Source organism: Pseudomonas sp. GW456-12-1-14-TSB6 (assembly GCF_059424205.1).
The window spans coordinates 1-56,475 of sequence record NZ_JBWKZE010000010.1 but is presented as its reverse complement, the minus strand read 5'-3'; the positions used below and the strand labels follow the sequence as shown (position 1 = coordinate 56,475).

At 61.7% G+C, this 56,475-nt stretch carries 54 protein-coding genes (1 of these 54 only partly in view); 33 read left to right on the top strand and 21 right to left on the bottom strand.

The features are described 5' to 3' along the window. Window positions 1-332: the beginning of a flagellar basal body P-ring formation chaperone FlgA gene (gene flgA, locus AC07Y2_RS11580; protein WP_064598681.1), read on the bottom strand. The gene continues 430 nt to the left of window position 1, outside the view; only the first 332 of its 762 coding nucleotides appear in the window; it begins with the start codon at window positions 330-332; the stop codon falls past the left edge of the window. Between the two features lie 82 nt (window positions 333-414). Here flgA and AC07Y2_RS11575 point away from each other — a divergent pair, with 82 nt between their 5' ends. From AC07Y2_RS11575 to flgE, 6 genes are all read left to right on the top strand, one after another. Then, window positions 415-1,347, top strand: a complete 933-nt coding sequence (locus tag AC07Y2_RS11575; protein ID WP_011335509.1) for a chemotaxis protein CheV — start codon at window positions 415-417, stop codon at window positions 1,345-1,347. Window positions 1,348-1,394: 47 nt separating this feature from the next. Next, window positions 1,395-2,222 (top strand): protein-glutamate O-methyltransferase CheR, encoded by an 828-nt coding sequence (cheR, locus tag AC07Y2_RS11570; RefSeq protein ID WP_007960327.1) that lies wholly within the window; start codon window positions 1,395-1,397, stop codon window positions 2,220-2,222. A 236-nt stretch (window positions 2,223-2,458) separates the two neighbouring features. Next, window positions 2,459-2,866 (top strand): flagellar basal body rod protein FlgB, encoded by a 408-nt coding sequence (gene flgB / locus AC07Y2_RS11565; protein WP_007960328.1) that lies wholly within the window; start codon window positions 2,459-2,461, stop codon window positions 2,864-2,866. Window positions 2,867-2,869: 3 nt separating this feature from the next. Beyond that, window positions 2,870-3,313, top strand: a complete 444-nt coding sequence (flgC, locus tag AC07Y2_RS11560; RefSeq protein ID WP_007960329.1) for a flagellar basal body rod protein FlgC — start codon at window positions 2,870-2,872, stop codon at window positions 3,311-3,313. Between the two features lie 15 nt (window positions 3,314-3,328). After that, on the top strand, window positions 3,329-4,057 hold the full coding sequence (gene flgD / locus AC07Y2_RS11555; protein WP_039772111.1) for a flagellar hook assembly protein FlgD: 729 nt from the start codon (window positions 3,329-3,331) through the stop codon (window positions 4,055-4,057). Window positions 4,058-4,087: 30 nt separating this feature from the next. Further along, window positions 4,088-5,401 carry a flagellar hook protein FlgE gene (gene flgE, locus AC07Y2_RS11550; RefSeq protein WP_039772113.1) on the top strand — a complete coding sequence of 438 codons (1,314 nt, stop codon included), beginning with the start codon at window positions 4,088-4,090 and terminating at the stop codon, window positions 5,399-5,401. Window positions 5,402-6,070: 669 nt separating this feature from the next. On the opposite strand, the gene AC07Y2_RS11545 is transcribed toward flgE, so the two are convergent. Next, window positions 6,071-8,965 (bottom strand): ribonucleoside-diphosphate reductase subunit alpha, encoded by a 2,895-nt coding sequence (locus AC07Y2_RS11545; RefSeq protein ID WP_011335505.1) that lies wholly within the window; start codon window positions 8,963-8,965, stop codon window positions 6,071-6,073. 736 nt (window positions 8,966-9,701) lie between these two features. Here AC07Y2_RS11545 and AC07Y2_RS11540 point away from each other — a divergent pair. Both AC07Y2_RS11540 and AC07Y2_RS11535 read left to right on the top strand, forming a co-directional pair. Beyond that, window positions 9,702-10,424: a response regulator gene (locus AC07Y2_RS11540; RefSeq protein ID WP_039772899.1), complete on the top strand. Its 723-nt coding sequence runs from the start codon at window positions 9,702-9,704 to the stop codon at window positions 10,422-10,424. Further along, a complete protein-coding gene (locus tag AC07Y2_RS11535) occupies window positions 10,421-12,031 on the top strand; it encodes an ATP-binding protein (RefSeq protein ID WP_039772898.1) in 1,611 nt (536 codons plus the stop codon). Before AC07Y2_RS11540 ends, AC07Y2_RS11535 begins: the two co-directional genes overlap by 4 nt. A gap of 6 nt (window positions 12,032-12,037) precedes the next feature. Here the strand turns inward: AC07Y2_RS11535 and AC07Y2_RS11530 are convergent, their stop codons facing one another. Both AC07Y2_RS11530 and AC07Y2_RS11525 read right to left on the bottom strand, forming a co-directional pair. After that, on the bottom strand, window positions 12,038-12,763 hold the full coding sequence (locus AC07Y2_RS11530) for a 4'-phosphopantetheinyl transferase family protein (RefSeq protein WP_103386072.1): 726 nt from the start codon (window positions 12,761-12,763) through the stop codon (window positions 12,038-12,040). 209 nt (window positions 12,764-12,972) lie between these two features. Further along, on the bottom strand, window positions 12,973-13,764 hold the full coding sequence (locus tag AC07Y2_RS11525) for a dienelactone hydrolase family protein (RefSeq protein WP_085668007.1): 792 nt from the start codon (window positions 13,762-13,764) through the stop codon (window positions 12,973-12,975). A 142-nt stretch (window positions 13,765-13,906) separates the two neighbouring features. Between AC07Y2_RS11525 and AC07Y2_RS11520 the strand changes: the two genes are divergently transcribed. The 3 genes from AC07Y2_RS11520 (at window position 13,907) to AC07Y2_RS11510 (ending at window position 16,637) form a co-directional block, all read left to right on the top strand. After that, a complete protein-coding gene (locus AC07Y2_RS11520) occupies window positions 13,907-14,512 on the top strand; it encodes a hypothetical protein (RefSeq protein WP_064598671.1) in 606 nt (201 codons plus the stop codon). A 104-nt stretch (window positions 14,513-14,616) separates the two neighbouring features. Next, entirely contained in the window at window positions 14,617-15,294 is a 678-nt protein-coding gene (locus tag AC07Y2_RS11515; protein WP_039772894.1) for a response regulator transcription factor, read from the top strand. Further along, complete coding sequence (locus tag AC07Y2_RS11510) at window positions 15,291-16,637, top strand: ATP-binding protein (RefSeq protein ID WP_039772893.1); 1,347 nt, start codon at window positions 15,291-15,293, stop codon at window positions 16,635-16,637. The genes AC07Y2_RS11515 and AC07Y2_RS11510 overlap by 4 nt, the downstream gene beginning before the upstream one ends. 4 nt (window positions 16,638-16,641) lie before the next feature. Here AC07Y2_RS11510 and AC07Y2_RS11505 read toward each other — a convergent pair whose 3' ends face one another. Further along, window positions 16,642-17,640: an AraC family transcriptional regulator gene (locus tag AC07Y2_RS11505; RefSeq protein ID WP_039772892.1), complete on the bottom strand. Its 999-nt coding sequence runs from the start codon at window positions 17,638-17,640 to the stop codon at window positions 16,642-16,644. 353 nt (window positions 17,641-17,993) lie between these two features. On the opposite strand from AC07Y2_RS11505, the gene AC07Y2_RS11500 reads away from it, so the two are divergent. Together AC07Y2_RS11500 and AC07Y2_RS11495 are read left to right on the top strand one after the other, a co-directional pair. Next, window positions 17,994-19,328 (top strand): dicarboxylate/amino acid:cation symporter, encoded by a 1,335-nt coding sequence (locus AC07Y2_RS11500; protein ID WP_039772890.1) that lies wholly within the window; start codon window positions 17,994-17,996, stop codon window positions 19,326-19,328. A gap of 145 nt (window positions 19,329-19,473) precedes the next feature. Continuing rightward, a complete protein-coding gene (locus tag AC07Y2_RS11495; protein ID WP_103386074.1) occupies window positions 19,474-20,655 on the top strand; it encodes a CaiB/BaiF CoA transferase family protein in 1,182 nt (393 codons plus the stop codon). Window positions 20,656-20,765: 110 nt separating this feature from the next. Here AC07Y2_RS11495 and AC07Y2_RS11490 read toward each other — a convergent pair whose 3' ends face one another. Together AC07Y2_RS11490 and AC07Y2_RS11485 are read right to left on the bottom strand one after the other, a co-directional pair. After that, on the bottom strand, window positions 20,766-21,260 hold the full coding sequence (locus AC07Y2_RS11490) for a SprT family zinc-dependent metalloprotease (protein ID WP_007957760.1): 495 nt from the start codon (window positions 21,258-21,260) through the stop codon (window positions 20,766-20,768). A 160-nt stretch (window positions 21,261-21,420) separates the two neighbouring features. Further along, complete coding sequence (locus tag AC07Y2_RS11485; RefSeq protein WP_007957761.1) at window positions 21,421-22,023, bottom strand: Yip1 family protein; 603 nt, start codon at window positions 22,021-22,023, stop codon at window positions 21,421-21,423. Window positions 22,024-22,312: 289 nt separating this feature from the next. Here AC07Y2_RS11485 and ttcA point away from each other — a divergent pair, with 289 nt between their 5' ends. Beyond that, window positions 22,313-23,137 carry a tRNA 2-thiocytidine(32) synthetase TtcA gene (gene ttcA, locus AC07Y2_RS11480; RefSeq protein WP_011335493.1) on the top strand — a complete coding sequence of 275 codons (825 nt, stop codon included), beginning with the start codon at window positions 22,313-22,315 and terminating at the stop codon, window positions 23,135-23,137. 68 nt (window positions 23,138-23,205) lie between these two features. Continuing rightward, window positions 23,206-23,880, top strand: a complete 675-nt coding sequence (locus tag AC07Y2_RS11475; RefSeq protein ID WP_039772888.1) for a DNA-3-methyladenine glycosylase I — start codon at window positions 23,206-23,208, stop codon at window positions 23,878-23,880. Window positions 23,881-24,009: 129 nt separating this feature from the next. Here AC07Y2_RS11475 and AC07Y2_RS11470 read toward each other — a convergent pair whose 3' ends face one another. From AC07Y2_RS11470 to arsC, 3 genes are read right to left on the bottom strand one after another with little or no spacing between them, the layout of a single operon-like run. After that, window positions 24,010-24,435, bottom strand: coding sequence for a DUF2069 domain-containing protein (locus AC07Y2_RS11470; RefSeq protein WP_074688166.1), 426 nt, complete (start codon window positions 24,433-24,435; stop codon window positions 24,010-24,012). Window position 24,436: 1 nt separating this feature from the next. Continuing rightward, window positions 24,437-25,033, bottom strand: a complete 597-nt coding sequence (wrbA, locus tag AC07Y2_RS11465) for an NAD(P)H:quinone oxidoreductase (RefSeq protein WP_007957765.1) — start codon at window positions 25,031-25,033, stop codon at window positions 24,437-24,439. Next, entirely contained in the window at window positions 25,030-25,383 is a 354-nt protein-coding gene (gene arsC, locus AC07Y2_RS11460; protein ID WP_011335489.1) for an arsenate reductase (glutaredoxin), read from the bottom strand. Before arsC ends, wrbA begins: the two co-directional genes overlap by 4 nt. Before the next feature lie 114 nt (window positions 25,384-25,497). Here arsC and AC07Y2_RS11455 point away from each other — a divergent pair, with 114 nt between their 5' ends. Continuing rightward, window positions 25,498-25,965, top strand: a complete 468-nt coding sequence (locus AC07Y2_RS11455) for a TlpA disulfide reductase family protein (RefSeq protein ID WP_039772883.1) — start codon at window positions 25,498-25,500, stop codon at window positions 25,963-25,965. A gap of 142 nt (window positions 25,966-26,107) precedes the next feature. Here AC07Y2_RS11455 and AC07Y2_RS11450 read toward each other — a convergent pair whose 3' ends face one another. Both AC07Y2_RS11450 and AC07Y2_RS11445 read right to left on the bottom strand, forming a co-directional pair. Then, window positions 26,108-26,512, bottom strand: a complete 405-nt coding sequence (locus AC07Y2_RS11450; protein ID WP_007957769.1) for an META domain-containing protein — start codon at window positions 26,510-26,512, stop codon at window positions 26,108-26,110. Further along, complete coding sequence (locus tag AC07Y2_RS11445) at window positions 26,512-26,946, bottom strand: hypothetical protein (protein WP_103386077.1); 435 nt, start codon at window positions 26,944-26,946, stop codon at window positions 26,512-26,514. Before AC07Y2_RS11445 ends, AC07Y2_RS11450 begins: the two co-directional genes overlap by 1 nt. Before the next feature lie 133 nt (window positions 26,947-27,079). Between AC07Y2_RS11445 and AC07Y2_RS11440 the strand changes: the two genes are divergently transcribed. Continuing rightward, a complete protein-coding gene (locus AC07Y2_RS11440; RefSeq protein WP_103386088.1) occupies window positions 27,080-27,520 on the top strand; it encodes a hypothetical protein in 441 nt (146 codons plus the stop codon). 10 nt (window positions 27,521-27,530) lie between these two features. Here the strand turns inward: AC07Y2_RS11440 and AC07Y2_RS11435 are convergent, their stop codons facing one another. Both AC07Y2_RS11435 and AC07Y2_RS11430 read right to left on the bottom strand, forming a co-directional pair. Continuing rightward, complete coding sequence (locus AC07Y2_RS11435) at window positions 27,531-28,520, bottom strand: 2-hydroxyacid dehydrogenase (protein ID WP_103386078.1); 990 nt, start codon at window positions 28,518-28,520, stop codon at window positions 27,531-27,533. Between the two features lie 83 nt (window positions 28,521-28,603). After that, a complete protein-coding gene (locus AC07Y2_RS11430; protein ID WP_074688520.1) occupies window positions 28,604-31,357 on the bottom strand; it encodes a response regulator in 2,754 nt (917 codons plus the stop codon). A 216-nt stretch (window positions 31,358-31,573) separates the two neighbouring features. Between AC07Y2_RS11430 and AC07Y2_RS11425 the strand changes: the two genes are divergently transcribed. The 7 genes from AC07Y2_RS11425 (at window position 31,574) to AC07Y2_RS11395 (ending at window position 39,875) form a co-directional block, all read left to right on the top strand. Beyond that, window positions 31,574-32,296, top strand: a complete 723-nt coding sequence (locus tag AC07Y2_RS11425; protein ID WP_074688162.1) for a response regulator transcription factor — start codon at window positions 31,574-31,576, stop codon at window positions 32,294-32,296. Beyond that, the gene (locus AC07Y2_RS11420) at window positions 32,283-33,707 is read left to right on the top strand and encodes a sensor histidine kinase (protein WP_103386079.1); all 1,425 of its coding nucleotides are present in this window, start codon (window positions 32,283-32,285) and stop codon (window positions 33,705-33,707) included. The genes AC07Y2_RS11425 and AC07Y2_RS11420 overlap by 14 nt, the downstream gene beginning before the upstream one ends. Window positions 33,708-33,847: 140 nt before the next feature. Then, window positions 33,848-34,750 carry a cysteine synthase CysM gene (gene cysM, locus AC07Y2_RS11415; protein WP_103386080.1) on the top strand — a complete coding sequence of 301 codons (903 nt, stop codon included), beginning with the start codon at window positions 33,848-33,850 and terminating at the stop codon, window positions 34,748-34,750. Next, complete coding sequence (gene rlmD / locus AC07Y2_RS11410) at window positions 34,750-36,135, top strand: 23S rRNA (uracil(1939)-C(5))-methyltransferase RlmD (protein ID WP_103386081.1); 1,386 nt, start codon at window positions 34,750-34,752, stop codon at window positions 36,133-36,135. The genes cysM and rlmD overlap by 1 nt, the downstream gene beginning before the upstream one ends. Before the next feature lie 88 nt (window positions 36,136-36,223). Continuing rightward, a complete protein-coding gene (relA, locus tag AC07Y2_RS11405) occupies window positions 36,224-38,467 on the top strand; it encodes a GTP diphosphokinase (RefSeq protein WP_007957789.1) in 2,244 nt (747 codons plus the stop codon). 5 nt (window positions 38,468-38,472) lie between these two features. Next, complete coding sequence (mazG, locus tag AC07Y2_RS11400) at window positions 38,473-39,306, top strand: nucleoside triphosphate pyrophosphohydrolase (RefSeq protein WP_103386089.1); 834 nt, start codon at window positions 38,473-38,475, stop codon at window positions 39,304-39,306. A 26-nt stretch (window positions 39,307-39,332) separates the two neighbouring features. Continuing rightward, window positions 39,333-39,875, top strand: coding sequence for a DUF2058 domain-containing protein (locus AC07Y2_RS11395; RefSeq protein WP_007957793.1), 543 nt, complete (start codon window positions 39,333-39,335; stop codon window positions 39,873-39,875). 96 nt (window positions 39,876-39,971) lie between these two features. Here AC07Y2_RS11395 and AC07Y2_RS11390 read toward each other — a convergent pair whose 3' ends face one another. From AC07Y2_RS11390 to AC07Y2_RS11365, 6 genes are all read right to left on the bottom strand, one after another. Then, window positions 39,972-40,160: a hypothetical protein gene (locus AC07Y2_RS11390; protein ID WP_039772867.1), complete on the bottom strand. Its 189-nt coding sequence runs from the start codon at window positions 40,158-40,160 to the stop codon at window positions 39,972-39,974. A gap of 277 nt (window positions 40,161-40,437) precedes the next feature. Then, window positions 40,438-41,658: a beta-ketoacyl-ACP synthase I gene (gene fabB / locus AC07Y2_RS11385; RefSeq protein ID WP_007957797.1), complete on the bottom strand. Its 1,221-nt coding sequence runs from the start codon at window positions 41,656-41,658 to the stop codon at window positions 40,438-40,440. A gap of 11 nt (window positions 41,659-41,669) precedes the next feature. Further along, entirely contained in the window at window positions 41,670-42,185 is a 516-nt protein-coding gene (gene fabA / locus AC07Y2_RS11380) for a 3-hydroxyacyl-[acyl-carrier-protein] dehydratase FabA (protein WP_003227150.1), read from the bottom strand. Window positions 42,186-42,432: 247 nt separating this feature from the next. Next, window positions 42,433-44,334, bottom strand: a complete 1,902-nt coding sequence (locus tag AC07Y2_RS11375) for an ATP-binding protein (protein ID WP_039772865.1) — start codon at window positions 44,332-44,334, stop codon at window positions 42,433-42,435. After that, window positions 44,331-45,263 (bottom strand): ABC transporter substrate-binding protein, encoded by a 933-nt coding sequence (locus tag AC07Y2_RS11370; RefSeq protein ID WP_039772863.1) that lies wholly within the window; start codon window positions 45,261-45,263, stop codon window positions 44,331-44,333. The genes AC07Y2_RS11375 and AC07Y2_RS11370 overlap by 4 nt, the downstream gene beginning before the upstream one ends. Beyond that, window positions 45,264-47,387: a TonB-dependent receptor plug domain-containing protein gene (locus AC07Y2_RS11365; RefSeq protein WP_103386082.1), complete on the bottom strand. Its 2,124-nt coding sequence runs from the start codon at window positions 47,385-47,387 to the stop codon at window positions 45,264-45,266. 196 nt (window positions 47,388-47,583) lie between these two features. On the opposite strand from AC07Y2_RS11365, the gene AC07Y2_RS11360 reads away from it, so the two are divergent. The 9 genes from AC07Y2_RS11360 to AC07Y2_RS11320 all read left to right on the top strand — a co-directional run bounded on the left by AC07Y2_RS11360 (window position 47,584) and on the right by AC07Y2_RS11320 (window position 55,457). Then, window positions 47,584-48,609 carry an NAD(P)H-dependent glycerol-3-phosphate dehydrogenase gene (locus AC07Y2_RS11360; RefSeq protein WP_103386083.1) on the top strand — a complete coding sequence of 342 codons (1,026 nt, stop codon included), beginning with the start codon at window positions 47,584-47,586 and terminating at the stop codon, window positions 48,607-48,609. Window positions 48,610-48,627: 18 nt separating this feature from the next. Continuing rightward, window positions 48,628-48,975: a DUF4389 domain-containing protein gene (locus AC07Y2_RS11355; protein WP_039772859.1), complete on the top strand. Its 348-nt coding sequence runs from the start codon at window positions 48,628-48,630 to the stop codon at window positions 48,973-48,975. Then, on the top strand, window positions 48,972-49,424 hold the full coding sequence (gene sixA, locus AC07Y2_RS11350) for a phosphohistidine phosphatase SixA (protein WP_007957806.1): 453 nt from the start codon (window positions 48,972-48,974) through the stop codon (window positions 49,422-49,424). The genes AC07Y2_RS11355 and sixA overlap by 4 nt, the downstream gene beginning before the upstream one ends. Before the next feature lie 81 nt (window positions 49,425-49,505). After that, window positions 49,506-51,161 carry an AMP-binding protein gene (locus AC07Y2_RS11345; RefSeq protein WP_103386084.1) on the top strand — a complete coding sequence of 552 codons (1,656 nt, stop codon included), beginning with the start codon at window positions 49,506-49,508 and terminating at the stop codon, window positions 51,159-51,161. 31 nt (window positions 51,162-51,192) lie between these two features. After that, window positions 51,193-51,636 (top strand): hotdog fold thioesterase, encoded by a 444-nt coding sequence (locus AC07Y2_RS11340; protein ID WP_007957810.1) that lies wholly within the window; start codon window positions 51,193-51,195, stop codon window positions 51,634-51,636. Between the two features lie 118 nt (window positions 51,637-51,754). Beyond that, window positions 51,755-52,561, top strand: a complete 807-nt coding sequence (locus tag AC07Y2_RS11335) for an alpha/beta fold hydrolase (protein ID WP_039772855.1) — start codon at window positions 51,755-51,757, stop codon at window positions 52,559-52,561. Then, window positions 52,558-53,412 (top strand): alpha/beta hydrolase, encoded by an 855-nt coding sequence (locus AC07Y2_RS11330; protein WP_074688149.1) that lies wholly within the window; start codon window positions 52,558-52,560, stop codon window positions 53,410-53,412. Before AC07Y2_RS11335 ends, AC07Y2_RS11330 begins: the two co-directional genes overlap by 4 nt. A 127-nt stretch (window positions 53,413-53,539) precedes the next feature. Further along, window positions 53,540-54,346: a DUF4892 domain-containing protein gene (locus tag AC07Y2_RS11325; protein ID WP_039772852.1), complete on the top strand. Its 807-nt coding sequence runs from the start codon at window positions 53,540-53,542 to the stop codon at window positions 54,344-54,346. A 70-nt stretch (window positions 54,347-54,416) separates the two neighbouring features. Further along, window positions 54,417-55,457, top strand: a complete 1,041-nt coding sequence (locus tag AC07Y2_RS11320; RefSeq protein ID WP_039772850.1) for an AI-2E family transporter — start codon at window positions 54,417-54,419, stop codon at window positions 55,455-55,457. A gap of 654 nt (window positions 55,458-56,111) precedes the next feature. Here the strand turns inward: AC07Y2_RS11320 and AC07Y2_RS11315 are convergent. After that, window positions 56,112-56,475 (bottom strand): EF-hand domain-containing protein (locus AC07Y2_RS11315; protein WP_178082849.1); only part of this gene is annotated, 364 nt, incomplete at its 5' end.

The following is a 56,475-nucleotide window of genomic DNA, read 5'->3' as shown; positions in this document are numbered from 1 at the left end:
TCGCAGCGGACCTTGACCGTGACACGGCCCAGAGGGCGTGCCGGACTCTCCAGTGTCGCTGTCAATTCCTTGTCGCACATAGGCATGCGCATGCGTGGATCGAGCTGGTTGACCTCGATTTCATATCGGCCTTCCGTTTGACTGGTGGCGAGATAGTCTTCTACGGTGAATTCAAGAAAGCCCTGAGTGACGCCGATAAGCATGTCAGGCATGGTAACCGCATCAGCAACGGCAGGGCTGCCAGCGAAAGACAGGCAAACGGCGGACATCGCGCAAAGCCCTCTGCGGAGGGGAGATGTCAGGCGTCGGAAAAATGTCGTTTGAGCGTTCATACGAGTTAAAAAGCAAGCGCCGTGCCGTTTAGCAATGAATGTGCGTCGCAACAACACTTGGCGTTGGTGTAGGAGTCTGGGCATGGCTGGTGTAATGGATTCGGTGAACCAGCGCACGCAACTGGTGGGGCAGAATCGCCTGGAGCTGTTGTTGTTCCGTCTCGACGGCCAGCAGCTCTACGGGATCAACGTGTTCAAGGTTCGGGAAGTGCTGCAGTGCCCGCAACTGACGCTGATGCCCAAGTCCAGTCCTGTCGTGTGCGGGGTGGCGAATATCCGGGGGGCGACCATTCCGATCCTTGATCTGGCGATGGCGACCGGCTCCGGTGCTTTGAAAGACAAGAACAGTCCGTTCGTGATCATCACGGAATACAACACCAAGACCCAGGGTTTCCTGGTGCGCTCGGTGGAACGTATCGTGAACATGAACTGGGAAGAGATTCATCCGCCGCCCAAGGGCACCGGACGCGATCACTACCTGACCGCTGTGACTCGGGTCGACAATCAGTTAGTCGAAATCATCGACGTCGAGAAGGTGCTGGCGGAAGTGGCGCCGACCCCGGAAGCGATTTCGGTCGGCGTGGTGGATGTCGAGACCCAGAGCAAGGCGCTGTCGCTGCGGGTGCTGACGGTCGATGACTCGTCGGTGGCGCGCAAGCAGGTGACGCGTTGCCTGCAGACGGTCGGTGTCGAAGTGGTGGCGTTGAACGACGGCAGGCAAGCGCTGGATTACCTGCGCAAGCTGGTCGACGAGGGCAAGAAGCCGGAAGAAGAGTTCCTGATGATGATCTCCGACATCGAAATGCCGGAGATGGACGGGTACACCCTGACGGCCGAGATCCGCAGCGACCCTCGCATGCAAAAGCTTCATATCATCCTGCATACTTCGTTGTCGGGTGTGTTCAATCAGGCGATGGTCAAGAAAGTCGGTGCCGATGACTTCCTGGCCAAATTCCGTCCTGATGACCTGGCATCCCGGGTAGTCGACCGGATCAAAGCAGCAGACATCAGCTAAGGGCCTTCTGCCCCTGGCGTTCAACACGATTTAAGAGGCGGCATCATTTGTCTACGGGTAATTTGGATTTCGAACAGTTCCGGGTCTTCCTGGAAAAAGCCTGTGGCATTTTGCTCGGTGAAAACAAGCAGTATCTGGTCTCGAGCCGTCTCAACAAACTGATGGAGCAGCAAGGCATCAAGTCCCTGGGTGAGCTGGTTCAGCGCATCCAGACCCAGCCACGCAGCGGTTTGCGCGAGCAGGTGGTCGATGCCATGACGACCAACGAAACCCTGTGGTTTCGCGACACCTATCCGTTTGAAGTCTTGAAGAACAAGGTACTGCCCGAGGCGATCAAGGCCGCTCCCAACCAGCGTCTGCGGATCTGGTCGGCGGCCTGCTCGTCGGGTCAGGAACCCTATTCGCTGTCGATGTCGATCGACGAGTTCGAGCGGACCAACATCGGCCAGTTGAAGATGGGCGTGCAGATCGTCGCCACTGATCTGTCCGGCAGCATGCTGACCAACTGCAAGACCGGCGAGTACGACAGCCTGGCGATCGGTCGCGGTCTGTCCGCCGATCGTCTGCAGCGCTACTTCGACCCGAAAGGGCCGGGGCGCTGGGTGATCAAGGCGCCGATCAAGAACCGGGTGGAATTCCGCTCGTTCAACCTGCTCGACAGCTACGCCAGCCTGGGCAAGTTCGACATCGTGTTCTGCCGCAACGTGCTGATCTACTTCTCCGCCGAGGTGAAGAAGGACATCCTGTTGCGCATTCACAGCACGCTGAAGCCGGGCGGTTATCTGTTCCTTGGCGCTTCCGAAGCGCTGAACGGTCTGCCGGATCATTACCAGATGGTTCAGTGCAGCCCGGGGATCATCTACCAGGCAAAGTGAAACACCGGCGCCACAAGAAACGGGAGTCCTCAGGGGCTCCCGTTTTTTTATGCCTGAAGGTTTTGCCGGTGGCAGGCGGCAGAAAAGCGGCATCCGGCGGAAACCGGTTGCCGCTTTTCTGGCATTGCCGCTTTGCCGATTGCGTGCAAAGCCCCGTAATCCGGGGCTTTCTAAAACTGGCACGCCGCTTGCTATAACCCAGTTACGAAAAATCCGGTCACCTGAAGGTTCCCGACATGAGCATCAGCTTCGATAAAGCGCTCGGCATTCACGAAAAGGCTCTGGGCTTCCGCGCCCAGCGTGCCGAAGTGCTGGCCAACAACATCGCCAACGCCGACACCCCGAACTACAAGGCGCGGGATCTGGAGTTCTCCAAAGTGCTTGAAGCACAGAGCCAGAAGAACGCCAACGGCACCATCGCCCTGAACATGACCAACAGCCGTCACATCGAAGCTGAAGGCCTGGGCAATGGCGACGAGTCGCTGATGTATCGCACGCCGATGCAGCCGTCGATCGACCAGAACACCGTGGACGCCCAACTGGAACAGTCGAACTACGCGGAAAACGCTGTCGGCTTCCAGGCCAGCTTCACCCTGCTCAACAGCAAATTCAAAGGGCTTGTGTCAGCCCTGCGCGGAGAGTAATCCATGTCCCTGTCCAGCGTTTTCAACATTGCCGGCAGCGGCATGAGCGCCCAGACCACCCGTCTCAACACCGTGGCCTCGAACATCGCCAACGCCGAGACCGTCTCGTCGAGCATCGACCAGACTTATCGCGCCCGTCACCCGGTGTTCGCCACCATGTTCCAGGGCGGCCAGAGCGGCGGCAGCAATTCGCTGTTCCAGAACCAGGATGCTGCGGGCCAGGGCGTGCAGGTCATGGGCGTGGTCGAAGACCAGAGCAACCTCGAAGCGCGCTACGAGCCGAACCATCCGGCGGCCGACGCCAAAGGCTACGTCTACTACCCGAACGTCAACGTGGTGGAAGAAATGGCTGACATGATTTCCGCGAGCCGGTCGTTCCAGACCAACGCCGAAATGATGAACACCGCCAAAACCATGATGCAGAAGGTACTGACCCTCGGTCAGTAATAAGGGGCGACTGCCATGAGTGTTACCGATACCACCAGCAGCCTGACGATGAACGACATACTGGCCAACTCTTCGAAGAAGACCAGTAGCACCACCACCGGCGGCATCGCTTCGGCCACCAACAGCTCGACTGGCGGCCAGGCCCTGGGCAAGGACGCGTTCCTGCAACTGCTGGTGACTCAGCTGAAGAACCAGAACCCGCTCGACCCGCAGGACAACAGCGCATTCGTTGCCCAGCTGGCTCAGTTCAGCAGCCTCGAGGGGATCACCACCCTCAACAGCACCGTCAGTTCGCTGGCCGGCAACTACAACTCGTCGCAAGCCCTGCAGGCTTCGTCGCTGGTGGGTCGCAATGTGATTGTGCAGACCAATACGGTTCAGCTGGACGATCCGAGCAAAGGCATGACCGGTTCGGTCACTGTTCCGTCGTCGATTGCCGGCGGTACCGTCACCATCACCGACAGCAGCGGCGCCACCGTTCGCACCATTGATCTGGGCAGTCGCGCCGCAGGCGATGCGAGCTTCACCTGGGACGGCAAGGACAAGGACGGCAACCTGGTGAAAACCGGTACCTACACCGTCAAGGCCAACGCCTCGATCAACGGCACCGCGACCGATCTGGCGACCTACCTGCCAGCCACGGTCACCAGCGTGACGATCAGCCAGACTGGCGGCGAGCTGATGCTCAACCTGTCCGGCAAGGGCACCGTCGCTCTGTCCAAAGTACAAACCATTGGTATATAGAGCCGACTAACCGGCACAAAGGAGTGGAATATGTCTTTCAATATCGGCCTTAGCGGTCTCTATGCAGCCAACAAGCAACTGGACGTGACCGGCAACAACATCGCCAACGTCGCGACCGCCGGTTTCAAATCGTCCCGCGCAGAATTCGAAGACGTCTACTCGGCGACTCGCCTGGGCAGCGGCAGCAAGGTCATTGGTAACGGCGTGCGTCTGGCCAACGTTTCCCAGCAGTTCACCCAAGGCGACATCAACAACACCGGCAACGTGCTGGATATGGGGATCAATGGTTCGGGCTTCTTCACCCTGAGCAACAACGGTTCGATCTCTTACACGCGTGCCGGTACGTTCAAGGTCGACAAGGACGGCTTCATCACCAACACTGACTACACCTCGCGTCTGCAAGGCTACGGTGTGGACTCCAACGGCAAGATCATCAACGGCGTGTTGACCGATCTGAAGATCGACACCTCGAACCTGGCGCCGAAGTCCACCTCGCTGGTGACCTCGACCATTAACCTGAACTCGACGGCTCCGGTGATCGACGACACAGTAGCGGCCGGCAAGTTCGACCCGACCAACCTCGCGACCTACACCAAGTCGTTCAGCACTCCGATCTATGACAGCCAGGGCAACTCCCATGTCATGGATCAGTACATGGTGAAGACAGGCGCCAACACCTGGAAGGTCTACACCCTGGTGGACGGTCGCAACCCGGATGCTACCGGCAGCGATCCGAAAGTCACTGCGCCTGTCGCATCGACCATGACCTTTGACTCTACTGGCAAGCTGACTCAGGTCAGCACTCCGCCTGCCGTGATCAGCAGCGACCTGAAACTCACTGGCTGGGTACCGGGCACTGTCACCAACGGTGTGTGGACGGCCAACGGTGCTTCGGCTAACCCGGCCGGCATTACCATTTCGATGGCCAAGACCACTCAATACAACGCTGACACCGCGCGTTCGATCCCGACTCAGGATGGTTACGCCACTGGCCAGATCACCAACCTGACCATCGACGGTACCGGTACGCTGTTCGCCAACTTCAGCAACAACCAGAGCAAGGCCATCGGCCAGGTTGCGCTGGCGAGCTTCACCAACGAGCAGGGCCTGCAGCCGATCGGTGGTACCAGCTGGAAAGAGACTTTCGCTTCGGGTATTCCGGGCTACGATGCACCGGAGACCGGTACGCTGGGGTCGGTGGTTTCGAATTCGCTGGAGGAGTCGAACGTTAACCTGACCAATGAGCTGGTTGATCTGATCAAGGGCCAGAGCAACTATCAGGCGAATGCCAAGACCATTTCGACTCAGAGCACTATCATGCAGACCATTATTCAGATGACCTGATTTCTGGGTTTTGGCTGGTTAAGGAGCCCCTCTTTTTGAGGGGCTTTTTTTTGGCTGCAGTTTGGGGTGTTTATCCGTTTCTGCGGGTGTTGCCGCTGGCGGTTTCGCCCTTACGGCGAGTCCCTTTTTCAGACGCCAAAAAGGAACCAAAACGCTGGGCCCCGGCGTTCGGCACCTCGCTTTGGCTCGGTGTTCCTTCGTTCCGGGATTCATCCGGGGGCATCGCCTACGGTTTGCTTCGCTGCACCTCCTCTCGATGCATGCGGCTGCGCCGCACGGTCGCTGCGCTCCCACCCCCGGATAAATCCCTCCACTCAGCCTTCCGATGGGGCCGGCACGTCAAAAGCGGTACTCGAGCTAACGCTCATCGTGTTGAGTGGTGGAGGCAAAGGCAAAGGCAAAGGCAAAGGCAAAGGCAAAGGCAAAGGCAAAGGCAGGCGCGGGATGTTTGCTTTTTAAGGCTTGAGTTCAGCTCGGTCTTTCACGTCGGCGTATCTCTCCCAAACCCCTCGGTCAGTCCCCTCTCCCTCTGGGCGGTCCGACGTTTCGGGAGGGCTAGGGTGAGGGCCGCTTTTGCTTTTATCGCGGGCAAAAGAAAACCCCCGACAAACCAGAAGTCTGTCGGGGGTTCTCGGGTCAGGCGTTTTGCAACGCCCGATTCAGCTCAGCTTATTGGCAAGCTTCGCAATCCGGCTCGTCGATGGCGCAAGCCTTCGGTACTGGAGCCGGGCCGGCAGGGGCTGCCAGGACCGAGTCGTCGCCGTGGTTGCCGCCGCTGGAAACAGCGTTCAGCTTGCCGGTGTTGATGGTCGACTTCTCGGTGCTGGTCGCGGCCAGGGCACGGAGGTAGTAGGTGGTTTTCAGGCCGCGGTACCAGGCCATGCGGTAGGTCACGTCCAGTTTCTTGCCCGATGCGCCGGCGATGTACAGGTTCAGCGACTGGGCCTGGTCGATCCACTTCTGACGACGGCTGGCGGCGTCAACGATCCACTTGGTGTCCACTTCGAACGCGGTTGCGTAGAGCTCTTTGAGTTCTTGCGGGATGCGCTCGATCTGCTGAACCGAACCGTCGTAGTACTTCAGGTCGTTGATCATGACCGAGTCCCACAGACCGCGAGCCTTCAGGTCGCGAACCAGGTACGGGTTGATCACGGTGAATTCGCCCGACAGGTTCGATTTCACGTACAGGTTCTGGTAGGTCGGTTCGATCGACTGCGAGACGCCGGTGATGTTGGCGATGGTCGCGGTCGGTGCGATGGCCATGATGTTCGAGTTACGGATGCCTTTCTGTACACGGGCGCGAACCGGGGCCCAGTCCAGGGACTCGGTCAGGTCGACGTCGATGTACTTCTGGCCACGTGCTTCGATCAGGATCTGTTGCGAATCCAGCGGCAGTACGCCTTTGGACCACAGCGAACCCTGGAACGTCTCGTACGAGCCGCGCTCGTCGGCCAGGTCACAGGAAGCCTGGATCGCGTAGTAGCTGACCGCTTCCATCGACTTGTCGGCGAACTCGACGGCAGCGTCGGAACCGTAAGGGATGTGCTGCAGGTACAGCGCGTCCTGGAAGCCCATGATGCCCAGGCCGACCGGACGGTGGCGGAAGTTGGAGTTCTTCGCCTGCGGTACCGAGTAGTAGTTGATGTCGATCACGTTGTCGAGCATGCGCACGGCGACGTCGATGGTGCGCTTGAGCTTGGCGGTGTCCAGCTTGCCGTCGACGATGTGGTTCGGCAGGTTGATCGAGCCCAGGTTGCAGACCGCGATCTCGTCCTTGTTGGTGTTCAGGGTGATCTCGGTGCACAGGTTCGAGCTGTGAACCACGCCGACGTGCTGCTGCGGGCTGCGCAGGTTGCACGGGTCCTTGAAAGTCAGCCATGGGTGGCCGGTTTCGAACAGCATCGACAGCATCTTGCGCCACAGGTCTTTGGCCTGGATGGTCTTGAACAGCTTGATCTTGCCCGGGTATTCGGTCAGGGCTTCGTAGTACTCGTAGCGCTCTTCGAAGGCCTTGCCGGTCAGGTCGTGCAGGTCCGGTACTTCGGACGGCGAGAACAGGGTCCACTTGCCGTCATCGAAGACACGCTTCATGAACAGGTCAGGGATCCAGTTGGCGGTGTTCATGTCGTGGGTACGACGACGGTCATCACCGGTGTTCTTGCGCAGCTCGATGAACTCTTCGATGTCCATGTGCCAGGTTTCCAGGTAGGCACAGACAGCGCCTTTGCGCTTGCCACCCTGGTTAACGGCGACGGCGGTGTCGTTCACCACCTTCAGGAACGGAACCACGCCTTGCGACTTGCCGTTGGTACCCTTGATGTACGAGCCCAGTGCACGAACCGGGGTCCAGTCGTTGCCCAGGCCGCCGGCGAATTTCGACAGCATGGCGTTGTCGTGGATCGCGTGGTAGATGCCCGACAGGTCATCCGGCACGGTGGTCAGGTAGCAGCTCGACAGCTGTGGACGCAGGGTACCGGCGTTGAACAGGGTCGGGGTCGAAGCCATGTAGTCGAACGAGGACAGCAGGTTGTAGAACTCGATCGCACGGTCTTCTTTCTGCTTCTCTTCGATCGCCAGGCCCATGGCCACGCGCATGAAGAAGATCTGCGGCAGTTCGAAACGCACGCCATCCTTGTGGATGAAGTAACGGTCGTACAGGGTCTGCAGGCCCAGGTAGGTGAATTGCTGGTCGCGCTCGTGGTTGATCGCCTTGCCCAGTTTTTCCAGGTCGAAGGAGGCCAGCACAGGGTTCAGCAGTTCGAACTCGATACCTTTGGCAACGTAGGCCGGCAGGGCCTTGGCGTACAGGTCGGCCATTTCGTGGTGAGTGGCGCTCTCGGCCACGCCCAGGAAGCCCAGGCCTTCGGCACGCAGGGTGTCCATCAGCAGGCGGGCGGTCACGAACGAGTAGTTCGGCTCGCGCTCGACCAGGGTGCGAGCGGTCATCACCAGCGCGGTGTTGACGTCGTTCAGGGCCACGCCGTCGTACAGGTTCTTCAGGGTTTCGCGCTGGATCAGGTCGCCGTCGACTTCGGCCAGGCCTTCGCAGGCTTCGGTGACGATGGTGTTCAGGCGGCCCATGTCCAGCGGCGCAAGGCTGCCGTCGGCGCGGGTGATGCGGATCGACGGATGCGCCTGTACCGGAGCTTCGGCGGTGGTGCGGGTGGCGCGTTCCTTGGAGCGGGCGTCACGGTAGATCACGTAGTCGCGAGCCACTTTCTGCTCGCCGGCACGCATCAGGGCCAGTTCGACCTGGTCCTGGATTTCTTCGATGTGGATGGTGCCGCCCGACGGCATGCGACGCTTGAAGGTCGCGGTGACCTGTTCGGTCAGGCGGGCAACGGTGTCGTGGATTCGCGACGAAGCGGCAGCGGTGCCGCCCTCAACTGCGAGAAACGCTTTGGTGATAGCGACGGTGATCTTGTCATCGGTGTAAGGAACGACAGTGCCATTACGCTTGATCACGCGCAGTTGGCCAGGCGCGGTGGCAGCCAGATCCGAATTCGAATCGGCGGCCTGCGGCAAGGTGCCCTGCGGGTTCTCGCGAGTTGTGTCGGTTTGCATGGGGGGTGATCTCCACATTCTCTATGTTTGTTTGGGCACCATCATGGTGCTCACCGTTCTGGTCCGAAGCACTACAACCGACGGGCGTCGGGCATAACAACTTCGGACCAGTAGGAAAAAGGCTAATGACGCCGCATCCTTGCCGAAGTTTTCGGCCACGAGCCAAGGCTCGAGCCGGATTACTTCCAGGGTGACAGTAATGACTGCAACACCCGTACCGTTCCGGTCGTTGCCAACCTGAAAAACGGTGCCATCCGCGAGTGCGGTTTGGGCTTTGAAAAACTTGCTTGGTTCAACCGGAAACTGGCAATAAAGCACTTGAGTTTCAGGTCCGAAATGTGGTTGGGCTCTGGAATGGAAAACCCTATATGTAGGGGCTGTCCTCGCGCCGTGCTACAAGATAATGCGTTTCGAGGGGGCTTGCAACGTACGAGCTGTGGATAAACCTGTGCGTAAATTGTGTAAGAAACCAGGAATTCCCGTGTAGGCCGCGAACCTGCTGAGCTAGACCGTCTGTCACTGTTTTTCACCGCAAAAAAATGCCGCGGCGGAATTTTGAGGGCGCGAACCCTATCACAAAAATCCGCCTTGTCCGAACGCATTTACCGACTTGTGTTCTGGCTGTACGCCGTTTATACAATCGGCCCATGCGCACGCATTCTTATCCTCCTTAAAGATGACAAAAAGACGGGAGGATCCTTCCTTTATAAGCAGTTTCGGCAAGCAGAGGTCACCCGTGGAGCAAGAAGCCTGGCAGGTATTGATCGTCGAGGATGACCAGCGTCTGGCTGAACTGACCCGTGAATACCTGCAAGCCAACGGATTGCGCGTGGAGATCGAAGGCAACGGTGCGCTGGCGGCGGCACGGATCATCAAGGAGCAGCCGGACCTGGTGATCCTCGACCTGATGCTCCCCGGTGAAGACGGCCTGAGCATTTGCCGCAAGGTGCGCGATCGCTACGACGGGCCGATCCTGATGCTAACCGCGCGTACCGATGACGCCGACCAGATCCTAGGCCTCGACCTCGGCGCCGACGACTACGTCTGCAAACCGGTGCGCCCGCGGCTGTTGCTGGCGCGCATCCAGGCATTGTTGCGCCGCAGTGACACACCGGAGCCGGCGGCAGGCAATCCGCGTCGGTTGCAATTCGGTCCGCTGGTGGTGGACAACGCGTTGCGCGAAGCCTGGCTCAGCGACAGCGGCATCGAGCTGACCAGTGCCGAATTCGATCTGCTCTGGCTGCTGGTGTCCAACGCCGGACGGATCCTGTCCCGGGAAGAAATCTTCACCGCGCTACGCGGCATCGGCTACGACGGCCAGGACCGCTCGATCGATGTGCGCATCTCGCGCATCCGCCCGAAGATCGGCGACGACCCCGATCATCCGCGCCTGATCAAGACCATTCGCAGCAAAGGCTACCTGTTCGTGCCGGAAGCCTGCGCAGACCTGCCGCTGTGAATTCGATCTTCCTGCGCATCTATGGCGGCATGTGCGCGGCGCTGATTCTGGTGGCAGTGCTCGGCGTGCTGGCGCTGCACCTGCTCAATCAGGTGCGCAGCGAGCAATACCGCGAGCGTCTGGCCCACGGTACGTTTTCGCTGATGGCCGACAACCTGCAACCGATGAACGAAACCGAGCGCCATCGCGCCTTGCTGGTGTGGGAGCGGCTGCTCGGGATTCCGCTGGCAGTGAAAACCTTTGCCCAGACCGATCTCGACCTGACCCAGCGCACCCGGGTGCAGCGCGGGCAGGCGCTGGTCGAACAGACCGGCCCACACGCGGCCAAGGTCTATCGGCTGGTCAGCGACAAGGAGCAACTGGTGCTGGTGGGTGAGGTGCAGCAGATCAGCGAGCAACTGGCCCGGGCGACCATTTATCTGTTGGCCGATGAACTGGTGCGGGTGCCGGTGGGCGAGCAGCCCAAACGACTGGCGCAGCTGAAAGAAGACAAAGGCTTCGGCTTCGATTTGCGGTTGGTCACGGTCAGCGATGCCGACATGGACGAAGACCAGAGCCGTCGGGTGTCCGAAGGCGATACGGTGATGGCGCTGGGCAAGGGGGGCGATTCGATCCGGGTGTTCGCCGGCATGGTCGGCACGCCTTGGGTGCTGGAAATCGGGCCGCTGTATCAGATGAACCCGTACCCGCCGGAATGGCTGGTGCTGATTGCTGCCCTCGGCCTGACCCTGATCGGCCTGATCGTCTATCTATTGGTGCGGCAGCTCGAACGACGTTTGCGCGGGCTCGAAGCCGCCGCCACGCGCATTGCCAAGGGCAGCCTGGAAACCCGGGTTCCGGCCCGTGGTGCCGACTCGGTGGGCAAACTGGCGGCGGCGTTCAACGGCATGGCCGAGCACTTGCAGCAACTGCTCGCCATTCAGCGTGAACTGGTGCGTGCGGTGTCCCACGAACTGCGCACGCCGGTGGCGCGCCTGCGTTTCGGTCTGGAGATGATCGGCTCGGCCACCACCCCGCAGGCGCTGGAGAAATACCGCGAGGGCATGGACCACGACATCGAGGACCTCGACAAGCTGGTCGACGAAATGCTCACGTACGCCCGGCTGGAACAGGGCTCGCCGGCGTTGACCTTCCAGCGCATTGACCTGGATGCGCTGGTCAATCAGGTGATCGAAGAGCTGGCGCCTCTGCGTGCAGAAGTCACGGTGCAACGCGGCTTGTGCCTGTCGGCGGCGGATTGCGATGACGCCTGGGTCGAGGCCGAGCCGCGTTACCTGCACCGCGCCTTGCAGAACCTGGTGAGCAACGCCATGCGCCATGCACGCTCGAAGGTCACGGTCAGTTATCAGGTCGGGCAGATGCGCTGCCGGGTGGATGTCGAGGACGACGGCCCCGGTGTGCCGGAAACCGCCTGGGAGAAAATCTTCACGCCGTTCCTGCGCCTGGACGACAGTCGCACCCGGGCGTCCGGCGGACACGGCCTGGGCCTGTCGATCGTGCGGCGGATCATTCACTGGCACGACGGCCGGGCGCTGATCGGCAAGAGCAAGAGTCTGGGCGGAGCGTGCTTCAGCCTGAGCTGGCCGAGGAATCAGGAGCGGCGCTAAAAAACTTCAGGCAGGAATGCTGACCAGACTCAGCAACTGCCCGTCCTGCACGCCAAATTGCGCATCGAGTTCAGTGCCGTTGCGCCATTCGCCGGACAGGTCCGTCAGCAGCCGCAGCCGCACCTGACCTTGTTCATTCCACTCCAGCACCTCGGCGTGTTCGAAGTAGAAGCGCTGCTGCACGATCGGGTACAGCGCCTTGAACAGGCTTTCTTTCACCGAGAAGGTCAGGGTCACCCACAACGCAATCTGATCTCGGGAGCCGGCGGCCATGCGCTGCATTTCCGGCGGGGTCAGGATCTCTCCGGCCAGTCGTTCGGCGCGTTCGGCGTTGAGCAGGTTTTCCAGGTCCATGCCCAGTCCGCGCCAGTGCTGCTTGTTGGCGACAATCGCCGCCGCACGGCCGGTGCTGTGGGTGATCGAGCCGCAGATGTGTGCCGGCCAAATGGGCGCGCGGTCCTCGCCGATCGGCGGAACAGTGCTTGAGCCTTCCAATTGCTGCAACGCGGCCCGGGCGCAAATCCGCCCGGCAAGGAATTCCGCCTGCCGCTTGGCCACCGAACGCTGAATGCTCGGCGGCGGCTCGATGGCGCTGCGGCGGAAGTCATCGCCGAGCAGTTGCGACGGGTCGAAATGGGTGGTCAACAGCACGGTGTCAGGCAATACCTTCGGCAGCGGCCAATGGGCATCGAGCGGAGTGCAGCAGGCGGGGAGGAAAGGGCTGGCAGTCATGTCGGCATTTTGCCGGGTTGTCTTCGGGCTGGATAGTGCAGAGCAGGTGATCGTTCCCACGCAGAAGCCTGGAGCCATGATCGTTCCCACGCTCTGCGTGGGAATGCATACAGTGACGCTCTGCGTCACACCGCGAAGGGACGCGGAGCGTCCCGGGCTGCATTCCCACGCGGAGCGTGGGAACGATCAGCGCGAGGGGGCGACCGGGTTCAGCCAAAGATTTTCTTGAAGAACGCCTGCATGTCCGCCCAGGATTTTTCATCGGCGGCCTTGTTGTAGCCGATATCCGGGCCACCGTGATCGCCGTGGCTCAGGCGATCCGCGTCGGGATTGCTGAACCCGTGCTTGGCGCCGTCGAGATTGACGAATTGATAGTCGGCGCCGGCCTTGTCCATTTCCGACTTGAACGCCGCGACGTTGTCCGGGGTGACCATGCTGTCCAGCGCGCCATGCTCGACGAGAATTTTCGCCTTCACGCTGCCAGGCGCAGCCGGGGTCTTGGTGGCCAGCGCACCGTGGAAACTCACCACGCCGGCCAGCGGCACACCCTGACGCGCCGCATTCAGCACCACGCCACCGCCGAAGCAGTAACCGATGGCGGCGATTTTATCCTTGTCGGTCTGCGGCTGTTTCTTCAACAGATCCAGCCCGGCCTGAAAGCGCTTGCTGGCCGCATCGGCGTTTTGCGTGGCGGCTTGCATGAACGCCATCGCGTCTTTCGGGTGCTCGGTGTTCTTGCCCTCACCGTACATGTCGATGGCCAGCGCGCTGTAGCCGAGCCCGGCGAGATCCCGGGCGCGGCGCTTGGCGTAGTCGTTCAGTCCCCACCATTCATGCACCACCACCACGCCGGGGCGCGGGCCCTTGATCGCGTCGTCGTAGGCGTAGTAACCGATCAGCTTCGTGCCGTCGGCGCTCTGGTAGGGGATTTCCTCGGTCTTGATCGCAGCCTGGCTGAGGCTGCTGAAGACGAGCAGGGCGAGGGTTAGAAGCAGGCGCATGATCGGGTCTCCTGACAATAAAGGGTCAAAACAGCCTAGTTCATTTCATTCAGGCCAGGTTCAGAGAGTGTTCAGGGGCGGTACAGGGGAGGGCCAGTAACCTTGCGCCATACCCAAACAGCGCTGTGAAAGAGGAAACTCCATGACTCGTTTAAATAAACTGCTGCTGGCTTTTACCGTAATGAGCGCCAGTATCGCGGCCCACGCCGACACCACCAGCAACTTCGCCGGCCTGACCTTTGGCCAGACCAGCGACAAGATCAAGAAATCCAACGCCCTGAACGACAACCTCGGCCACCCGGACGCCACCGCGGCCATCGACGGCAACAACACCTACGGCCTGCGTCTGGGTCAGCAAAACAGCCAGGGTCGCTACTACGCCACCTACGACAACGTGTCGGGCTCGCACAATGGCATTAAACTGCGCCAGGAAAACCTGCTGGGCAGCTACGATCTGTTCTACCCGGTGGGCGGCAGCACCAAGCTGTTCGGCGGTGCCACGGCGGGTCTGACCAAGCTGACCCAGGATTCGCCAGGCTACAGCCGCGACAGTGACATCGGTTACGCCGTCGGCGGTCAGTTCGGTGTGCTGCAGCAAGTCTCGCAGAACACCTCGGTCGAACTCGGTTACCGTTACCTGCGCAGCAACGCCAGCACCGAGATGAAAGAGAGCGGCGGCAGCAAGCAAGGCTCGCTGGACTTGACCAGCAGCGCCCAGACTTACCTGTCGGCCAACTACGCTTTCTAAGCGACTGGCGTCAGGCCCGCGCCGGGTCGTCCTTTGAGGGGCGACCCGGCGCAGCCATGTGAGGCGAAAGCCTTTGGAGTTGTCGATTTACCCGGGAGAGCGTCATGAAACTGTTGGTCGTCGAAGATGAAGCGCTGTTGCGCCATCACCTGCAAACCCGCCTGACGGAGAGCGGTCACGTGGTCGAGTCCGTGGCCAATGCCGAAGAGGCGTTGTACCAGACCGGGCAATTCAACTTTGACCTGGCGGTGATCGACCTCGGCCTGCCGGGCATGGGCGGGCTCGACCTGATCCGTCAGTTGCGCTCGGGCGGCAAGACCTTTCCGATCCTGATCCTCACCGCGCGCGGCAACTGGCAGGACAAGGTCGAAGGCCTGGCCGCCGGCGCCGACGATTACGTGGTCAAGCCGTTCCAGTTCGAAGAACTCGAAGCGCGGCTCAATGCGTTGCTGCGCCGCTCCAGCGGTTTCACCCAGTCGACCATCGTCGCCGGCCCGCTTTTGCTGGATCTGAATCGCAAGCAGGCGAGTCTCGACGAGCAACCGCTGGCGCTGACGGCCTACGAATACCGGATCCTCGAATACCTCATGCGCCATCACCAGCAAGTGGTGCCCAAGGATCGGCTGATGGAGCAGTTGTACCCGGATGACGACGAGCGCGATCCGAACGTGATCGAAGTGCTGGTCGGCCGACTGCGCCGCAAGCTTGAAGGCCCGGCCGGGTTCAAGCCGATCGACACCGTGCGCGGCCTCGGTTACCTGTTCAATGAGCGCTGCACTTGATCCGTTCCCTTCGCGTCCGGCTGATGCTCGCCGCCACCACCCTGGCGGTGTTGTTCATGCTCGCGTTGCTCCCGGCGATGCAGGGCGCATTCAGCCTGGCGCTGCAGGACTCGATCGAGCAGCGGCTGGCGTCCGACGTCACCACGCTGATCTCCGCCGCGCGGGTTGAAAACAACCACCTGATGATGCCGGCACAGTTGCCCGACGAGCGCTTCAACCTCACGGACAATCGCCTGCTCGGCTACATCTATGACCGCGAAGGCCATCTGGTCTGGCGTTCGAAAGGCACCCAGGAAGAGAAGATCAACTACACGCCGCGCTACGACGGCCTCGGCAACGAGTTCGCGCGGATCCGCGAAGCCAACGGTCAGGAATTCTTTGTCTACGACGTCGAAGTCAAACTGCTCGGCGGCAAGAGCGCAGCCTTCAGTATCGTGGCCCTGCAACCGGTGCGCGAATACGAAACCACCCTCGAAGGTCTGCGGGAAAATCTCTACCTCGGTTTCGGCGCGGCGCTGCTGGTGCTGCTCGCACTGCTGTGGATCGGCCTGACCTGGGGCCTGAAAGCCTTGCGCCGGCTAAGTCAGGAACTCGACGAGATCGAAGGAGGAACCCTCGAAAGCCTCAGCGAACAACACCCGCGCGAACTGCTGCGCCTGACCGGTTCCCTCAACCGCCTGCTGCACAGCGAACGCCAGCAGCGCAGCCGTTACCGCGACTCCCTCGACGACCTGGCCCACAGCCTGAAAACTCCGCTGGCGGTATTGCAAGGCGTCAGCGAAGACATGGCCCAGCGCCCCGAAGACCGCGATCAGGCCTGGGTGCTGCAAACCCAGATCGAACGCATGAGCCAGCAGATCGGCTACCAGTTGCAACGCGCCAGCCTGCGCAAAAGTGGCCTGGTGCGCCATCAGGTGCGCCTGCGTCCGGTGCTGCAAAGCCTGTGCGACACGCTGGACAAGGTCTACCGCGACAAACACGTGCGCGTGGCCTTCGATCTGCCGGAGCACTGTTACGTGCCGATCGAGCAGGGCGCCTTGCTGGAGATGATGGGCAACCTGCTGGAAAACGCCTATCGCCTGTGTCTGGGCGAAGTGCGCATCAGCGTGCGCGAAAGTCTGGACGGAATCGAACTGTGCATCGAAGACGACGGCCCCGGCGTACCACCGGATCAGCGCGCACGGATTCTCGAACGCGGCGAACGTCTGGACCGCCAGCATCCGGGGCAGGGCATCGGGCTGGCGGTGGTCAAGGACATCATCGAGAGCTATAGCGCCAAGCTGACCCTGGGGGATTCGCCGATGGGCGGGGCGGCGTTCAGGATTCATTTTCCGGCGGTGTGACCGCTCACTGCTCCTGCGCTCGATAAGCCCCCGGCGTCAGCCCCGTCCACTTCTTGAACGCACGATGAAACGCCGACGGCTCGGAAAACCCGAGCTGTTCGGCGATCTGTTGCAACGACAGATCCGCGCGCCCCAGGTGATAAATCGCGATGTCCCGCCGCAACTGATCCTTCAATTCCTGAAAGCTGGTGCCTTCCTCGCGCAGATGCCGGCGCAGGGTTTGCGGGCTGATGTGCAGGTGCGCGGCCACGGCTTCCAGATCCGGCCAGCGCGTGCTGTCGTGGCTGAGCAAGCGGCGCAGCCGGCTGCTCAGGCTGTTGCCGTCGTCCGGGCGGGACAGCAGGTCGGCGGGGGAGCGTTCGAGAAAATGCTTGAGGGTGCGTTCGTCCTGCAACAGCGGCATGTGCAGGTAGCGACTGTGAAACACCAGGCTGCTTTGCGTTGCGGAAAATTCCAGCGGGCATGAGAACAGCAAATCGTATTCCGCCCCGTGCGCCGGTTTCGGGTAGCTGAAGTTCGCCTGTTCGAGGCGAATCCGCTGGCCGATCAGCCAGCTGCCGAGGCGATGCCAGATCACCAGCAGGCTCTCGCTGAGAAAGTGATCCGGGTCCCACAATTGCGCATCGTCGAGACTCAGGCGCACCCATTCGTCTTCATGGCTCAGGGTCAGGCGCGGGGCTTCGGGGAATAGGCTATAAAACAATAAGCCGCGTTGCAGAGCCTTTTCCAGGCTGCGGCAATGAATAATCGCGTGGCACATCATGGCGAAGCTGCCGGGTTTGCTCGGTGCGTTGCCGAAGCCCAGGTATTCGTCGTCCAGGGCCAGCCACAGGTTCTGGATCAGCTGGGTGAATTGCTCCGGGGCGATCCGCGCGCGCGGCTCGTCGAGCAGTTCGGGGCTGATGCCCAGTTGCTGCAGCAGGTCCGAATAGTCGTAACCCGAGCGCCGCGCGCCACCGAGGGCGGCGCGGGCAAAGTGACTGGCGATGGTGCGTTCGCGCATGAGCGGCAGGTCCTTCCTCTGGCGACCGATGGTAGCGGCTGCCTTTGATCGGTAACAAGGCGGATTTCCGCCAAATTGTAGGACGAGGTCGGGCGAGTTGGCGGAAATCCGCCACACTTGAGTCACCGAACGGTGACACAGAAAAACCCGTATCCCCTGATATCAAAAGGCTTGCAGCGATTTGCACCAAAGTGGCACGACGTTTGCGATAAGAGCCACAGAAGCGTGCGCCGAGCCGGTCCGGAAAAGCGCCGTTCGACACAACAAATCCCTCCAGTGCAGGAGGGTTCGCAATTCAGGTTTCGCGTTCAACAGATGGATGTTGCCACGCGGGACTCTTGAGGAACTTTGCAATGACGACTCGTCAGCCACTGTACAAATCCCTGTATTTCCAGGTGATCGTTGCCATCGCCATCGGCATCCTGCTCGGTCACTTCTACCCACAGACCGGTGTGGCGCTCAAGCCACTGGGTGACGGGTTCATCAAACTGATCAAAATGGTCATTGCGCCGATCATCTTCTGTACCGTTGTCAGCGGCATCGCCGGCATGCAGAACATGAAATCCGTGGGCAAGACCGGCGGCTACGCGCTGCTGTACTTCGAAATCGTTTCCACCATTGCCCTGCTGATCGGTCTGGTCGTGGTCAACGTTGTGCAGCCGGGCGCCGGCATGCACATCGACGTCACCACCCTGGACGCCTCGAAAATCGCCACTTATGTGACGGCCAGTAAAGACCAGAGCATCGTTGGTTTCCTCCTCAACGTGATCCCGAACACCATCGTCGGCGCATTCGCCACCGGTGACATCCTGCAAGTGCTGATGTTCTCGGTGATCTTTGGCTATGCGCTGCATCGCCTGGGTTCATACGGTCGTCCGCTGCTGGACATGATCGATCGCTTCGCCCACGTGATGTTCAACATCATCAACATGATCATGAAACTGGCGCCACTCGGTGCGCTGGGCGCCATGGCGTTCACCATCGGTGCCTACGGTGTCGGCTCGCTGGTGCAGCTGGGTCAGCTGATGATCTGCTTCTACATCACCTGCGTACTGTTCGTCGTGCTGGTGCTGGGTGCGATCTGCCGGGCTCACGGTTTCAGCGTGTTCAAACTGGTGCGCTACATCCGTGAAGAGCTGTTGATCGTACTGGGTACGTCCTCGTCGGAATCGGCGCTGCCACGCATGCTGATCAAGATGGAACGTCTGGGCGCGAAGAAATCGGTGGTAGGTCTGGTCATCCCGACCGGCTACTCGTTCAACCTCGACGGTACCTCGATCTACCTGACCATGGCGGCCGTGTTCATCGCTCAGGCGACCGACACCCACATGGACATCACCCATCAGATCACCCTGCTGCTGGTGCTGCTGCTGTCCTCCAAAGGCGCAGCCGGTGTGACCGGTTCGGGCTTCATCGTACTGGCGGCCACCCTGTCGGCCGTAGGTCACCTGCCGGTGGCCGGTCTGGCGCTGATCCTCGGTATCGACCGCTTCATGTCCGAAGCCCGCGCCCTGACCAACCTGGTCGGCAACGCCGTAGCGACTATCGTCGTGGCCAAGTGGGTCAAGGAGCTGGACACCGACGTGCTGCAATCCGAGCTGGCCTCGGGCGGTCGCGGTATCTCTGACGAGCGTCAAGAAGACGACCTGGGCGTGGCCGAAGGCCCGACCCCGAGCAATGTGAAGTAAGCATCGCTCGAATGGAAAAACCCGCTTCGGCGGGTTTTTTCTTGTCTGCTGTTTGAGCGCAACGGTCAGCGCAACTGATGGATCCGGTAATTGCCCCATCGCCGATGGCTGCCTAGGCTGCATGCATCGTTGATGGAGAATGCCCATGTCTGCACCGCTGGCCTCACTGAAGATTCTGGATTTCTCGACCCTGCTGCCGGGGCCGTTCGCCTCGCTGCTGCTGGCGGACATGGGCGCCGAGGTACTGCGCATCGAATCGCCGACCCGCCTCGACCTGGTGCGGGTGTTGCCGCCCCACGATCACGGTGTCTCGGCCAGTCACGCTTATCTCAATCGCAACAAGCGCAGCCTGGCCCTGGACCTCAAGCAGCCCGAGGCGCTGGAGCTGGTGAAGCAGTTGCTGGTGGATTACGACATCGTGCTGGAGCAATTCCGACCCGGAGTGATGGAGCGGCTGGGGCTGGGTTACGAGACGCTGAAGGCGATCAATCCGAAGCTGATTTACGTGTCGATCACCGGTTACGGCCAGACCGGACCGTACAGGGATCGCGCCGGTCACGACATCAACTACTTGGCGCTGGCCGGGCTCTCCAGTTACACCGGGCGCGCCGACAGCGGGCCCTTGCCGCTGGGCATGCAGGTGGCGGACGTCGCGGGCGGCTCGCTGCACGGGGTGATCGGTCTGCTGGCAGCGGTGATTTCCCGCCAGCAAACCGGGCAGGGCACCCATCTGGACGTGAGCATGACCGACTGCGCGTTCAGCCTGAACGCCATGGCGGGTGCCGGTTATCTGGCCTGCGGCGAGGAGCCGGGCTGGGAAGATCAGATGCTCAATGGCGGCAGCTTCTACGATTACTACCGCTCTCGCGACGGGCGCTGGATGTCGGTGGGCAGTCTGGAGCCGGCCTTCATGCAGCAACTGTGTGCGGCGTTGGGCCGGCCGGAACTGACGGCGCAGGGCTTGTCGCCCAAGCCCGAGCAGCAGCGGGCGCTCAAGGACGCCTTGAAGGTCGAGTTCGAGAAGCATGACTTTGCTGAACTGTGCGAGCTGTTCGCCGGGATCGATGCCTGTGTCGAACCGGTATTGAATCTGGGCGAGGCGGTGCAGCATCCGCAATTGCAGGCGCGGGAACTGGTGACGCAGGTGCCGCGTGGGGATGGCACGGTGCAGGCGCAGATCGCCTGTCCGCTGAAGTTTTCCGTAGCGTTGCCGGCGCCGCGGCATGTCGGCGCGGCGCTGGGGCAGCATACGGATCAGGTGTTGGCGGAGTTGGGGGTGAGCCCTGAGCGGATTGCCGAACTACGTGCCGCGAAAGTGGTTTTGTAGCTCGTTCCCACGCTCTGCGTGGGAATGCCGCCATGGACGCTCTGCGTCCACTGTGACGCAGAGCGTCACGGGATACATTCCCACGCAGAGCGTGGGAACGAGGTGGGGACTTACTCGACCCGCATCTCGCCACTGAACACCAGCGTGTTGCGGCAACGCCGGCACAGATAGCGCCGCCCCTGCCGGACCAGACTATGGCGCTGCGCCGAAAACGGAAAATCGCTATCCGCACACGGGCACTTATAGATATAGCGGGTCACGCTGCGGCGTTTGACTTCATAGGTATGGCAGCGGTCCGGCGGCAATTCGTAAACGCCGCGCATGATCAGTTGCCACTCCTCGCCGTGGGGCTGGATGCGGTCGCCGAACAGCTGGTGGGCGATCAGGTGCGCGACTTCGTGGGCCACGGTCTGCTTGAGGAAATGTTCGGTGTTTTCCCGGTACAGCTGCGGATTGAAACGCAGCAGGTTCTCGTGCAGATGCGCGACCCCGGCTTTTTGCCCGCGCAGCTTGAGGCTCACCACGGGGCGTTTGAAAGGACGTTTGAAAAAGGATTCAGCGAGTTGGAAACAGTCTTCGACGCGGGTATTGAGTTGCTCGGGCATGCTTGATGGATCTCCAGAGGCGTCGAGTATGCCGCAACCCCGGGGCGTTGCGAATCGTCGAACTGCCGAATGGTCGTCGCTCTTTTTCAACCGGCACGAGAAGGCCGCCTTGCGGCGGCCTGTGTTGGCGGATCTTGTTTTTCTCGGGATGAACCGATTGCTAATTGGTGTAGACGGGCCCCACGCCCAGTCCCCAGACAATCACGGTGAACGCCATGATGGCCACCAGCACCACCAGACCCACCGCCAGTACCGAGCTGGAAAACAGGAAACCCTCGTCGGACGGAATGTTCATGAAGGTCGGCAGCCCCACATACAACAGATACACCGTGTAGCAGATGGCCGCCGTGCCGACGATCATCCCCAGCCACATGTGCGGGTAGAGCGCCGCCAGCCCGCCGACGAACAACGGTGTCGCGGTGTAGGTGGCAAATGCCACGCAACGGGCCAGGCTCGGGTTGGCGTCATAGGTGCGGGCCATCCAGTGCACGAAGGCACCCATGACCGCGACCCCGCCGAGCATTGCCAGGTAAGACATGATCGTCATCCACAACGCGCTTTCGACGGTGAGCATCACCGGTGCGCGGTTGCCGATCACCCAGCCGACCTGGGTGGTGCCGATAAATGCCGAAACAGCGGGGATCGCCGCCAGAATCAGCGTGTGCGTCAAGTACATGTGGCTGATGCTTTCTTCCTGGTCGCCACGGATTTCCTTCCATTCCTGATCGGGGTGGGTAAAAAGTCCCACTACGTGATGGATCATGCCAGTCACTCCTCTCGTTATTGCCATCGCCCCCCAGCGGAGCGCCTACGGGCCAATGCGGCCGAGCAAATACAGGTCTTCAGATTGTGTGCGACCTTATGTCGCAGTATAGAAAGGTCTTAACCGCACAGGTGATAGGGGCTTAGAGCAAATCGCGCTGTAAAACCTCGGGGTAATCGCGTCGAGGTCTGTGTAGACGGGCGTTACGAGCGGCGACAACCTGTGGCCACAAGCCCAGTGTTTTTGCGTAAAATGCCCGCCTTTCGTCACACCTCACGGATTTCGCGTCATGGGCACTCTTACGGTCAACCAGAACAAACTGCAAAAGCGCCTGCGCCGCCTGGCCGGCGAAGCCGTCACCGACTTCAACATGATCGAAGACGGCGACAAGGTCATGGTCTGCCTGTCCGGGGGCAAGGACAGCTACACCATGCTCGACGTGCTGATGCACCTGCAGAAGGTTGCACCGATCAAGTTCGAGATCGTCGCCGTGAACATGGACCAGAAGCAGCCGGGTTTCCCCGAGCACGTGCTGCCGGCCTACCTGAAAGAGCTGGGCATCGAGTACCACATCGTCGAGAAGGACACGTACTCGGTGGTCAAGGAACTGATCCCGGAAGGCAAGACCACCTGCTCGCTGTGCTCGCGCCTGCGTCGCGGCACGCTGTACACCTTTGCCGACGAAATCGGCGCGACCAAAATGGCTCTCGGTCATCATCGCGACGACATCGTCGAGACATTCTTCCTCAACATGTTCTTCAACGGCAGTCTCAAGGCCATGCCGCCGAAGCTGCGCGCCGACGATGGTCGCAACGTGGTGATCCGTCCGCTGGCCTACTGCAACGAGAAAGACATCCAGGCCTACTCGGACTTCAAGCAATTCCCGATCATCCCGTGCAACCTTTGCGGCTCCCAGGAAAACCTGCAGCGTCAGGTGGTCAAGGAAATGCTCCAGGACTGGGAACGCAAGACCCCGGGCCGTACCGAGAGTATTTTCCGCAGCCTGCAGAACGTGATCCCGTCGCAACTGGCTGACCGTAACCTGTTTGACTTCACCAGCCTGAAGATCGACGAGACGGCGGCTTCGCGTTTCGTCAATGTGGTGAACCTGTAAGTGATCTGATCGCTCGAAAGAAACGGCGCTCGCGGGCGCCGTTTTCAATTCATTTTTTAGGAGAGGGCATGCGCGACTACAAGTGGCTGCACGAATACTGTCTGAACCGCTTCGGTTCGGCGGCTGAACTGGAAGCCCATCTGCCCGTTCCCAAGACCCCGGCGCAACTGCGCAAGATCAGCGACGACCGTTATCTCTCGACCATGGCCCTGCGGGTATTTCGTGCCGGGCTCAAGCACAGTCTGGTGGACGCCAAGTGGCCGGCCTTCGAGGAAGTGTTCTTCAAGTTCGACCCGGAAAAGGTCGTGTTGATGAGTGCCGAACACCTTGAGCGGCTGATGCAGGATGCGCGGATCATCCGTCATCTGGGCAAGCTGAAAAGCGTGCCACGCAATGCGCAGTTCATTCTGGACGTCGAGAAAGAGAAGGGCAGTTTCGGTGCGTTGCTGGCCGACTGGCCGGTGACCGACATCGTCGGTTTGTGGACCTACCTGAAAAAGCACGGCCATCAATTGGGCGGGCTGTCGGCGCCGCGGTTTTTGCGGATGGTTGGCAAGGACACCTTTGTGCCGAGCTACGACGTGGTCGCGGCGTTGAATGCACAGAAGATCGTCGACAAGGCACCCACCAGCCTGCGGGATCTGGCGACGGTGCAGAACGCGTTCAACCAGTGGCATGAAGAGAGTGGCGGACGGCCGATGAGCCAGATCTCGATGATGCTGGCTTACACCGTCAATCATTGAGCCTAGGGTGATCGTTCCCACGCTCTGCGTGGGAATGCCGCCCGGGACGCTCTGCGTCCCTGAGACGCGGAGCGTCTCTTGATGCATTCCCACGCGGAGCGTGGGAACGATCTTGGAGTTGGAGCGCAGTCAGGCGACGGAGATTTCGCCTTCGCCCGCCAGTTTGCGGTTCAGCTGATACCGCCACCGCACATACAGCAACGCCGAGCAGAACACCGCCAGACTGGCGATCATCTCCAGCACGCCGAACAGCTGCCGGCTCGGGTCGTATGCGGCCAGCGCGCCCTTGATGAAATACAGGTTCACCACAAAGCACATCCACGAATGCCCGCGTGCGCTGCCCATGATCATGCCCGGTGCGAGCACGACCCATGGGATCAGCTCGATCAGCAGAATCACCCACGGCCGCGCGCCGTGCAGGTCGGCGAACACCAGGTAATACGCGGCGAGCAGTCCGGCCAGGCCGAAAAAACACAGCAGACTGATCACCCGCATGGCCCGCACCCGTGGCTCCAGCCACTCGACGGCGGGCAGGACTTTCGGCTTTCTGGCCATCTCAGTTCCCCAGTTTCTGGGCGGTCTTGGCCAGACGTGCGCCGAGTGCGCGGCACAGCGCCACTTCGTGCTGATCGAGACCGCTTTTGCCGTCGGCCCCGGCGTGATGGCTGGCGCCGTACGGCGTGCCGCCGCCCTGGGTTTCCAGCAGCGCTGACTCGCTGTAGGGCAGGCCGGTGATCAGCATGCCGTGGTGCAGCAGCGGCAGCATCATCGACAACAGGGTAGTTTCCTGGCCGCCATGCAGGCTGGCGGTGGAGGTAAACACCCCGGCCGGTTTGCCGACCAGCGCGCCGGTCAGCCACAGGTTGCTCGTGCCATCGAGGAAATACTTGAGCGGCGCGGCCATGTTGCCGAAACGGGTCGGGCTGCCGAGGGCCAGGCCGGCGCAGTTCTTCAGGTCATCCAGCGTGGCGTACAGCGCGCCTTCATCCGGAATGTCCGGTGCCACGGCTTCGCACTCGGTGGAGATCGCCGGCACGGTGCGCAGGCGTGCTTCGAGGCCGGCCTGCTCGACGCCACGGGCAATCTGCCGGGCCATCTCGTTGGTCGATCCGCTGCGGCTGTAATACAGAACCAGAATGTACGGCGCACTCACGGCAGCAGCTCCAGGATCTGCTCCGGTGGACGGCCGATGACGGCTTTGTCGCCGGCTTCGAGAATCGGTCGCTCCATCAACTTCGGATGTGCCGCGATGGCTTCGATCAGTTGTTTTTCGGTGAGACTGGCGTCGGCCAGGTTCAGGGTCTTGTATTCGTCTTCGCCGGTGCGCAGCAGTTGCCGTGCGCTGATTCCCAGCTTGCCGAGCAGCGCCTTGATCTGCGCGGCGTCCAGCGGGGTTTCGAGGTAGCGCACCACGTTTGGCGTCAGGCCGCGGGCTTCGAGGAGTTCGAGCGCACCGCGGGATTTCGAGCAGCGCGGGTTGTGATAAAGCGTCAGATCGGTCATGGGCGGGTCGCTTCTTGCGTAGAGTGGCGGCTATTCTAACTGTGCAGCGCGCAATCCAGAACCTTGGGAGGCGATGGGTCGCAGGCGCATTCAATTTTTCACAAGGAACACGACATGACACGGGCACTGGCAGCGGCATTGACGATCATCGGGGCGTTGATGCTGGGGGGCTGCGGTAACGACTACGGCATCGACCAGAACGGGCAGAAAGTGGCGTCCGAGCGCCTCGACAAACAATGGGTCGTGCTCAACTACTGGGCCGAATGGTGCGGCCCGTGCCGCACGGAAATCCCGGAACTCAACCATCTGGCCGAAGAGCTCAAGGGCAAGAAAATCGGCGTGTTCGGGGTCAACTTCGACAACGTGCAGGGTGAAGAGCTGAAGAGCGCCAGCGAAAAACTGGGCATCAAATTCACCGTACTGGCGCAGGACCCAGCGGAACTGTTCGAACTGCCGCGCAGTGAGGCCTTGCCGGTGACCTACATCATCGACAACAAGGGCAAGGTGCGGGAGCAGTTGATGGGTGAGCAGACGGCGGCGGGGGTGATGGCCAAGCTTGAGGCGTTGCAGGCGACTAACTGATTTGCCTTGGCTGATCGTCGCTGATCGTTCCCACGCTCCGCGTGGTAACGCCGCCCCGGACGCTCCGCGTCCGCTGTGACGCAGAGCGTCACGGGATGCATTCCCACGCAGAGCGTGGGAACGATCATTCAGGGCAGCAGGATCAGCCTTCTTCCAGCCACCAGCGCAATGGCTTGCCTTCAGCCGGCCAGAAGCGCATCTGCTCGATCGGCGAGATATCCCAGCGTTCCACGTGTTCCAGGGCCTGGAGGAAGCGTTGCTCCTGCTCCATGAGCGCCGGTGCGCAGAGTTTGCGGGTCTTGCCGATCTTGCCGAAGCTCAGCTTGTCGCCTTCCAGGGTGTACGGCGCGAACCAGTGGTTGCAGCCGCCATTGCCATACGCCCGCCCGTCATCGCCGAGGGTCACGGTCAGGTGGCTGTAATCCATCAGCGGACGCTCGCCGATCCATTCCAGAATGTAGCTACGGTTCTGTTGCAGTTGCACAGGCTCCGCGGCGCAACCCATCAGGCCGGCGCCGACAGCGGCGGTCAGGGCCAGGTGTTTCATCACGCCGGCTCCTGGCATTTCGGGCACAGATGCTTGTCGCCGACGGCTTTCCAGCCCAGCTCCGCAATACGTGCCGTGGCGGCCGGTTTTTCCGCAGGCTTGCCCAGTTTGGCGTCCACGGCGAATTCGAAGCTCAGCTCCTTGGCGCAGCTGTTGCAGTTGACCTGCCAGGTGTGGATCGCCAGTTCACCGAACACCGGGCCGGTGGTCATGGCAGTCCATTGACCCGGCGGGTTGATCAGGTGGCGGACGGTGTCGACGGTCAGGCGCATGGACAAGTCCTTGCTGCCTTTGAGGGTCACGACCAGCACGTCGCCGATGCGGATCGAGCCACCGTTGCCGGTGACCTGATAACGGCCCGGAACCAGGGCGCGGCATTCGGTGAGGGTGTGTTGCGGGTTCATCAGGGTGTAGCGGAAATCGTGTTCGACCATGGGTCCTCCAAATATGCGCGACATGCTAGCACGGGCTTGATTGCAGAATGATGCGCGCGTGCGACCTTCGATCCGGTTCAAATCGACACCGCAGTCGTGGCAAACTGCCGCCTTCATTTTCAAGGAACGGAACATGGCGCTGATCGAATGTTATGAATGCAAGCGGAGCATCAGCTCCGAAGCCACGGCGTGCATTCATTGCGGGGCTCCGCTGGCAGAGGCGCAGGCGTCTCACGCCGAAAAGGGCGCGTCGACGATTTCCTTTGGCAGCCTGCCGCGTAACAAGGCAGTGCCCGAGGCCTTCGTTCCGCCACCGGCCCCCGAGCGGCCGAAGATCATGCCGGCCGCGGCGGGGCGACGTCGTCGTTCGCAGCCTGTCGAGCCCGTGGCAAACCCGGACGGCTCGCGTCCGGTGGAAGGCTGGCTGAAGATCATGGCGTTTCTGATGCCGCTGGTGTTTGTCTGGTTCCTGCTGCGCAGCGGGCACTCCCTCAAGCAACGTTTACTGGGGTTCGGCTGGCTGGCGCTGTTGATCCTGTGCGTAGCGATTACCCCGACGCCACCTCCGGTCTGAGTCCGACCGTTCAGCCCTCGACCTGGTTCTGCGGCGTACCCGCCGCCCAGGTCGCGATATTGTGCAGGGTGGTCGCGGCAATCGCGCCCAGCGCCTCATGGGTCAGGAACGCCTGATGCGCGGTGACGATCACATTCGGGAACGTCAGCAGCCGCGCCAGCACGTCGTCCTGTAGCGGCAGGTCGGAACGGTCCTCGAAGAACAGCTGCGCCTCCTCTTCATACACATCCAGTCCCAGATAACCGAGCTGGCCGTCCTTCAGGGCGTCGATCAGCGCCGGCGTGTCCACCAGACCGCCGCGCCCGGTGTTGATCAGCATCGCCCCCGGTTGCATGTGCGCCAGCGAATTGCGGTTGATCAGGTGTCTGCTCTGTTCGTTGAGCGGGCAGTGCAGGCTGATGATCCGCGCTTGCGCCAGCAGGTCCGGCAGGCTCAGGTAGCGCGCGCCCAACGCTTCGACGGCAGGGTTCGGATAAGGGTCGTAGGCCAGCAGTTCGCAGCCGAAGCCGTGCATGATTTTCGCGAAGGTCGCGCCGATCTGTCCGGTGCCGACGATGCCGACCGTCTTGCCCACCAGATCGAAACCGGTAAGACCGTGCAGGCTGAAATCGCCTTCGCGGGTGCGGTTGTAGGCGCGATGCAGGCAACGGTTGAGGGCGAGGATCAACGCCACCGCATGCTCGGCCACCGCGTGGGGCGAGTAGGCCGGTACACGCACGACGGCCAGCCCGAGGCGTTTGGCGACGGCCAGATCCACATGGTTGTAGCCGGCCGAACGCAAGGCGATCAGGCGAGTGCCGCCGGCGGCCAGACGTTCCAGCACCGGCGCGCTCAGGTCATCGTTGATGAAGGCGCAGACTACTTCGTGATGTTCGGCCAACGCTGCGGTATCGAGACTGAGCCGGGCGGGCTGAAAGTGCAGTTCGATCCCGTCCGGGCAGTCGGCGGCGAGGAAACTGTCGCGGTCGTAGGTCTGGCTGCTGAAAACGATCGTGCGCATGAAATCCTCCTGGAGCATCGACGCGGGCGCAAATCACCCGCGACAACTTTAGCCGCGTCGGCGTTGACCGGCATTGTCGTGGATCAGGCGCTGATCTTCGCCTGGGCCGCCAGACGATTGATCGCCCGTTCCAGCTCGTCCAGCGCGGTCGAGGCCTTGGGATCCTGCTGCTTGAGCAGGGTTTCGCTGCGCTGGCAGGCGGCGCGCAATTGCGGCACGCCGCAGTAACGGGTGGCACCATGCAGGCGGTGCACCCGTTCCAGCAGACCGTTCTGATCCTGACTGTCGCGGGCGGTGCGAATGGCTTCGCGATCGGCCTCAAGCGAGGCCAGCAGCATCGCCAGCATGTCTGCCGCCAGATCCGCCTTGCCGGCGGCCAGGCGCAAACCTTCTTCGTGATCGAGAATTGGCAGTTCCTGATTGCCCAGCAGACTTTCGCCGCCTCGGTCCGGCGCCTGATTGCGCAATGCCAGGCCGGTCCACTTCAGCACGACCTGCGCCAGTTGCCGCTCGCTGATCGGCTTGGTCAGGTAGTCGTCCATGCCGCTTTGCAGCAGCGCGCGTTTTTCATTGGCCATGGCGTGGGCGGTGAGGGCAACGATCGGCAGCGGCGTGCAGTGCCGCTCGCTTTCCCACTGGCGAATCGTCTCGGTGCTCTGGCGTCCGTCCATGCCGGGCATCTGCACGTCCATCAGCACCAGATCGAAGGTTTCGTTCTGCACCGCCTTGACCGCGGCATAACCGCTTTCCACGGCCAGCACCTTGGCGCCCATGTCTTCGAGCAGCGTCTGCACCAGCAACAGGTTGGCCGGGTTGTCGTCGACGCACAGCACTTTCGGCGCGCGGCTCGACAACGGTTCGCCCGGTTCGCTGCGCTGCTGGCGCGGGTTGACCATGTCCGACAAGGCCCGGCGCAGTTTGCGGGTGCAGGCCGGTTTCGATTGCAGCTGACTGTGAGGGTTGGGCACCGAAAGGTGATAGAGCGTCAGCTCGGTGGTCGGGCACAACACCAGCACCCGGCAACCGAGGTGCTCAAGGTCCCAGATGTGCTGGTTGAGGCGCTCCGGCGGCATGTCGTTGCTGGTGATGCCGAGCACCGCCAGATCGATGGCCTGATCGGTCTGATGGGCGCCGGTAACGCCATTGGTCAGGCTTTCCAACGTGTTGAACGGCGTGACGTCGAGGCCGCAGTCTTCCAGTTGATGCTGCAGGGCCTGACGCGCCAGTTCGTGATTTTCCAGCACCGCCACCCGGCGCCCGAGCAACGGCGCGGCGGGCAGGTCTTCGGCATCGTCGCGGGTCTTGGGCAGGTTCAGGCTGATCCAGAATTCCGAACCTTCGCCCGGCGTGCTGTCGACGCCGATTTCGCCGCCCATCTGCTCGATCAGGCGCTTGGAAATCACCAGCCCCAGGCCGGTGCCACCGGGTTGGCGCGACAGCGAATTGTCGGCCTGGCTGAAAGCCTGGAACAACGCGCGCACATCCTGGTTCGACAAACCGATGCCGGTGTCCTGAATGCTGATGCGCAACTGCACGCTGTCGTCGTTTTCTTCTTCGAGCATGGCGCGGGCGACGATGGTGCCCTCGCGGGTGAACTTGATTGCGTTGCTCACCAGATTCGTCAGGATCTGCTTGAGCCGCAGCGGATCGCCGACCAGCGACAGCGGCGTATCGCGGTACACCAGACTCACCAGTTCCAGCTGCTTGGCGTGGGCGGCGGGGGCGAGGATGGTCAGGGTGTCCTGCAACAGGTCGCGCAGGTTGAACGGAATATGGTCGAGCACCAGTTTGCCGGCCTCGATCTTCGAGAAATCGAGGATCTCGTTGATGATCCCCAGCAGGCTGTCGGCGGACTTTTCGATGGTGCCCAGATAGTCGAGCTGGCGCGGGGTCAGTTCGCTTTTCTGCAACAGGTGGGTGAAACCCAGAATGCCGTTGAGCGGCGTGCGGATCTCGTGGCTCATGTTGGCGAGGAATTCGGATTTGATCCGGCTCGCTTCCAGCGCTTCCTTGCGGGCCAGGTCCAGCTCGATGTTCTGGATCTCGATGGTTTCCAGGTTCTGGCGCACGTCTTCGGTGGCCTGATCGACGCTGTGCTGCAATTCTTCCCGGGCGTTCTGCAGGGTGCCGGCCATGCGGTTGATGCCGGACGCCAGTTCATCCAGTTCCTGACTGCCCAGCGGTGGCAGGCGGGTTTCCAGGTGACCGTCCTTGAGCTGCGCGACGGCCTGTTTGATCTGGCTCAGCGGGCGGTTGATCGTGCGGCCCATGCGCAAGGCCAGCAGCGCGGCACCGGCCAGTCCCGCACCAATCAGCAACAGACTGGCGAACAGGCTTCGGTAGCCGCGCAACAGCATGCCGTTGTGCGACAGCTCCAGCTCGACCCAGCCGAGCAGGCGGTCGGACTCTTGCGGGATCAGCTCGCCGGCGAGGTTGCGGTGTTTGCCGAAGACCGGCAGCAGATAGCGGGTGGCATCGTTGCCGCTGCGTCGCAGCAGGTGCGCGCTGTCGCCGCTCGGCGCCTGGTTGAGCATGGTCGGGCCGGCGTGGGCGAGGGGAGAGCGATCGGGCGCGAGGAAGGTGACGGCGCGCACGTCTGGTTGTTCGAGGGACTGGGTGGCGATGCGCTCGAGCAGTTCGGCATCGCCGCGGCCCATGGCCGGTGCCACCAGCGGAGCCAGTTGCTCGGCGATCATTTCGCCGCGCTGCATCAGTTGGGTTTGCAGGTCGGACTGCTGCGTCCAGGTGAAATACCCGCCCAGCACCAGTGCCATCAGGCTGGTCGGCAACAGGGTCAGCAACAATACGCGACCTTTGATTCCCAGTTTCTTGAGCACGCCTTTCTCCTGCATCCCGCTGATCGTTGACTCACACGTGCGTCCGGCACGCGGTATCGGCGCAGTGTAGCGATTTGCTTGCGGGCAATCTTGGGAAAAATGATGTCGTGTTTGTTCACTTGCAGGCCGGTCATCTGTCCGACAGGTCAAGCTTGGGTTGCCGGGCGCCGGGCAATCTTGAATAATCGCCCAACTGAGAATTATTTGCAGATAGTCATGACTCCTGTCTCTATTGGCCAACCCCGCATTCTTTCCATCGAAGACGATCCCGTCCTCGGTGCCTATGTCCATGAACAACTGGGCCGCAGCGGCTTCCAGGTGACCTGGTGCCAGAACGGCAGCGAAGGCCTGAGCATTGCCCGGCGCCAGCCGTTCGATGTGGTGTTGATGGATATTCTGTTGCCGGGGCTGGATGGATTGAATGTCCTGACTCAACTGCGTCAGAGCCATTCCACGCCGGTGCTGCTGATGTCAGCCCTCGGTGCCGAAGCCGACCGTATCAGCGGTTTCCGCCTCGGCGCCGACGACTATCTGCCCAAACCCTTCAGCATGGCCGAGCTGCATGTGCGGATCGAAGCGATCCTGCGCCGGGTCGCCCTCGACCGTCGTCCGGCGGCTATCGCTCCGGCGGTGCCGGTCGGCGGACTGCGTTTCGACGACGAGCAGTGCGATGTGTTCTACGTCGACCAGCCCGCCGGCCTGACTCGCAGCGAATACCGCCTGCTGGAAACCCTCAACCGCAACGACGAGGAAGTGCTGAGCAAGGCCTTCCTTTATCAGCACGTTCTTCAGCGTGGTTATGCCGCCCACGACCGCAGCCTCGACATGCACATCAGCCAGATCCGCCGCAAACTCAAGTCGGTCGGCTACACCGAGCGTGAAGTGCGCACGGTGTGGGGCAAGGGTTACGTCCTGAGTGCCGTCGATGAAAGTGTCTGACCTGCCGGGCCGGCACTCGCTGTTCTGGAAGCTCGCCTGTCTGCTGGTGGCGTTCTGTCTGCTGATGATCTGGCTGAGCTGGTCCTGGGGCCGGTACATGGAGCAGCGCAACCAGTTCCTCTCCGACGACGCCCGTCGCACGCTGAGCCGTTATGCCGCCGAGGCCGAGCGCGCCTGGCAGCAGGGCGGGCGCGATGGCATCGACAGCTGGTTGCAGAGCATGGAGTTGCGTGAGGCCGGCTGGGTCGGCGTGATCGGCGGCAACCTGCAGTCGCTGGGCAGCCAGCCGTTGAACGCTCAAGAGCTTCAACGCCTGACCTTCCTGCGTGGCCTTGACTGGCCGATTCACAAAAAGGGCCGGCCGTGGCTGCGGGTCCCATTTCCCAATGACCCGACCGCCGGCAGTCTGGTGATCGAGTTGCCCGAGCGATTTCTGCCGGGCAAATACCGGGTGTTCTGGCGGGTCATCACCAACGGTGTGATTCCCGGTCTGTTCACCTTGCTGCTGTGCGTCGGCCTGTATCGCCTGTTGGTGGTGCCGCTGAACAATCTGCGCGAGCAGGCCAATGCGTGGCGTGCCGATCAATTGAATGTGCGGTTGTCGAGCGGCATCACCCAGCGCCCCGATGAACTCGGCGAACTGGCCCGCGCCTTCGATTCGATGTCCGAACGCCTGCAATCCACCGTGGCCCTGCAACAGCAACTGTTGCGCGACCTGTCCCACGAACTGCGCACGCCCCTGAGTCGGTTGCGGGTCGCCAGCGAAAGCGAGCAGCAGCTGCAACCGCTGCGCGAACGTATCGGTCGCGAAGTCGACGTGATGCAGCGATTGGTGGAGGACACCTTGCAGCTGGCCTGGCTCGACACCGAACGCGCGCCGTTGCCGGACGAAGCGATCCAGATTCAGGCGCTGTGGGAAATGCTCACCGAAAACGCCTGCTACGAAAGCTGCTGTCCGATGGGGCAGTTGCAGTGCGGCGTTGAAGCTTCCTGCTGGGTACGCGGCAATCTCAACACCCTGGCCCAGGCCCTGGAAAACATTCTGCGCAATGCGATTCGTCATTCGCCACCGGGCGGCATCGTGCGGCTCGACGGTCGACGGGACGGCGATTACTGGCACCTGTGGCTGGAGGACGAGGGTGGCGGCGTGGCCGAGGCGGATCTGGAGCGGATCTTCTCGCCCTTCATCCGACTCGACGGCTCGCGGCCGGGAGACGGTGGATTTGGGTTGGGGCTGAGTATCGCGAGGAACGCGGTGCAACGCCAGGGCGGAACCCTATGGGCGGAGAATGGCCCGTCGGGATTGCGCTTGAATCTGCGGTTGGTGGCGGATGACAGTGCTGTCAGTCCCGACGTCTTCGCTGGCAAGCCAGCTCCCACCGTGGACTTGAACCGCCCGCAGATTGTGTGAGCGGCACAGGAAAGTCTCACCACTGGTCAGACTTTTCTGCTTATTCCAATAAACCATAAGCACCACACTTTGCGTGATATGGCCTGCGCAGGTTTGCCGGTATGATAGGCGCCCCCGCTGTCCGGATTGCGAAAAACGCCATGACCTTGCAGTACCCAACCATCGCCGATTGCGTCGGCAACACGCCGCTGGTGCGTTTGCAGCGCCTGCCCGGTGTCACCAGCAACACCCTTTTGCTCAAGCTCGAAGGGAACAACCCGGCGGGTTCGGTCAAGGATCGTCCGGCGCTGTCGATGATCACCCGTGCCGAGTTGCGCGGGCAGATCCACGAAGGCGATACGCTGATCGAAGCGACCTCGGGCAACACCGGGATCGCCCTGGCGATGGCCGCCGCGATCAAGGGTTACAAGATGATCCTGATCATGCCGGACAACTCCAGCGCCGAGCGTAAGGCGGCGATGACCGCTTACGGCGCAGAGCTGATTCTGGTCAGCCAGGAAGAGGGCATGGAAGGCGCTCGCGATCTCGCCCAGCTGATGGAAGCCGAAGGCCGTGGCAAGGTGCTGGATCAGTTCGCCAACGGCGACAACCCTGAAGCGCACTACACCACCACCGGCCCGGAAATCTGGCGTCAGACCCAGGGCTCCATCACCCACTTCGTCAGCTCCATGGGCACCACCGGCACCATCATGGGCGTGTCGCGTTACCTCAAGGAACAGAACGACAACGTGCAGATCATCGGCCTGCAACCGATGGAAGGCTCGGCCATTCCCGGCATCCGCCGCTGGCCGCAGGAATACCTGCCGAAGATCTACCAGGCCGACCGCGTTGACCGCATCGTCGACATGGCGCAAAGCGAAGCCGAGGACGTCACCCGGCGTCTGGCCCGCGAAGAAGGCATCTTCTGCGGCGTGTCCTCGGGCGGTGCGGTGGCAGCGATGCTGCGCCTGTCCAAAGAAGTTGAAAACGCGGTGATCGTCGCGATCATCTGCGACCGTGGCGACCGTTACCTGTCGACCGGCATTTTCGACGCGCCCAACTGATGGCCAAGCATGAGAGAGGCCTGCGCTTCCAGCCCACCGGCGGCAGCAAGGCCGCGCAAATCCCGACCGGCAAAAAGCAGCGCCTGAGCATCGAGCGCCTGGCCAATGACGGTCGCGGCATCGCGTTTTTTGAAGGCAAAACCTGGTTCGTCCTCGGCGCCCTCGCGGGTGAAGAGGTCGAAGCGCGGGTGCTCGGCGCTCACGGCAAAGTGGTCGAGGCGCGCACCGAGCGCGTGTTCAGCGCCAGTCAATTGCGTCGTCCCGCACCTTGCCAGCACGCCGGCCGTTGCGGCGGTTGCAGCGTTCAGCATCTGCCCCACAACGAACAGCTTGCCCTGAAACAGCGCATGCTCGCCGAGCAGTTGTCGCGAGTCGCCGGTGCCGAGCCCGAAGAGTGGGCGGCGCCGTTGACCGGCCCCGAATTCAGCTACCGTCGCCGCGCCCGGATCGCCGTGCGCTGGGACAGCAAGACCAAGAAGCTCGAAGTCGGTTTCCGCGCCGCCGGCAGTCAGGACATCGTCGCGATCAGCGAATGCCCGGTGCTGGTACAGCCCTTGCAGCCGATCATGACCCGCTTGCCGGAGATGCTGCGACGCTTGAGCAAACCTCAGGCGCTGGGGCATGTCGAATTGTTCAGTGGCTCGTCACTCGCCGTACTGCTGCGTCACATGGCGCCGCTGTCCGAGGCCGACCTGACGATCCTCAAGGATTTCTGCGCGTTCCATGAAGCGCAGCTCTGGCTGCATGGCGAAGGCGAACCGCAGCCGGTGGATGATGCACAGTCGCTTGGCTATCACCTGGAACAGTGGGATCTGCAATTGGCTTACCGGCCGGGGGATTTCATCCAGGTCAATGCCGGGGTCAACGAGGCCATGGTCGCCCAGGCGCTGGACTGGTTGAAACCGACGAGCGATGAGCGCGTGCTCGACCTGTTTTGCGGCCTCGGCAACTTCGCCCTGCCGCTGGCGAAAGCTGCGCGTGAAGTGGTGGCGGTCGAAGGCGTGCAGACCATGGTCGATCGCGCGGCAGCGAATGCCGCCAGCAACAATTTGCATAACACAAAGTTTTTTCAGGCCGATTTATCCCAGCCTTTGACCGATGCCCAGTGGATCGGAAACGGCTTTTCTGCGGTACTCTTGGACCCACCGCGCGACGGTGCTTTCGAGGTGGTGCGCAAGCTGGCGGCCTTGGGCGCCAAACGGTTGGTGTACGTGTCGTGCAACCCTGCAACTCTGGCGCGCGATACGGTCGAATTGATCAAGCAGGGCTACCGGTTAAAACGTGCCGGGATTCTCGATATGTTTCCTCAGACGGCACATGTCGAGGCCATGGCGTTATTTGAAGCGAGCCAGGATGGCTCGTCTGATCCGACTGGTCGTCCGTAGCGCTCGCCTTGGCCCCGCGAGCGCGAACGGGCATTGACGGTCAGTGATTTGACGCATTGAATCTGCGTCGTAGGGAAGGTAAAGCAAGATGGTACAGGTGAGAGCACACCAGCCGATCAACACTGACGGCAGTATCAATCTCGAGGCTTGGCTCGATCACGCGGTCAGTGTCGATCTGGCACTGGATCGCGAAGCCTTGAAAGAGGCCTGCGAGTACGCTCGCCAGGCCGAGCAGCAATCCAATGCGGCGAAGAATCTCTGGTCCGAAGGCAGCGGCAGTTTCAGCACGGGCCTCGAGATCGCCGAGATCCTCGCCGACCTCAAGCTCGATCAGGATTCGCTGGTTGCCGCGGTTCTTTATCGCGGCGTACGCGAAGGCCAGATTGAACTCGCAGCGGTCAGCCAGCGCTTCGGCCCGGTGGTCGCCAAGCTGATCGACGGCGTGCTGCGCATGGCGGCGATCAGTGCCAGCCTCAGCCCGCGCCAGTCGATGGTGCTCGGCACTCAGGGCCAGGTGGAAAACCTGCGCAAGATGCTGGTGGCGATGGTCGACGACGTGCGTGTCGCGCTGATCAAACTCGCCGAACGCACCTGCGCGATCCGTGCAGTGAAAACCGCCGACGACGAAAAACGTAACCGGGTCGCCCGGGAAGTGTTCGACATCTATGCGCCGCTCGCGCATCGACTCGGCATCGGTCATATCAAATGGGAACTGGAGGACCTGTCCTTCCGTTACCTGGAACCCGATCAATACAAACAGATTGCCAAGCTGCTGCATGAGCGGCGGCTGGATCGTGAGCGTTTCATCGCCGACGTGATGACCCAGCTCAAGGACGAACTGCAGGCCACCGGCGTCGAAGCCGACATCAGCGGTCGGGCCAAACACATCTATTCGATCTGGCGCAAAATGCAGCGCAAGGGTCTGGAGTTCAGCCAGATCTACGACGTGCGTGCGGTGCGCGTGCTGGTGCCGGAAATGCGCGACTGCTACACCGCGCTCGGTATCGTCCACACCCTGTGGCGGCATATCCCGAAAGAGTTCGACGACTACATCGCCAACCCGAAAGAGAACGGCTACCGCTCGCTGCACACGGCGGTAATCGGCCCGGAAGGCAAGGTGCTGGAAGTCCAGATCCGGACCCATTCGATGCACGAAGAGGCCGAACTCGGTGTCTGCGCGCACTGGCGCTACAAGGGCACCGACGTCAAGTCCGGCTCCAATCACTACGAAGAGAAAATCTCCTGGCTGCGTCAGGTCCTCGAGTGGCACGAAGAGCTGGGCGACATCGGTGGTCTGGCCGAACAGCTGCGGGTCGATATCGAGCCGGACCGGGTCTACATCTTCACCCCGGACGGTCACGCCATCGACTTGCCGAAGGGCGCGACGCCGCTGGACTTCGCCTACCGCGTACACACCGAAATCGGTCACAACTGCCGTGGCGCGAAGATCAACGGGCGCATCGTTCCGCTCAACTACAGCCTGCAGACCGGTGAACAGGTCGAGATCATCACCAGCAAGCACGGCACTCCGAGCCGTGACTGGCTGAACCCGAATCTGGGCTACGTCACCACGTCCCGGGCGCGGGCGAAGATCGTGCACTGGTTCAAGTTGCAGGCGCGCGATCAGAACGTCGCGGCGGGCAAGACCCTGCTCGAGCGCGAGCTCAATCGCCTCGGCCTGCCGGCGGTGGACTTCGACAAGCTGGCCGACAAGGCCAACATGAAAACCGCCGAGGACATGTTCGCCGCCCTCGGTGCCGGCGACCTGCGTCTGGCGCAGCTGGTCAATCTGGCGCAACAACTGGTCGAGCCGGAACGCGGCAACGAACAGCTGGAACTGATTCCGCGCAAGGCGACCGGCTACAAACCGGGCAAGCGCGGCGACATTCAGATCCAGGGCGTCGGCAACCTGATGACCCAGATGGCCGGCTGCTGCCAGCCGTTGCCGGGCGATGCGATCGTCGGCTACATCACCCAGGGCCGTGGCGTGAGCATTCACCGTCAGGACTGCGCCTCGGTGCTGCAACTGGCCGGGCGCGAGCCGGAGCGGATCATCCAGGTCAGCTGGGGCCCGGTGCCGGTGCTCACCTATCCGGTGGATATCGTCATCCGCGCCTACGATCGTTCCGGTCTGCTGCGTGACGTTTCGCAGGTGCTGCTCAACGAGCGGATCAACGTGCTGGCGGTCAACACCCGCTCGAACAAGGAGGACAACACCGCGCTGATGTCCCTGACCATCGAGATTCCGGGTCTGGACGCGCTGGGGCGGTTGCTGGGGCGGATTTCCCAGTTGCCGAACATCATCGAAACGCGGCGTAACCGGACTCCATGAAACCGATCTACAGCCTTGAAGATCTGCTGCACCTGATGAACCGTCTGCGCGACCCGCAGTATGGTTGCCCGTGGGACATCAAGCAGACTTACGCGACCATCGTCCCGCACACCCTTGAAGAGGCCTACGAAGTCGCCGACGCCATCGAGCGCGGCGACTTCGACCACTTGCAGGGCGAGTTGGGCGATCTGCTGTTTCAGGTGGTGTATTACAGCCAGCTGGCGCGGGAGGAGGGGCGGTTCGAATTCGCCGGGGTGGTCGACAGCATCACTCGCAAGCTGATCCGTCGCCATCCGCACGTGTTCCCCACTGGCGATCTGTATGCGCCGCTGGACGTGCCGCGTTTGAACGAAGAGCAGGTCAAGCAGCGCTGGGAGGAGATCAAGGCCGAAGAGCGTGCCGAGAAATCCGCCGAGCCGCAGCAACTGTCACTGCTCGACGATGTGCCGGCTGCATTGCCGGCCCTGTCCCGCTCGGCCAAGTTGCAGAAGCGCGCAGGGCAGGTCAGTTTCGACTGGCCGGATGCGTTGCCGGTGCTGGACAAGGTCCGTGAAGAACTCGATGAAGTGCTCGAAGCCATGTCCGAAAATGACCCGCAAGCGGTGGCCGACGAGATCGGTGATCTGCTGTTTTCCGTGGTCAATCTGGCCCGGCACCTGAAGGTCGATCCGGAAACCGCATTGCGTGGCGCCAACGCCAAGTTCGAACGACGTTTCCGTTTTATCGAACAGGCATTGCGCGACACCCACCGACCCATGGAAGATTGCACCCTCGAAGAGTTGGACGCCCTGTGGGGCGAAGCCAAACGTCAGGAAAAGAATTCGCCCAGCTGTGGCTGAGCCGTTGCCCAAGTGAGTAAGCATCAATGAGCCTTTCCCTTCGCGACCAGTTGCTCAAGGCAGGACTGGTCAACCAAAAGCAGGCCAAGCAGGTCAGCAAAGACAAACAGAAACAACAGCGCCTGGCCCACAAGGGTCAGATCGAACTGGACGACTCCCAGCAGCGTGCTGCCCAGGAAGCCCAGGCCGAGAAGGTCAAGCGCGACCAGGAGCTGAACCGTCAGCAGCAGGAGAAGGCGGAAGCCAAGGCCCGCGCTGCGCAGGTCAAGCAGTTGATCGAGGTCTCGCGTCTGCCGAAGCTGACGACCGAGGACTACTACAACTTCGTCGACGACAAGAAGGTCAAGCGCATCTCCGTCAACACGCTGATGCGCAACAAGCTCAGCAGCGGCTCGCTGGCGATCGTGCACCACGCTGGCGGCTACGAAGTGATTCCTCGTGAGGCGGCCCTGAAGATTCAGGAGCGCGATCCACAGCGCATCGTACAGCTCAACGAGAAGGTCGAAGAGGTCAATGCCGAGGACGATCCGTACGCGGCTTATGTGATCCCTGATGATCTGATGTGGTAATCGGGTCTCGCCGGGCTGCGAAGCGGCCCTGAAATCCCCAAAACGACAAACCCCGCTCATGGCGGGGTTTGTCGTTTTCAATGCTGTGGTTTTGTTTCAGGCGGATTTCCGATCCCGCTGCTGTTCCTGCAGTTCCAGTTCGGCCTTGTAATTGTGGGCGTCGATCTCGTTGTGGAACATGCCGACCAGCAAGTCTTGTTGATGCACATCCCAGATCCGTACGCCGGCGGCTACGCCTTCATGGGACATGTGTGAATCGTCGCGTTCAGTTACTTTTACAGTCATCTGCTAGCTCCAAATCTCAAGTTATCTGCAGCAAGGCGTGTGCAGGACTCTGTTATAGATTTTGTTAGCCTGCTAAGTAAACGCCCGATTTGTGCAATGTATTCTTGCGAAATCTGCAACAGCGCTGGAGCCCGCAGAGACCGCGACATTCAGTCGCAGGGCGGTAAGTTGCATGACAAACGTTTCATCTTGGCGCCGCTGAAAATGCCTTTCTCCAGGCAAAAAAAACGCCCCGAACCAGTCGGGGCGTTTTCATGTGCGGCTCAGCGGAAGGGAATTACTTGCCTTCCCAGCGCTTCAGCACGAGGGTGGCGTTGGTGCCACCGAAGCCGAAGCTGTTGCTCATCACGGTGTTGATGGTGGCGTTCTCGCGGGTCTTGGTCAGCACCGGCAGATCGGCCACTTCAGGGTCCAGCTCGTCGATGTTGGCCGAACCGGCGATGAAGTTGCCTTCCATCATCAGCATGCAGTAGATCGCTTCGTGAACGCCGGCGGCGCCCAGGGAGTGACCGGACAGGCTCTTGGTGGAGCTGATGGCCGGGGCCTTGTCGCCGAACACTTCACGCACACCTTTCATTTCCGCGACGTCGCCGACCGGAGTCGAAGTGCCGTGGGTGTTCAGGTAGTCGATCGGGGTGTCGACGGTGGACAGCGCCTGCTGCATGCAGCGGATGGCGCCTTCGCCGCTCGGGGCCACCATGTCGTAGCCGTCGGAAGTCGCGCCGTAGCCAACGATTTCCGCGTAGATTTTTGCGCCACGGGCTAGAGCGTGTTCCAGCTCCTCGACCACCACCATGCCGCCACCACCGGCGATGACGAAACCGTCACGGTCGGCGTCGTAGGCGCGGGAAGCTTGCTCAGGGGTGTCGTTACGCTTGCTGGACAGGGCGCCCATCGCGTCGAACAGGAACGACTGGCTCCAGTGCTCTTCTTCACCGCCACCGGCGAACACGATGTCCTGCTTGCCCATCTGGATCTGTTCCATGGCGGTACCGATGCAGTGAGCACTGGTGGCGCAGGCAGAAGCGATGGAGTAGTTCAGGCCCTTGATCTTGAACGGGGTGGCCAGGCAAGCCGAAACGGTGCTGCTCATGGTCCGCGTTACACGGTATGGACCGACGCGCTTGACGCCTTTCTCGCGCAGGATGTCCAGCGCTTCCATCTGGTTCAGGGTCGACGCGCCGCCGGAACCTGCGATCAGGCCGGTACGCGGGTTGGACACCTGCTCTTCGGTCAGACCGGAGTCAGCGATGGCGTCTTTCATGGCCAGGTAGGCATAAGCCGCTGCGTGGCCGACGAAGCGATAGATCTTGCGATCGATCAGCTCTTCAAGGTTGAGGTCGATGGAGCCGGAAACCTGGCTACGCAGACCCATTTCGGCGTATTCCGGGTTGAACCGGATGCCAGGGCGGCTTGCACGCAGGTTAGCGGAGACGGTCTCTTTGTCATTGCCCAGGCACGAAACGATGCCCAGACCAGTGATAACGACGCGGCGCATGCGAATAACCCTTAGAAGTTGTCAGTGGAGGTGAACACGCCGACGCGAAGGCCTTCGGCGGTGTAGATTTCGCGACCGTCGACAGTCACCGAACCGTCGGCGATGGCCAGGTTCAGCTTGCCCTTGAGGACGCGCTTGATATGAATGTTGTAGGTGACTTTTTTGGCGGTCGGCAGGACCTGGCCGAAGAATTTCACTTCGCCCGAACCCAGCGCACGGCCGCGGCCCGGCAGGCCTTGCCAGCCCAGGAAGAAGCCGACCAGTTGCCACATGGCGTCCAGACCCAGGCAGCCCGGCATCACCGGATCGCCTTCGAAGTGGCACGCGAAGAACCACAGGTCAGGGTTGATATCCAGCTCGGCGACCAATTCACCTTTGCCGTACTTGCCGCCTTCTTCGCTGATCAGGGTGATGCGATCCACCATCAGCATGTTCGGGGCGGGCAGTTGCGCGTTACCTGGGCCGAACAGCTCACCGCGACTGCAGCGCAGCAGGTCTTCCCGAGTAAAGGCGTTTTGTTTGGTCATGCGAGCTCCTCAATAATCCCATGCGGCAGGTGGGGCAAATCTTCCCGGCCGATCGACGCGTTCATGCCTCGAACCGGCAGCCTACTCATAGACTATTGCGTTGTGGTGAAAGTCACAGCACCAAGGACATGAATGTACACTTGTGCACTGAAATTTTTAATCAAGCCCCTTTTGAGGCCCGTTCGGGTGCCTAAGACTGCCGCACTTTCGCTTTTCACGCCAGTCGCAGATGCTCGAAAGGGCCTCTCTACTGTACCCAGCGCTGCAGAATCTGCTGCAGGTCATTGCGTTTGAATGGCTTGGCCAGGTAATCGTTCATCCCCGCCGACAGGCAGTTTTCGCGATCACCCTGCAACGCGTTGGCGGTCAGGGCGATGATCGGCACCTGGCCGCAGCCGGGCAGGCGGCGGATCTGTCGAGTCGCCTCGTAACCGTCGATGAGCGGCAGGCGGCAATCCATCAGGATCGCTTCGAAACGGCTGTCCCCGGCACTGCGCACCGCCTGCACGCCATCGGTGGCGACGCTGACGGTAAAGCCCAGGCTGCGCAGCATCGCTTCGATCACGGTCTGGTTGACCGGGTTGTCCTCGACCAGCAACACATGGCGTCCTTCGCCGTGACCGTTACCGTTCAATGCGCGCGGTGCCGCCAGCGCGGGCAGTGCCTGCTTATATAGGGCCAGTGGTATTTCCAGGGTGAACACCGAGCCGCGACCTTCTTCACTCTGGGCACGCAAGGTGCCGCCCATCCGCTCGGCGAGGGTGCGGGCAATCGGCAGGCCCAGGCCGGTGCCGCCATATCGACGGGAAATCGAGCTGTCGGCCTGCTGGAACGCGTTGAACATCAGCTCCAGGCTCTGCGGCGAAATCCCGATGCCACTGTCACGCACCGCGCAGGTGAACCACAACAACTCGTGATCCAGCGATTGCCATTGCGCCTCGATGCTGACGCGCCCCTGCTCGGTGAACTTCAGCGCATTGCCCACCAGGTTGACCAGAATCTGCCGGATCCGCGTCGGATCGCCCTGTACCTGCAAGTCGTGCATGTCATCGGGGATCCGCAGTTGCAGGGCCAACCCGCGTTGCGCCGCGCTGTGCTGGAAGGAATGGGCGCAGGCGCCGATCAGGTCGGCTAGGTTGAACGGAATGTGCTCCAGCTCCAGCTCCGAACGTTCGATGCGCGAGAAATCCAGAATGTCGTTGATCACCTTGAGCAAGTGCTCGGTGGACTCGGAAGCCAGCGCCGCGTACTCGACCTGCTCCTCGGTCATGTCGGTGGTTTCCAGCAATTGCAGCATGCCCAGCACGCCGTTCATCGGAGTGCGCAGCTCATGGCTCATCATCGCCAGGAAATCCGATTTGGCGTTGTTGGCCTTTTCCGCCTCTTCGCGGGTCTGGATCAGTTGCGCCATCGCCTGATGCTGTTCGCGGCTGGCCTGCTCCAGCGCCTGGGCCAGGTTGTTGATGTGCTGGGACAGTGCGCCCAGCTCGGTGTCATCGACGATCGGCAGCGGGGTTTTGTAGTCGCCCTCCTGAATCGCCTTGACCGCATTGCCGATGTCGCGGATCGGCTGCGACAGGCTGCCGGCCAGTCGCCGCGCCAGCACAAAGGTGAAGAGCAGGGCGAACAACGCCAGAATCCCGGCCTTGAGCAGGATCTCCTGTTGGCGCTGACTGAAGGCATCGTTGGACAGACCGACGATCACCCGCCCCAGATAATCCTCGCTGGCCACCCCGGGGCTGCTTTTGCCGTCCTGAAAGAAATCGTTGTGCAAGGCGATGCGTTGCAGCCGCACCGGTGCCTGGAACACCTCGACCTGATGCGGACGATTGTGCGCATCCGCCGGCTGTTCGACGTAGGCCAGAATCCGGTTGGCGCTGTCCTGCACTTCCAGAAACCGCACGTTCGGCGTGGCCAGCGTGGCCTTGAGCAGGCTTTCCAGGACTTCGTTATTGCCGGAAATCACCCCGTACTCGGTGGCCGGTGCGAGTTGGTTGGCGATCAACTGGCCGGTGTGGTTCAGCTCCTGACGCAAATCCTGAATGCGCACGAAGGTGAAAAAGCTGATCAGCAGCAAGGTCAGCAACAGCGCAGGGCCCAGGCTGATCAACTGGGTGCGGGTGTTGATGTCCCAACGGCGGAAAATCATGGGCGGCGCTCTCCTTCGGCCAGCTCTGCGGCGACAGACGCTTCATTGATCGGTTCTATCCCTAAGGAACGAGCCACCTGCGCATTACTTGAGACTTTAAAACGCCCGGGGTAGAGCGTGCGCGGCCAGGTGGCCGGTGGCCGGTCCAGCAGTTCGTCGAGGACGGCCAGCCAGTCGTTCTGATCGCTGTAGGTACTGGCCAGGCTGCCGGCGCGAACGAACGAGACATTCGGCCCGACCAGTGCCAGTTGCCGAGAGTAACTGCTGAGCAACAGGTTCTTCGCGGTTTTCGGGTTGTACAGGTCAGGGTCGTCGAGGCCCAGCAGCACGTCGCTGCTTTTCAGCACGGTCTGCAAGGGGCGGCTGTCATGGGTGTTGTCCCAGCGCTGCGGGACGATTTGCAGATTCAGCGGCTGGGCGGCCGATTGCAGCTCCTTGAGCAGGAACTCGCTGTGCTGATCGAACAGCACGCCGACGCGCCCGGCCTGGGGCAGAATCCGGCGGATCAGTTGCAACTGACGACTCAGCGGCGGATCGGCCCACAGCAGGCTCAAGTGGGGCGGTTGCGCGTCGCCGAAGCGTTGCCGGGCCTGCAAACGGCTGATGCGCAGGACCAACGTCGCCGGCCCTTGGGATTCCTGCATGCGCCAGTCGAGGCTCGGCAGATCCAGCAGAATCAGGCGCAGGCTCGACGGCAACTTGCCCGGCGCCGGCAGGCTGGCCAGCGGCTGGAAATGCACGCGGTCGGTCGGGCGCAGTTCGCTCAGGGCCTGAACGAAGGACTGCACACCGGGGCTTTCCTCGGCGCCGGTCAGCAGAATGTCGGCCGCCTGCACCGCCACGCCATGCAGCCACGCTGTCAGGAACAGACACAGCCCGGCCAGCCATTGGCCGAGCGTTGGCATCTTCCGTGACATGGCGTAGCGCATCTAGAACTCCAGCTCGGCGCTGAAATACACCACGCGGCGTTCGTCGTAATTGTTGTCGACGAAGGTGGTCGGCTCATGGTCGAGGCGTTGTTGCAGCACGCCGGCCAGTTGCAGCTGGGCCTTGCCCAGGGCGATGCGTTTGGCGATCCGGGTGTCGACCCGCTCGAAGCGGTAACCGTTGAGCGCGTTGTCACCGTAATAGAAGAGGGCGCTGTTCCAGCCGTGGCCCCAATCGCGCAGCCAGCCCGCCGAACCGCTGTTGCGCGCGGTGAATTGCTGATCCAGCGGATTGCTCGCCTCGGCGTCGACGAAGGCGTATGTCAGGCGCAAGCGGTCAGCCGCACTCAGGCGCCAGTCCAGTTGCGTCTCGGTGCCGCGAAACCGCGAATCGTTGGCGTTGCTGGCGATGTACTGATTGTTGCGCAGCGGCTCGCTGATCATCCCGGTGATTTCGTCGTAGAACAGCTTCACGTCCAGGGCCAGGCCCCACTCCGGGAAATAGCCGTTGTAGCCCAGCTCCCGCGAGCGCATGTGCTCCTGGTCCAGATCGCCGGGGCCCCGGGTCTTGACGAAGTAGCGCGCCGAAGACTGGCCATAGGCGGCGGGCCGCAGGTTGGTCACCTGATAACTCCAGTTGACGTTGTTCTCGAACATGTCCGGCGAACGGATGGCTTCCGAATACACCGCGCGCAGGCTGTGGCGCGGGTTGAACAGGTAGTTGACCGCAAACCGGGGCGTCAGCGAACTGCCGATCAATTGCGTGTCTTCGAACATGGCGCCGCCCTGCAACAGCCAGTGTTCGCTGGCGCGCCATTCCAGCTGGCCGAAGGCGCGCCAGGTGGTGTCGTCGAGCGTGCCGTTGAAATAGGTCTCGGAATCGGCCCGGTCGTAACGATAGTTCAGGCCGCTGACCAGACGCAGGCTATCGGACAGGCTGAGGGTGTCCTGCAATTCCAGGTCGTAGCGCGATTCCCGGGCACTCTGATCAATGTCACCGCACAGAGTCTGGCGCGCGCCGTTGCGCCACTGATCCAGCACCTGATTGGCCAGGGTCATTTCCTGTGGCGTGCCGGCGGGTGCGCCGGGCCCGGTGAACAGCGTCATGTTGCGGGCCAGGCGTTCGGTGTAGTTCGGATTGAGTTGCCACAGCTCGGTCAATTGCGGGCTGAACGACACTTCGGCGTCACAGGCGCGCCAGGTCTGCTGGCGATCCCAGTGTTGTGCCGAGCCTTGCACGTAAAGGCTGTGATCGGGATTGAGGTCCAGGTTCCAGCGCACCGAGCCGGCGTAGTCCTTGGCTACCACGTCGGAATTGTTCCCGGCAGCGGTAATCCCGGAGAACACCGGGCGGTAGGTGTAAGGCCGCTGATTGGTCCCGTCCTTGGCATTGACCTGCCAGTCCAGGCTCTGGTTGTCGCTCAGGGTCTGGCTGACCGCGAGGCTGAAGCGGTTCAAGCGACGGTTGTCGCGGTAATCGGCGCCGGTGCGGTCGCTGTCAAAGCCGTCGTCCTCCTGGCCGGACAGCGACAGACGCAGGTCGCCGCCATTCCAGCCGGTGCTCTGGCTGGCATAGAAATCGTTGATGCCGCGTTGGCCGCGGGTCAGCTTCAGTCGTGTGCCGTGGCTGTCCGCCGGGTTGCGGGTGATGATGTTGATCACCGCCATCAGCGCATTGGCGCCGTAGCTGACGGTGTTCGGGCCGCGAAAGACTTCGATGCGCTCGATGTCTTCCATGGCCACCGGGATATCGCTCCAGTCCACGGTCGCCAGACCGGCGCGGTACACCGAGCGGCCGTCGATCAACACCTGCATGCGTCGGGCTTCGCTGGCGTTGGTCCCGTGATAGTTCACCGCCGCCTGATTGCCGCTGATATTGCCGACCATCATCCCCGGCACCAGGCGCAGCAGTTCACTGATGTCCCGGGCACCGCTGGCGCTGATCAGTTCGCTGTCGAGCACGGTCATGCTACCGGGGACTTCCGCCGGCGACTGTTTCAGCCGCGTGGCGGTCAGGATCTGCGGCAAGGCCTCACTGTCGACAAACAGGTCGTCCGCCAACAGCACCGGGCTGAACAGCAGCGCCAGCAGCAGGGACGAACGCGGGGAAGGGGGGCCAGAAAACACGACGCAGCCTTGATAGCAAAGAATTGGCGCGCATGTTAACCGAGGTCGACGACTTTTCCAGTCACGTTGCAGGCATTTTCCTCGGTTTTATTGGTCTTCTTCCTACAAGTGCGGGTAATTGACGCCGGGGCTGTCCGAGAAGGGGACGCTCCGTATAATGCCGGCATCGCCACTGGTATGGATTAACGGATTACATATGACTGAACAGCGCCCGATTGCGGTCCTGGGAGGCGGAAGTTTCGGTACCGCCGTGGCCAATCTGTTGGCCGGGAACGGCCATCAAGTCCGGCAGTGGATGCGTGACCCCGAGCAGGCCGAGGCCATCCGGGTCAATCGCGAGAACCCGCGTTACCTCAAAGGCATCAAGATTCTGTCGGGCGTGACCGCGGTCACCGACCTGCAGGAAACCCTCGACGCTTGCGATTTGTGTTTCGTCGCGTTGCCGTCCAGCGCGCTGCGCACGGTGTTGGCGCCTCATGCCGAGCGCCTGAGCGGCAAGATGCTGGTCAGCCTGACCAAGGGCATCGAAGCCCATACCTTCAAACTGATGAGCCAGATTCTCGAAGAGATCGCCCCGCAGGCGCGCATCGGCGTGCTGTCCGGACCGAACCTCGCGCGGGAAATCGCCGAGCACGCGCTGACTGCCACCGTGGTTGCCAGCGAAGACGAAGAACTCTGCAAAGCCGTGCAGGCCGCATTGCATGGCCGCACTTTCCGCGTCTACGCCAGCGCCGACCGTTTCGGCGTGGAACTGGGCGGCGCACTGAAAAACGTCTACGCGATCATCGCCGGCATGGCGGTGGCGCTGGAAATGGGCGAGAACACCAAGAGCATGCTGATCACCCGCGCCCTGGCCGAAATGACCCGGTTTGCGGTGAATCAGGGCGCCAACCCGATGACCTTCCTCGGTCTGGCCGGTGTCGGCGACCTGATCGTCACCTGCTCGTCGCCGAAAAGCCGCAACTACCAGGTCGGTTTCGCCCTCGGTCAGGGCTTGAGTCTCGACGAAGCGGTGTCGCGCCTGGGTGAAGTGGCCGAAGGGGTCAACACCCTGAAAGTGCTTAAGGCCAAGGCCCAGGAGGTCGGCGTTTACATGCCGCTGGTCGCCGGACTGCATGCAATCCTGTTTGAAGGGCGCACGCTTGAACAGGTCATCGGTCTGCTGATGCGTGCCGAACCGAAAACCGATGTCGACTTTATTTCCACCAGTGGTTTCAACTGATTCAGCAGGGAGCAGGCCATGAACGATCCGAAAACCGAAGCCAAATATGAATCCATCCTCCTGCGGGTGTTGTGGATGATTGTTTACATCCTGGTCTGGCAGGTGGCGCAGTTCATCCTCGGCGCGGTGGTGCTGGTGCAGTTGATCTATCGTTTGTTCTATGGCGCCCCGAGCGCCAGCCTGATGAATTTCGGCGACAGCCTGAGCCAGTTTCTGGCGCAGATCGGCCGTTTCGGCAGCTTCCACAGCGACCAGAAACCCTGGCCGTTCGCCGACTGGCCGGCGCCGCGTACGCCGGAAGGTGAAGCGCCACACGTTGTCGCGCCGGCACCGCATCCGGCCCGGGATGAGGAACCCAAGCTATGAAACTCTGGGTATTGCGTCACGGTGAGGCCGAGCCCTATGGCTCGCGCCCCGACTCCGAGCGAGAACTCACCGCCCACGGTCGCAAGGAAGTGTTGAGCAGCGCGGCCCGTTTGATGGGTCAGCCGCTGACCGCCATCTACGCCAGCCCGTACCTGCGGGCGCAGCAGACGGCGCAACTGGTGCGCGAGGCGCTGGGCTTCGAGCCGGAAATCCGTACAGTCGAGTGGTTGACCCCGGAAGTTGACCCGGACCGCGTGGCCGAGCAACTGGTGTCGGTGAGCAACGTGCTGCTGGTCAGCCACAATCCGCTGGTGGGCAATCTGCTCAGCTACCTGCAACACGGTGCGGGCTACCCACCGGAAAAGGTCAGCACCGCCGGGCTCGCCGAGCTTGAACACAGCGAGTTGCTGATCGGCTCGATGACGCTCAACAGCCTTAAACATCCCTGAAATTTTTTGTATGAAATAGTCAACCAAGCACTTGCTTGGTTGACTACGCTTGCTCCAGACCAAAAAACAGGAGCGAGTCGAATGTCTTCCGCCTTCCGTTTGCCGCTGGACGTGTTTTATGAACGCGAGGCCCGGCACCCGCGTCAGCGTTTTCTGGTGCAGCCGATCGGCGGCGGGCAGGTCGAGACACTGACCTGGGCCGACGTCGGCCATCAGGCCCGCTGCGCGGCGCACTGGCTGCGCTCCCGGGAATTGCCGCAAGGCAGCCACATCGCCCTGATCTCGAAAAACTGCGCGCACTGGATCATCGCCGACCTGGCGATCTGGATGGCCGGGCACGTTTCGGTGCCGCTCTATCCGAACCTCACCGCCGAATCCGTGAATCAGGTGCTGACCCACTCGGAAAGCGTGCTGGCGTTCATCGGCAAACTCGATGACTGGCCGGGCATGTCGCCGGGTGTACCGGCCGGCCTGACCACCGTCAGCCTGCCGCTGCATCCACCGGGCACATTCGATTTCAACTGGGATGACCTGCAACGCAGCTCGCCGATCCAGGACGATCCGCGTCCCGCCGCCGAGCAACTGGCGACGATCATTTACACCTCCGGCACCACCGGCCAGCCCAAGGGCGTGATGCACAGCTTCGCCAATCTCGGGTTCGCGACGACGCGCGGCACGCAGCTGTTCGGCCTCAATGAGAACGACCGGCTGCTGTCGTATCTGCCGCTGTGTCATGTGGCCGAACGGATGTTCGTTGAACTGGCGTCGATCTATACCGGGCAGACAGTTTTTTTCGCCGAAAGCCTCGACACCTTTCTTGCCGATCTCAAGCGGGCGCGGCCGACGGCGATGTTCGGGGTGCCGCGGATCTGGACCAAGTTCCAGATGGGCGTCTACAGCAAGATCCCGGCAAAACGTCTGGATTTCCTGCTCGGTCTGCCCTTTATCGGCAAACGGATCGGCCACAAGGTATTGGCGGGGTTGGGGCTGGATGCGTTGCGCGTGGCGCTGTCCGGTGCGGCGCCGGTGCCGCTGACCCTGTTGCGCTGGTATCAGAAACTCGGGCTCGACGTGCTGGAGGTCTACGGCATGACCGAAAGCTGCGGTTATTCGCACATCTGCCTGCCGGGGCAATACAAGGAAGGCTGGATCGGCCGGCCGTGCCCCGAAGTTGAAGTGCGGATCGACGAGTCGGGCGAAGTGCAGGTGCGCAGCCAGGCGAACATGCTCGGCTATTTCAAGGAACCGCAGAAAACCGCCGAGACCCTCACCGAAGAAGGCTTCCTGCGCACCGGCGACAAGGGCGAACAGGACGCCGAAGGGCGCTTGCGCCTGACCGGGCGGCTCAAGGAAATCTTCAAGACCAGTAAGGGCAAATACGTCGCCCCGGCGCCGATCGAAAACCGTCTGGCGGTGCATTCGCGGATCGAGCAGGTCTGCGTGGTCGGCGATGGCCTGAGTGCGCCGCTGGGGTTGTGCGTGCTCTCGGCGGTGGGCCGGGAAGAGCCCCGCGCGCCGCTGCATTCGAGCCTGGAAAAATTGCTGGAGGAGGTCAACGCCGTGCTCGACAAGCACGAGCGCCTGCGTCGGCTGGTGGTGGTCAAGGACAGCTGGGCGGTGGAGAACGGCTTCCTCACGCCGACCCTGAAGATCAAACGCAACATCATCGAAGACACCTACGGGGCCCGTTTCGAAGAATGGAGCGAGCGCAGCGAGGCGGTGCTGTGGCAGGATTGAGCGTCGATCAAAACAACAAAGGAAGCTTGCGATGACCTTGTGGCGCACCACTCCGAACATCGAGCAGTTGAACGCAATCCAGAAAAACACCATCGGCGAAGTGCTGGACATTCGCTTCGAGTCCTTTGACGAGGAATCGCTGACGGCCAGCATGGTCATCGACCATCGCACCCATCAGCCTTACGGCCTGCTGCACGGCGGCGCCTCGGTGGTGCTGGCCGAGACGGTCGGCTCGATGGCCAGTTACCTGTGCATCGACGCCAGCAAGTTCTATTGCGTGGGCCTGGAAATCAACGCCAACCATCTGCGCGGCCTGCGCAGCGGGCGGGTGACGGCGGTGGCCAAACCGATTCACATCGGCCGCACCACCCACGTCTGGGACATCCGCCTGACCAGCGATGAAGGCAAGGCCAGTTGTGTGTCGCGTCTGACCATGGCGGTGGTGCCGCTGGGAGAACAACCGCCGGCGCGTTGATGGCCGCAGCGTCATAGCCCTGACCGGACTGTCATCATTCCTGGCAGTTACGGTCATTGCCGTAGGACACGGTCTTACGGACAATCAACGCCTGTTTTCCGCTCATGGATTTGCCGGTATGTCGCAACCGATCTTCTTCGCCCACGCCAACGGTTTCCCTTCGGGCACCTACGGCAAACTGTTCGCGGCGCTGGCGCCCGAGTACCGGGTCGCGCATCTGGAACAACATGCCCATGACCCGCGTTTTCCGGCGGGTGACAACTGGTATCACCTGGTCGATGAACTCATCCATCATCTTCAACAGCAAGACGAGCCGGTGTGGGGCGTTGGCCATTCCTTCGGCGGCATGCTGCATTTGCACGCCGCACTGCGTTGCCCAGAACTGTATCGGGGCGTGGTGATGCTCGATTCACCGGTGCTGACCCGCACCGATCAATGGGTGATCCGCGCCGCCAAGCGCTTTGGTTTCATCGACAAACTGACCCCGGCCGGCCGCACGCTGGGGCGCCGCGAAGAGTTTGCCGATCTGGACAGTGCCCGCGGTTATTTCGCTGGCAAGACGTTGTTCCGCAGCTTTGATCCGGAATGTTTCGATGCCTATCTGCAACACGGTCTGCACAAGGTCGGTGACAAGCTGCGTCTGCGCTTCGATCCCGCGACCGAGATCAGCATCTATCGCGGCGTGCCGCACACCAGTCCTGCGCATACCCGGCAATTGAAAGTGCCGCTGGCGGTGGTACGTGGACACAAGAGCCGCGTGGTGATGAACCATCACACCCGATTTGTCGGACGCCTGCCTCAGGGCGAGTCGCTGACCGTACCCGGCGGGCACATGTTTCCGCTTGAGCGTCCGCAGGACACCGCACAATTACTGAAAAACCTGTTCAATCGCTGGGAGCGCCGGCAAGACAAGGATTGCGCATGAACCCCGCCGTTGAAGAAGTGCGCCTGAGCCTGCCGCATATCGAACTGGCGGCACACCTGTTCGGCCCGGAAGACGGGTTGCCGGTGATCGCCCTGCACGGCTGGCTGGATAACGCCAACAGCTTCGCGCGCCTGGCGCCGAAGCTCAAAGGCTTGCGCATCGTGGCGCTGGACATGGCTGGTCACGGGCATTCCGGGCATCGTCCGAACGGCGCCGGTTACGCGCTGTGGGATTACGCCCACGACGTGCTGCAGGTCGCCGAGCAACTGGGCTGGAAACGTTTCGGCCTGCTCGGGCATTCCATGGGTGCGATCGTGTCGCTGGTGCTGGCCGGGTCGTTGCCCGAACGCATCACCCATCTGGCGTTGATCGACGGGGTGATTCCTCCTACCGACAAAGGCGAAAACGCCGCCGAGCGCATGGGCATGGCCTTACAGGCGCAGCTCGATCTTCGGGAAAAGCGCAAACCGGTCTACAACACCCTCGACCGGGCGATCGAAGCGCGGATGAAAGGGTTGGTGGCGGTCAGTCGCGAAGCCGCCGAACTGCTGGCGCAGCGCGGTCTGATGCCGGTGCCCGGTGGTTACACCTGGCGCACTGACAACCGTCTGACGTTGCCGTCGCCGCTGCGTCTGACCCAGGAACAGGCGATGGCGTTCGTGCAGCGCATTGCCTGCCCCGCGCAGTTGGTGGTCGCCGCCGACGGCATGCTGGCCAAACATCCCGAGCTGCTGGAACGTCTGCCCTTTGCCCGGGAACAGCTGCCGGGCGGGCATCATCTGCACCTGAACGATGAGGCCGGGGCCGAGCTTGTCGCAGACTGTTTCAATCGGTTCTTCGCCATTCCTTGACTTGCTCCCGGCAACTGTCGAGGCTGGGCGGGTTGAAATGGGAGACAACCAAGATGGATTTCTACACCGCTGCGACTTCGAACTGCCCTCAAGGCACCCAGGCCATGCCCCTGCGATGAGCCTGTCCATGCGATCTATCAGTCTGCTGGCGCTGTGCTGTTTCAGTCCCTTTCTAATCGCTGCCGATCTGCCGGGCAGTCAGGATCTGCCGATCGTGCCGCGTCTGGCCGATGCGCAGATCGTCGACTATCGCCCCGCCGTGGAGCTGGAGCGGATCTACCCGCTCGGCTCGATCCGCAAGATCAGCGGCCAGTTGCGTTTCGACGGCCAGGTCAGTGCCCGGGGGCAAACCACCTCGGTGACCTATGAATTACCGCCGGAACATTCCGCCACCGAAGCCTTTACCCTTGCCCGCGAAGCCCTGCAAAAGCAGGATGCCCAGCTGTTGTTCTGGTGTCAGGCCCGGGATTGCGGCGAGAGCAGCCTGTGGGCCAACGAAGTGTTCGGCAACGCCAAGCTGTACGGTGCCGACGAGCAGCAGGCCTATCTGCTGCTGAGGCTCGCGGCCCCGCGCGACAACACGCTGGTGGCGCTGTACAGCATCACCCGCGGCAATCGCAAAGCCTATCTGCACGTTGAACAGTTCGAGGCGCTGGCCCCGCTGGGTGACCTGCTGCCGACTTCGGCCACGCTGCTGCGGGAACTGAAAAGCACCGGCGAACTGGACTTTCCCAAGCTCGCCGGCGATCCGGATGACACCTGGCTGCGCTTGCTGTCCCGTGGTTTGAACCTCGACACCACCTTGCGGGTGACGGTGTCCGGGCCCAAGGCCGAGGCCTGGCGGCAGGCGCTGATCGGGCAGGGCGTGCGCGCCGCGCGAATGGAAACCGGCAGTGTCGACGGCGAAGGTCTGCGCATCGATCTGTTGCGATAAGGTGTCTTTGGCGGACACGCTCGACGTGTTCGCCTACTCTTTGCCTGACTGATTTTTTTCGAGATTTCACATGCCCAATAATGATCGTCTGTTGGTGCAGATCCTGTTGCTGGTGCTGTTTGGTGCCAGTTTCTGGGTGATGGCGCCGTTCTGGTCGGCGCTGTTCTGGGGCGCGGTGCTGGCGTTTGCCAGTTGGCCGCTGATGCGCTTGCTGACCCGCTGGCTCAATGGCCGGGAATCCCTGGCGGCCCTGGTTCTGACCATGGGCTGGATGTTGCTGGTAGCGGGGCCGCTGGTGTGGCTCGGCTTTAACCTGGCCGATCACGTACGTGACGCTACGGCGTTCATCAAGGATGTGCAGGTCGACGGGCTGCCCGAGGCGCCGAGCTGGCTGGGTGGCGTGCCTTTGGTGGGCGAACGGCTGGTGGGGATCTGGAACAGCATCGATCAGCAGGGCGCGGCGCTGATGGTGACGGTCAAACCCTATCTGGGGCAGGTCGGCAACTGGCTGCTGGCGCGCAGTGCGCAGATCGGCAGCGGGATTCTCGAGCTGACCCTGAGCATTGTCTTCGTGTTCTTTTTCTACCGCGACGGGCCGCGGCTGGCGGCATTCGTGCACAGTCTGCTGGAGCGCTTGATCGGTGATCGGGCCGGGTACTACATCGATCTGGTGGCCGGTACCGTGCAACGGGTGGTCAACGGGGTGATTGGTACAGCGGCAGCGCAAGCGGTGCTGGCGCTGATCGGGTTCCTGATTGCCGGCGTGCCGGGGGCGCTGGTGCTGGGGATCGTGACGTTTCTGCTCAGTCTGATTCCGATGGGGCCGCCGCTGGTGTGGATTCCGGCCACGGCATGGCTGGCCTGGAAGGGCGAGTACGGGATGGCGGTGTTTCTCGGGATCTGGGGGACGTTCATCATCAGTGGCGTGGATAACGTGCTCAAGCCGTATCTGATCAGCCGGGGCGGGAATCTGCCGTTGGTGATTGTGTTGCTTGGGGTGTTTGGCGGGTTGATTGCGTTTGGGTTTATCGGGTTGTTTATCGGGCCTACGCTTTTGGCTGTTGCTTATAGTTTGTTGACGGATTGGAGTAAGAGTCAGGCTCGGGTTTGAGGCTTTTGACTTGGCGGCCTTTGGGCCGACCAGGTTTTGGGTTGACTGTGTACATATCCGTTTCTTCGGGTGCTGCGGCTGACGGTTTCGCCCTTACGGCGAGTCCCTTTTGGCAAACGCCCCAAAAGGAACCAAAAGGGCTTGCCCCAACGTCCGGCGCCTCGCTGTGGCTCGGCGTTCCTTCGCTCCGGGATTGATCCGGGGGCATCGCCTACGGTTTGCTTCGCTGCACCTCCTCTCGATGCATGCGGCTGCGCCGCACGGTCGCTGCGCTCCCACCCCCGGATAAATCCCTCCACTCAGCCTTCCGAAGGGGCCGGTACGTCAAAAGCGGTACTCGAGCTAACGCTCATTGTGTTGAGTGGTGGGAAGCCAAAGCCAAAGCGAAAGCGAAAGCAGATTCTGGTGCTGGTGCTGGTGCTGGTGCCAATGTCGATGCAGGAGCAGGTGCTGGCGCAGTAGTGAACTTATGTGTTTCAAAACCCGAGTTCACCTCGGTATTTCACGTCGGTGTAGTTCGCTTAAACACCTCGGTCGGTCCCCTCTCCCTCTGGGAGAGGGCTAGGGTGAGGGCAGCTTTGATGACACACCGCAAAGCCAAAGCAAACCACTCACCCAGCCAACCTCAGTCGTCCCTTAAATCCTCACCCAATCTCAAGTCGCCACATTCAAATACTTGCCCACCGACGCAGTGCTTTCGAGCGAGTACTGCTTGCTCAGATTGGCAATCATGCGGTTCAGCGCTTCGGTGGTGGTTTGAGTATTGCTGGCGGTCTGTTCGTCGTCCGGGCGTTCGCGACCTGCATGCAGTGCAGCTTTCAGTTCGTCGCTGCTGACGCCTCCGCTGCTGTCGCTGTCCAGCATCTTGAGCAGGGCGGCGGCGGTGTCGGTGTTGTTCGAGGAGGTGCTGTCGCTGACTTGCAGCGCGCTGTTCAGTTCGGTGGCGGTAACCGTGCCGTCGCCGTCGGCATCGAGTTGGCTGAAGAGTTCGTCGCTGGAGGCTTGAGGCGGCGGGGGT

Coding starts and splice junctions, on each gene's coding strand:
- AC07Y2_RS11575 (WP_011335509.1), top strand. CDS start 415: ATGGCTGGTGTAATGGATTCGGTGAACCAGCGCACGCAACTGGTGGGG.
- flgB (WP_007960328.1), top strand. CDS start 2,459: ATGAGCATCAGCTTCGATAAAGCGCTCGGCATTCACGAAAAGGCTCTG.
- flgC (WP_007960329.1), top strand. CDS start 2,870: ATGTCCCTGTCCAGCGTTTTCAACATTGCCGGCAGCGGCATGAGCGCC.
- flgD (WP_039772111.1), top strand. CDS start 3,329: ATGAGTGTTACCGATACCACCAGCAGCCTGACGATGAACGACATACTG.
- flgE (WP_039772113.1), top strand. CDS start 4,088: ATGTCTTTCAATATCGGCCTTAGCGGTCTCTATGCAGCCAACAAGCAA.
- AC07Y2_RS11545 (WP_011335505.1), bottom strand. CDS start 8,965: ATGCAAACCGACACAACTCGCGAGAACCCGCAGGGCACCTTGCCGCAG.
- AC07Y2_RS11530 (WP_103386072.1), bottom strand. CDS start 12,763: ATGACTGCCAGCCCTTTCCTCCCCGCCTGCTGCACTCCGCTCGATGCC.
- AC07Y2_RS11525 (WP_085668007.1), bottom strand. CDS start 13,764: ATGCGCCTGCTTCTAACCCTCGCCCTGCTCGTCTTCAGCAGCCTCAGC.
- AC07Y2_RS11520 (WP_064598671.1), top strand. CDS start 13,907: ATGACTCGTTTAAATAAACTGCTGCTGGCTTTTACCGTAATGAGCGCC.
- AC07Y2_RS11515 (WP_039772894.1), top strand. CDS start 14,617: ATGAAACTGTTGGTCGTCGAAGATGAAGCGCTGTTGCGCCATCACCTG.
- AC07Y2_RS11505 (WP_039772892.1), bottom strand. CDS start 17,640: ATGCGCGAACGCACCATCGCCAGTCACTTTGCCCGCGCCGCCCTCGGT.
- AC07Y2_RS11500 (WP_039772890.1), top strand. CDS start 17,994: ATGACGACTCGTCAGCCACTGTACAAATCCCTGTATTTCCAGGTGATC.
- AC07Y2_RS11495 (WP_103386074.1), top strand. CDS start 19,474: ATGTCTGCACCGCTGGCCTCACTGAAGATTCTGGATTTCTCGACCCTG.
- AC07Y2_RS11490 (WP_007957760.1), bottom strand. CDS start 21,260: ATGCCCGAGCAACTCAATACCCGCGTCGAAGACTGTTTCCAACTCGCT.
- AC07Y2_RS11485 (WP_007957761.1), bottom strand. CDS start 22,023: ATGATCCATCACGTAGTGGGACTTTTTACCCACCCCGATCAGGAATGG.
- ttcA (WP_011335493.1), top strand. CDS start 22,313: ATGGGCACTCTTACGGTCAACCAGAACAAACTGCAAAAGCGCCTGCGC.
- AC07Y2_RS11475 (WP_039772888.1), top strand. CDS start 23,206: ATGCGCGACTACAAGTGGCTGCACGAATACTGTCTGAACCGCTTCGGT.
- AC07Y2_RS11470 (WP_074688166.1), bottom strand. CDS start 24,435: ATGGCCAGAAAGCCGAAAGTCCTGCCCGCCGTCGAGTGGCTGGAGCCA.
- arsC (WP_011335489.1), bottom strand. CDS start 25,383: ATGACCGATCTGACGCTTTATCACAACCCGCGCTGCTCGAAATCCCGC.
- AC07Y2_RS11455 (WP_039772883.1), top strand. CDS start 25,498: ATGACACGGGCACTGGCAGCGGCATTGACGATCATCGGGGCGTTGATG.
- AC07Y2_RS11450 (WP_007957769.1), bottom strand. CDS start 26,512: ATGAAACACCTGGCCCTGACCGCCGCTGTCGGCGCCGGCCTGATGGGT.
- AC07Y2_RS11445 (WP_103386077.1), bottom strand. CDS start 26,946: ATGGTCGAACACGATTTCCGCTACACCCTGATGAACCCGCAACACACC.
- AC07Y2_RS11440 (WP_103386088.1), top strand. CDS start 27,080: ATGGCGCTGATCGAATGTTATGAATGCAAGCGGAGCATCAGCTCCGAA.
- AC07Y2_RS11435 (WP_103386078.1), bottom strand. CDS start 28,520: ATGCGCACGATCGTTTTCAGCAGCCAGACCTACGACCGCGACAGTTTC.
- AC07Y2_RS11425 (WP_074688162.1), top strand. CDS start 31,574: ATGACTCCTGTCTCTATTGGCCAACCCCGCATTCTTTCCATCGAAGAC.
- AC07Y2_RS11420 (WP_103386079.1), top strand. CDS start 32,283: ATGAAAGTGTCTGACCTGCCGGGCCGGCACTCGCTGTTCTGGAAGCTC.
- cysM (WP_103386080.1), top strand. CDS start 33,848: ATGACCTTGCAGTACCCAACCATCGCCGATTGCGTCGGCAACACGCCG.
- rlmD (WP_103386081.1), top strand. CDS start 34,750: ATGGCCAAGCATGAGAGAGGCCTGCGCTTCCAGCCCACCGGCGGCAGC.
- relA (WP_007957789.1), top strand. CDS start 36,224: ATGGTACAGGTGAGAGCACACCAGCCGATCAACACTGACGGCAGTATC.
- AC07Y2_RS11395 (WP_007957793.1), top strand. CDS start 39,333: ATGAGCCTTTCCCTTCGCGACCAGTTGCTCAAGGCAGGACTGGTCAAC.
- AC07Y2_RS11390 (WP_039772867.1), bottom strand. CDS start 40,160: ATGACTGTAAAAGTAACTGAACGCGACGATTCACACATGTCCCATGAA.
- fabB (WP_007957797.1), bottom strand. CDS start 41,658: ATGCGCCGCGTCGTTATCACTGGTCTGGGCATCGTTTCGTGCCTGGGC.
- fabA (WP_003227150.1), bottom strand. CDS start 42,185: ATGACCAAACAAAACGCCTTTACTCGGGAAGACCTGCTGCGCTGCAGT.
- AC07Y2_RS11375 (WP_039772865.1), bottom strand. CDS start 44,334: ATGATTTTCCGCCGTTGGGACATCAACACCCGCACCCAGTTGATCAGC.
- AC07Y2_RS11370 (WP_039772863.1), bottom strand. CDS start 45,263: ATGCGCTACGCCATGTCACGGAAGATGCCAACGCTCGGCCAATGGCTG.
- AC07Y2_RS11360 (WP_103386083.1), top strand. CDS start 47,584: ATGACTGAACAGCGCCCGATTGCGGTCCTGGGAGGCGGAAGTTTCGGT.
- AC07Y2_RS11355 (WP_039772859.1), top strand. CDS start 48,628: ATGAACGATCCGAAAACCGAAGCCAAATATGAATCCATCCTCCTGCGG.
- sixA (WP_007957806.1), top strand. CDS start 48,972: ATGAAACTCTGGGTATTGCGTCACGGTGAGGCCGAGCCCTATGGCTCG.
- AC07Y2_RS11345 (WP_103386084.1), top strand. CDS start 49,506: ATGTCTTCCGCCTTCCGTTTGCCGCTGGACGTGTTTTATGAACGCGAG.
- AC07Y2_RS11340 (WP_007957810.1), top strand. CDS start 51,193: ATGACCTTGTGGCGCACCACTCCGAACATCGAGCAGTTGAACGCAATC.
- AC07Y2_RS11335 (WP_039772855.1), top strand. CDS start 51,755: ATGTCGCAACCGATCTTCTTCGCCCACGCCAACGGTTTCCCTTCGGGC.
- AC07Y2_RS11330 (WP_074688149.1), top strand. CDS start 52,558: ATGAACCCCGCCGTTGAAGAAGTGCGCCTGAGCCTGCCGCATATCGAA.
- AC07Y2_RS11325 (WP_039772852.1), top strand. CDS start 53,540: ATGCGATCTATCAGTCTGCTGGCGCTGTGCTGTTTCAGTCCCTTTCTA.
- AC07Y2_RS11320 (WP_039772850.1), top strand. CDS start 54,417: ATGCCCAATAATGATCGTCTGTTGGTGCAGATCCTGTTGCTGGTGCTG.